General features: G+C 43.1%; 59 protein-coding genes and 2 tRNA genes (2 of these 61 running past the window's edge). 44 read left to right on the top strand and 17 right to left on the bottom strand.

The features are described 5' to 3' along the window. From GTQ38_RS17940 to sppA, 3 genes are all read right to left on the bottom strand, one after another. Positions 1-1,365, bottom strand: the 5' portion of a protein-coding gene (locus GTQ38_RS17940; RefSeq protein WP_161436946.1) for an AsmA-like C-terminal region-containing protein. 1,344 nt of this gene lie to the left of the window's left edge; the window shows 1,365 of its 2,709 coding nt (coding positions 1-1,365); its start codon is at positions 1,363-1,365; its stop codon lies beyond the left edge, outside the window. A gap of 135 nt (positions 1,366-1,500) precedes the next feature. Then, a complete protein-coding gene (locus tag GTQ38_RS17935) occupies positions 1,501-2,235 on the bottom strand; it encodes a queuosine precursor transporter (RefSeq protein ID WP_161436945.1) in 735 nt (244 codons plus the stop codon). Between the two features lie 4 nt (positions 2,236-2,239). Beyond that, positions 2,240-3,997 carry a signal peptide peptidase SppA gene (gene sppA, locus GTQ38_RS17930; RefSeq protein ID WP_161436944.1) on the bottom strand — a complete coding sequence of 586 codons (1,758 nt, stop codon included), beginning with the start codon at positions 3,995-3,997 and terminating at the stop codon, positions 2,240-2,242. A gap of 71 nt (positions 3,998-4,068) precedes the next feature. On the opposite strand from sppA, the gene folK reads away from it, so the two are divergent. Beyond that, positions 4,069-5,214: a 2-amino-4-hydroxy-6-hydroxymethyldihydropteridine diphosphokinase gene (gene folK / locus GTQ38_RS17925; protein ID WP_161436943.1), complete on the top strand. Its 1,146-nt coding sequence runs from the start codon at positions 4,069-4,071 to the stop codon at positions 5,212-5,214. Positions 5,215-5,405: 191 nt separating this feature from the next. Here folK and GTQ38_RS17920 read toward each other — a convergent pair whose 3' ends face one another. After that, positions 5,406-5,933: an RNA methyltransferase gene (locus GTQ38_RS17920; RefSeq protein WP_161436942.1), complete on the bottom strand. Its 528-nt coding sequence runs from the start codon at positions 5,931-5,933 to the stop codon at positions 5,406-5,408. 150 nt (positions 5,934-6,083) lie between these two features. On the opposite strand from GTQ38_RS17920, the gene mutS reads away from it, so the two are divergent. The 3 genes from mutS (at position 6,084) to GTQ38_RS17905 (ending at position 9,190) form a co-directional block, all read left to right on the top strand. After that, positions 6,084-8,666, top strand: a complete 2,583-nt coding sequence (mutS, locus tag GTQ38_RS17915; protein ID WP_238858018.1) for a DNA mismatch repair protein MutS — start codon at positions 6,084-6,086, stop codon at positions 8,664-8,666. A gap of 191 nt (positions 8,667-8,857) precedes the next feature. Continuing rightward, a tRNA-Gly gene (locus GTQ38_RS17910) sits at positions 8,858-8,930 on the top strand. 176 nt (positions 8,931-9,106) lie between these two features. Then, positions 9,107-9,190: transfer RNA gene (locus GTQ38_RS17905), tRNA-Leu, on the top strand. Between the two features lie 355 nt (positions 9,191-9,545). Here the strand turns inward: GTQ38_RS17905 and GTQ38_RS17900 are convergent. The 5 genes from GTQ38_RS17900 to GTQ38_RS17885 all read right to left on the bottom strand — a co-directional run bounded on the left by GTQ38_RS17900 (position 9,546) and on the right by GTQ38_RS17885 (position 15,741). Then, positions 9,546-10,391, bottom strand: coding sequence for a GNAT family N-acetyltransferase (locus GTQ38_RS17900; protein ID WP_238858017.1), 846 nt, complete (start codon positions 10,389-10,391; stop codon positions 9,546-9,548). 125 nt (positions 10,392-10,516) lie between these two features. Then, positions 10,517-12,532 (bottom strand): sensor histidine kinase, encoded by a 2,016-nt coding sequence (locus tag GTQ38_RS17895; RefSeq protein ID WP_161436939.1) that lies wholly within the window; start codon positions 12,530-12,532, stop codon positions 10,517-10,519. Between the two features lie 215 nt (positions 12,533-12,747). After that, positions 12,748-13,356, bottom strand: a complete 609-nt coding sequence (locus GTQ38_RS17890) for a GNAT family N-acetyltransferase (RefSeq protein WP_238858016.1) — start codon at positions 13,354-13,356, stop codon at positions 12,748-12,750. Further along, the gene (locus GTQ38_RS21045) at positions 13,304-13,612 is read right to left on the bottom strand and encodes a GNAT family N-acetyltransferase (RefSeq protein ID WP_238858015.1); all 309 of its coding nucleotides are present in this window, start codon (positions 13,610-13,612) and stop codon (positions 13,304-13,306) included. Before GTQ38_RS21045 ends, GTQ38_RS17890 begins: the two co-directional genes overlap by 53 nt. A 107-nt stretch (positions 13,613-13,719) precedes the next feature. Next, positions 13,720-15,741 (bottom strand): sensor histidine kinase, encoded by a 2,022-nt coding sequence (locus GTQ38_RS17885; protein WP_161436938.1) that lies wholly within the window; start codon positions 15,739-15,741, stop codon positions 13,720-13,722. A 232-nt stretch (positions 15,742-15,973) separates the two neighbouring features. On the opposite strand from GTQ38_RS17885, the gene GTQ38_RS17880 reads away from it, so the two are divergent. Beyond that, a complete protein-coding gene (locus GTQ38_RS17880; RefSeq protein WP_161436937.1) occupies positions 15,974-16,528 on the top strand; it encodes an HD domain-containing protein in 555 nt (184 codons plus the stop codon). 20 nt (positions 16,529-16,548) lie between these two features. Here the strand turns inward: GTQ38_RS17880 and GTQ38_RS17875 are convergent, their stop codons facing one another. Beyond that, positions 16,549-17,322: a hypothetical protein gene (locus GTQ38_RS17875; protein ID WP_161436936.1), complete on the bottom strand. Its 774-nt coding sequence runs from the start codon at positions 17,320-17,322 to the stop codon at positions 16,549-16,551. A 136-nt stretch (positions 17,323-17,458) separates the two neighbouring features. Between GTQ38_RS17875 and GTQ38_RS17870 the strand changes: the two genes are divergently transcribed. From GTQ38_RS17870 to GTQ38_RS17760, 24 genes are all read left to right on the top strand, one after another. Further along, complete coding sequence (locus GTQ38_RS17870; RefSeq protein WP_161436935.1) at positions 17,459-18,088, top strand: MarR family winged helix-turn-helix transcriptional regulator; 630 nt, start codon at positions 17,459-17,461, stop codon at positions 18,086-18,088. A gap of 37 nt (positions 18,089-18,125) precedes the next feature. Next, the gene (locus GTQ38_RS17865; RefSeq protein WP_161436934.1) at positions 18,126-18,746 is read left to right on the top strand and encodes a GNAT family N-acetyltransferase; all 621 of its coding nucleotides are present in this window, start codon (positions 18,126-18,128) and stop codon (positions 18,744-18,746) included. A 207-nt stretch (positions 18,747-18,953) separates the two neighbouring features. Next, positions 18,954-19,406 (top strand): nuclear transport factor 2 family protein, encoded by a 453-nt coding sequence (locus GTQ38_RS17860; RefSeq protein ID WP_161436933.1) that lies wholly within the window; start codon positions 18,954-18,956, stop codon positions 19,404-19,406. Positions 19,407-19,442: 36 nt separating this feature from the next. Next, complete coding sequence (locus tag GTQ38_RS17855) at positions 19,443-19,877, top strand: VOC family protein (RefSeq protein WP_161436932.1); 435 nt, start codon at positions 19,443-19,445, stop codon at positions 19,875-19,877. Between the two features lie 58 nt (positions 19,878-19,935). Next, on the top strand, positions 19,936-20,475 hold the full coding sequence (locus tag GTQ38_RS17850) for a dihydrofolate reductase family protein (RefSeq protein WP_161436931.1): 540 nt from the start codon (positions 19,936-19,938) through the stop codon (positions 20,473-20,475). 41 nt (positions 20,476-20,516) lie between these two features. Beyond that, positions 20,517-21,041 (top strand): GNAT family N-acetyltransferase, encoded by a 525-nt coding sequence (locus GTQ38_RS17845; protein ID WP_161436930.1) that lies wholly within the window; start codon positions 20,517-20,519, stop codon positions 21,039-21,041. Between the two features lie 648 nt (positions 21,042-21,689). Next, positions 21,690-22,592 carry a helix-turn-helix domain-containing protein gene (locus GTQ38_RS17840; protein ID WP_161436929.1) on the top strand — a complete coding sequence of 301 codons (903 nt, stop codon included), beginning with the start codon at positions 21,690-21,692 and terminating at the stop codon, positions 22,590-22,592. A 102-nt stretch (positions 22,593-22,694) separates the two neighbouring features. After that, complete coding sequence (locus GTQ38_RS17835) at positions 22,695-23,453, top strand: SDR family oxidoreductase (protein WP_161436928.1); 759 nt, start codon at positions 22,695-22,697, stop codon at positions 23,451-23,453. Between the two features lie 64 nt (positions 23,454-23,517). Further along, positions 23,518-23,964 carry a cyclic nucleotide-binding domain-containing protein gene (locus tag GTQ38_RS17830; RefSeq protein ID WP_161436927.1) on the top strand — a complete coding sequence of 149 codons (447 nt, stop codon included), beginning with the start codon at positions 23,518-23,520 and terminating at the stop codon, positions 23,962-23,964. 169 nt (positions 23,965-24,133) lie between these two features. Next, positions 24,134-24,850 carry an SDR family oxidoreductase gene (locus tag GTQ38_RS17825; protein ID WP_238858014.1) on the top strand — a complete coding sequence of 239 codons (717 nt, stop codon included), beginning with the start codon at positions 24,134-24,136 and terminating at the stop codon, positions 24,848-24,850. A 1-nt stretch (position 24,851) separates the two neighbouring features. Continuing rightward, on the top strand, positions 24,852-25,523 hold the full coding sequence (locus GTQ38_RS17820; protein ID WP_161436926.1) for an SDR family oxidoreductase: 672 nt from the start codon (positions 24,852-24,854) through the stop codon (positions 25,521-25,523). A 60-nt stretch (positions 25,524-25,583) separates the two neighbouring features. Next, on the top strand, positions 25,584-26,399 hold the full coding sequence (locus tag GTQ38_RS17815; protein WP_161436925.1) for an AraC family transcriptional regulator: 816 nt from the start codon (positions 25,584-25,586) through the stop codon (positions 26,397-26,399). Positions 26,400-26,582: 183 nt separating this feature from the next. Next, complete coding sequence (locus GTQ38_RS17810) at positions 26,583-26,951, top strand: VOC family protein (RefSeq protein ID WP_161436924.1); 369 nt, start codon at positions 26,583-26,585, stop codon at positions 26,949-26,951. Positions 26,952-27,689: 738 nt separating this feature from the next. Next, positions 27,690-28,982 carry an agmatine deiminase family protein gene (locus tag GTQ38_RS17805; RefSeq protein WP_161436923.1) on the top strand — a complete coding sequence of 431 codons (1,293 nt, stop codon included), beginning with the start codon at positions 27,690-27,692 and terminating at the stop codon, positions 28,980-28,982. 305 nt (positions 28,983-29,287) lie between these two features. Continuing rightward, positions 29,288-29,737 carry a GNAT family N-acetyltransferase gene (locus GTQ38_RS17800; protein ID WP_161436922.1) on the top strand — a complete coding sequence of 150 codons (450 nt, stop codon included), beginning with the start codon at positions 29,288-29,290 and terminating at the stop codon, positions 29,735-29,737. A 39-nt stretch (positions 29,738-29,776) separates the two neighbouring features. Further along, positions 29,777-30,628: an alpha/beta hydrolase family protein gene (locus GTQ38_RS17795; protein WP_161436921.1), complete on the top strand. Its 852-nt coding sequence runs from the start codon at positions 29,777-29,779 to the stop codon at positions 30,626-30,628. 88 nt (positions 30,629-30,716) lie between these two features. After that, positions 30,717-31,184, top strand: a complete 468-nt coding sequence (locus GTQ38_RS17790; protein ID WP_161436920.1) for a DUF1801 domain-containing protein — start codon at positions 30,717-30,719, stop codon at positions 31,182-31,184. 57 nt (positions 31,185-31,241) lie between these two features. Next, positions 31,242-31,877, top strand: a complete 636-nt coding sequence (locus tag GTQ38_RS17785) for a transglutaminase-like domain-containing protein (RefSeq protein WP_161437174.1) — start codon at positions 31,242-31,244, stop codon at positions 31,875-31,877. Positions 31,878-32,667: 790 nt separating this feature from the next. Then, the gene (locus GTQ38_RS17780) at positions 32,668-33,135 is read left to right on the top strand and encodes a cytochrome C (protein WP_161436919.1); all 468 of its coding nucleotides are present in this window, start codon (positions 32,668-32,670) and stop codon (positions 33,133-33,135) included. 50 nt (positions 33,136-33,185) lie between these two features. Beyond that, positions 33,186-33,329, top strand: coding sequence for a hypothetical protein (locus GTQ38_RS21040; protein WP_238858013.1), 144 nt, complete (start codon positions 33,186-33,188; stop codon positions 33,327-33,329). 600 nt (positions 33,330-33,929) lie between these two features. Beyond that, a complete protein-coding gene (locus tag GTQ38_RS17775) occupies positions 33,930-35,357 on the top strand; it encodes a S41 family peptidase (protein ID WP_161436918.1) in 1,428 nt (475 codons plus the stop codon). A 940-nt stretch (positions 35,358-36,297) separates the two neighbouring features. Further along, positions 36,298-36,702, top strand: coding sequence for a cupin domain-containing protein (locus GTQ38_RS17770; RefSeq protein ID WP_161436917.1), 405 nt, complete (start codon positions 36,298-36,300; stop codon positions 36,700-36,702). A 13-nt stretch (positions 36,703-36,715) separates the two neighbouring features. Continuing rightward, on the top strand, positions 36,716-37,297 hold the full coding sequence (locus tag GTQ38_RS17765) for a Crp/Fnr family transcriptional regulator (protein ID WP_161436916.1): 582 nt from the start codon (positions 36,716-36,718) through the stop codon (positions 37,295-37,297). A 72-nt stretch (positions 37,298-37,369) separates the two neighbouring features. After that, entirely contained in the window at positions 37,370-38,044 is a 675-nt protein-coding gene (locus tag GTQ38_RS17760; RefSeq protein WP_161436915.1) for a hypothetical protein, read from the top strand. Between the two features lie 239 nt (positions 38,045-38,283). Here GTQ38_RS17760 and GTQ38_RS17755 read toward each other — a convergent pair whose 3' ends face one another. After that, positions 38,284-39,234, bottom strand: a complete 951-nt coding sequence (locus GTQ38_RS17755) for a hypothetical protein (protein WP_161436914.1) — start codon at positions 39,232-39,234, stop codon at positions 38,284-38,286. A 396-nt stretch (positions 39,235-39,630) separates the two neighbouring features. On the opposite strand from GTQ38_RS17755, the gene GTQ38_RS17750 reads away from it, so the two are divergent. Together GTQ38_RS17750 and GTQ38_RS17745 are read left to right on the top strand one after the other, a co-directional pair. Beyond that, entirely contained in the window at positions 39,631-40,455 is an 825-nt protein-coding gene (locus GTQ38_RS17750) for an aldo/keto reductase (protein WP_161436913.1), read from the top strand. Between the two features lie 13 nt (positions 40,456-40,468). After that, complete coding sequence (locus tag GTQ38_RS17745; protein ID WP_161436912.1) at positions 40,469-41,509, top strand: serine hydrolase domain-containing protein; 1,041 nt, start codon at positions 40,469-40,471, stop codon at positions 41,507-41,509. Positions 41,510-41,525: 16 nt separating this feature from the next. Here the strand turns inward: GTQ38_RS17745 and GTQ38_RS17740 are convergent, their stop codons facing one another. The 3 genes from GTQ38_RS17740 to GTQ38_RS17730 are packed head-to-tail and all read right to left on the bottom strand — an operon-like array spanning position 41,526 to position 44,303. Then, complete coding sequence (locus GTQ38_RS17740; RefSeq protein WP_161436911.1) at positions 41,526-42,200, bottom strand: metallophosphoesterase family protein; 675 nt, start codon at positions 42,198-42,200, stop codon at positions 41,526-41,528. After that, positions 42,197-43,159 (bottom strand): ATP-grasp domain-containing protein, encoded by a 963-nt coding sequence (locus GTQ38_RS17735; RefSeq protein ID WP_161436910.1) that lies wholly within the window; start codon positions 43,157-43,159, stop codon positions 42,197-42,199. Before GTQ38_RS17735 ends, GTQ38_RS17740 begins: the two co-directional genes overlap by 4 nt. A 43-nt stretch (positions 43,160-43,202) precedes the next feature. Then, positions 43,203-44,303, bottom strand: a complete 1,101-nt coding sequence (locus GTQ38_RS17730) for a peptidoglycan bridge formation glycyltransferase FemA/FemB family protein (protein WP_161436909.1) — start codon at positions 44,301-44,303, stop codon at positions 43,203-43,205. 330 nt (positions 44,304-44,633) lie between these two features. On the opposite strand from GTQ38_RS17730, the gene GTQ38_RS17725 reads away from it, so the two are divergent. The 13 genes from GTQ38_RS17725 (at position 44,634) to GTQ38_RS17665 (ending at position 55,231) form a co-directional block, all read left to right on the top strand. Continuing rightward, positions 44,634-45,056 carry a VOC family protein gene (locus GTQ38_RS17725; protein WP_161436908.1) on the top strand — a complete coding sequence of 141 codons (423 nt, stop codon included), beginning with the start codon at positions 44,634-44,636 and terminating at the stop codon, positions 45,054-45,056. A gap of 15 nt (positions 45,057-45,071) precedes the next feature. Next, positions 45,072-46,538, top strand: coding sequence for a sulfatase (locus GTQ38_RS17720; RefSeq protein WP_161436907.1), 1,467 nt, complete (start codon positions 45,072-45,074; stop codon positions 46,536-46,538). Between the two features lie 143 nt (positions 46,539-46,681). Continuing rightward, entirely contained in the window at positions 46,682-47,071 is a 390-nt protein-coding gene (locus GTQ38_RS17715; protein ID WP_161436906.1) for a hypothetical protein, read from the top strand. Positions 47,072-47,100: 29 nt separating this feature from the next. Next, entirely contained in the window at positions 47,101-48,033 is a 933-nt protein-coding gene (locus GTQ38_RS17710) for a nitrilase family protein (RefSeq protein ID WP_161436905.1), read from the top strand. A 124-nt stretch (positions 48,034-48,157) separates the two neighbouring features. Continuing rightward, the gene (locus GTQ38_RS17705; protein WP_161436904.1) at positions 48,158-48,934 is read left to right on the top strand and encodes a DUF6090 family protein; all 777 of its coding nucleotides are present in this window, start codon (positions 48,158-48,160) and stop codon (positions 48,932-48,934) included. Positions 48,935-49,031: 97 nt separating this feature from the next. After that, a complete protein-coding gene (locus GTQ38_RS17700) occupies positions 49,032-49,868 on the top strand; it encodes a LytR/AlgR family response regulator transcription factor (protein WP_161436903.1) in 837 nt (278 codons plus the stop codon). Between the two features lie 189 nt (positions 49,869-50,057). Beyond that, the gene (locus GTQ38_RS17695; RefSeq protein WP_161436902.1) at positions 50,058-50,552 is read left to right on the top strand and encodes a YybH family protein; all 495 of its coding nucleotides are present in this window, start codon (positions 50,058-50,060) and stop codon (positions 50,550-50,552) included. 57 nt (positions 50,553-50,609) lie between these two features. Next, complete coding sequence (locus GTQ38_RS17690; RefSeq protein ID WP_161436901.1) at positions 50,610-52,064, top strand: ankyrin repeat domain-containing protein; 1,455 nt, start codon at positions 50,610-50,612, stop codon at positions 52,062-52,064. Beyond that, positions 52,051-52,527, top strand: a complete 477-nt coding sequence (locus tag GTQ38_RS17685; RefSeq protein WP_161436900.1) for a DinB family protein — start codon at positions 52,051-52,053, stop codon at positions 52,525-52,527. Before GTQ38_RS17690 ends, GTQ38_RS17685 begins: the two co-directional genes overlap by 14 nt. Positions 52,528-52,548: 21 nt before the next feature. Continuing rightward, positions 52,549-53,664, top strand: a complete 1,116-nt coding sequence (locus GTQ38_RS17680) for a dienelactone hydrolase family protein (RefSeq protein ID WP_161436899.1) — start codon at positions 52,549-52,551, stop codon at positions 53,662-53,664. An 82-nt stretch (positions 53,665-53,746) separates the two neighbouring features. Next, entirely contained in the window at positions 53,747-54,331 is a 585-nt protein-coding gene (locus GTQ38_RS17675; protein WP_161436898.1) for a Crp/Fnr family transcriptional regulator, read from the top strand. A gap of 100 nt (positions 54,332-54,431) precedes the next feature. Further along, positions 54,432-54,785: a SnoaL-like domain-containing protein gene (locus tag GTQ38_RS17670; RefSeq protein ID WP_161436897.1), complete on the top strand. Its 354-nt coding sequence runs from the start codon at positions 54,432-54,434 to the stop codon at positions 54,783-54,785. A gap of 2 nt (positions 54,786-54,787) precedes the next feature. Then, positions 54,788-55,231, top strand: coding sequence for a DoxX family protein (locus GTQ38_RS17665; RefSeq protein WP_161436896.1), 444 nt, complete (start codon positions 54,788-54,790; stop codon positions 55,229-55,231). A gap of 162 nt (positions 55,232-55,393) precedes the next feature. Here the strand turns inward: GTQ38_RS17665 and GTQ38_RS17660 are convergent, their stop codons facing one another. The 3 genes from GTQ38_RS17660 to GTQ38_RS17650 form a co-directional block, all read right to left on the bottom strand. Further along, positions 55,394-55,837 (bottom strand): hypothetical protein, encoded by a 444-nt coding sequence (locus GTQ38_RS17660; RefSeq protein WP_161436895.1) that lies wholly within the window; start codon positions 55,835-55,837, stop codon positions 55,394-55,396. Between the two features lie 156 nt (positions 55,838-55,993). Next, positions 55,994-56,752, bottom strand: a complete 759-nt coding sequence (locus tag GTQ38_RS17655; protein ID WP_161436894.1) for a LytR/AlgR family response regulator transcription factor — start codon at positions 56,750-56,752, stop codon at positions 55,994-55,996. Between the two features lie 13 nt (positions 56,753-56,765). Continuing rightward, a protein-coding gene (locus tag GTQ38_RS17650; protein WP_161436893.1) for a sensor histidine kinase crosses the window boundary here: on the bottom strand, positions 56,766-57,491 show its 3' portion. The gene runs 282 nt beyond the window's last position; 726 of the gene's 1,008 nt are visible here — the last part of the coding sequence; its start codon lies off the right edge, out of view — the gene reads right to left on this strand; the stop codon is at positions 56,766-56,768.

Raw genomic sequence — 57,491 nt, 5'->3', positions numbered from 1 at the left:
AAGCGGAGTTTTAAGCTCGGTACCACTGTATTGGAAATCCCTGAGATTTAGTGTCCCGATGGTTCTGGTATTCTGATATTGCTTTTTCTCAATAGAAGCCATATCAAAAGCTGTGGAGACATCGGCAATCAATATCCCTTTCAGATCCATGCTTTCCGGCATGGGGTAGGCTTTGGAAATATTGGACAGATCCATATTACCCTTTAATTCCGCATTCACCCTGGTATTACCTGTAAGTTCCGTAATCCTTGAAGCCAGGGCAAAGTGGTCTTTATCGATATTAAAGGAAGCTTTTTTGATATCCACAAAAGTATCTTCCGTCTTACCGCTGTTGTTCTTTATTTCCGCATCTATGTTGATATTGGTAACGGCTTTAGGAAGGTCTGGATATTTGAAAGAGGCATTGTGCGATTTCAGGCTGATGTCCAACTTTGGGATATGAGTGTCATCCACCCTGCCGTTTATGGATCCGGCCACTTCAAAGTTCCCTTCGGTCTTTACTCCTTCTATACTACTGGTATAGTTTTCAGGGACCAGGGCCAGGAAGTTTTTGAAATCCGAGGAAGGGGTCTTAAAGCTCAAGGCTACCTCCTGATGATCCTCATGAAGTTGTACAAAGCCTTCGAAAATCAGCGGTAACTGGTTGATCACCGCTTCGTTCTTTAAAAAAGAATATTTGTTTTCCTTTAGATCTATACCAAAAAGCGCCTCCAGGCTAACAGGGTTCTTATCCAGGTAATTTGTACTGTCCATATTGAAGGAGACCAGGGCCGTAGTATTGGTCTGAAGTTCGGACTGTTCCAGTGAGAGGTCGCCACTGCCCTTGTGGTTCAATTCCACTAGTTCCAGACCAATGCCAGAAGCCTGGTCCAGGTATCGGATCTCGGAATCCCGGATCTCGTAAGAGTCCATGGCAAAGGTAAAACCGCTGTCTGAGCTCTCCTCTGTTTCGGTTCCCGAAGCAGTACCTATATCGTAGTTCGCATTTTCAGATTCATCCACTTTGATGTTCAGCCGGGCTTTGTCTATAAAAAGGCGTTTTATGCTGATAGGTTCCCCGGCACTTTTAAACAATTCTCCCAGACCCAATTTTAATTCCACAAGACCAGCGCTAAAAAGCGTATCCCCTTCAAAGGGTTGCTTATTGAGCAGGTATACCTCATCAATAGAGACTTCCGCATTCGGAAAGCTGCTGATAAGGCTCAAACTGGCTTCGCTAAAACCAAGCTCTCCATTGATATTTGAGTTGACATTGTTCTTGATCAGATCCCCTATCTTGGCTTCGAGAAGAAAAGGCAGGCCTATCAGGACGGCCAGGAACAGGAAAAGCAGGATTCCCGCGATTTTGAGAAGTTTCTTTTTCATGGTATTGAGGTACTGTTCGATAAGAACTTAAAAAAGCTCCAATTAGTATATAAAAAGTCGGGTTTCTAAGGCAGCTATAAAAATACCGGGGCTGGCAACCTCAAAAATGGGATTTTACAGGGCAATAAAGCACGTTTAATCCGCACCAATGGGAGTTATACCTGTTTCCAGATCAATTTCATCCTCCCGGCCCAAACCGAACTTTCTTCTAAGGATATATACGAAGAGATAGAGCAAAGGGGTGTCCAGAAATGCTATAAAAATCTTAAAACTTACACCGCTCACCACGAGACCATAGAACATGCTCCAGGGAAGTACCCCAAAAAGGCATAGCAGACCTACCACGGTAAATGTATCTATGAACTGCGATGAAAAGGTGGAAAAGTTATTGCGCAACCAGAGGTATTTGCCTTTGGTCAGCTTTTTCCAGAAATGGTAAATCGCAATATCTACATACTGGGCCGCCAAATAGGCCAGCATTGATGCCAAAACGGCTATGGGCGACAGGGCAAAGACACTGCTAAAGACCTCATCTCCTACCGGAGAGGAAGGGATGGCAGGTGCCAGGTCCGCTATCAATACGATACCCATGGAGAAAAATGAGGCAAATATTCCGGCCGTAACGATCTGATTGGCTTTTTTCCTGCCATAGATCTCTGAGATAATGTCCGTGATCAGGAAGGTGATCGGATAAGGTAATACCCCTACGGAAATCTCAAAAAGGGGGGCTCCAAAAACGCTAACATCCCCAAAGGGCTTCCAAAAGAAGAACTTCTGAAAGATCAGGTTAGAAACCACAAGGGAGGTAATAAAAAGGGCTCCCAAGTACAAATAGATGGTGTACGCCAGTTTTTTTTCTTTAAGCGTCATGCAGCTATTTAATGTTTAAAGTAAACGGCATCCGGGCCTGGATCCCTTTTTGTTCTATTGCCGATTTTACTTCTTTAAATATTTGATACATTTCGCTTCCGAGCTGATTTTGGACCGTTCTTTCAGCACTTTTCACACTCGCGCCTTCCAGGTCTTCCATAAACTTTTCAAAACCGGATTTGTATCTGGGGTATTTTCTAATGCTGTAGGCTTCCGTCTCCGCCAGTTCTGCAGCAGCGGCAATGGCGTCATCCAGGCTGCCCAGTTCATCAATAAGTCCGAGCCTTTTCGCATCAGTTCCGCTCCATACACGACCTTGTGCCAGGCTATCTGCCTCCGCAACAGTAATATTCCTCCCCTCGGCTACCCGCTGCAAAAAAGTGGTATAAGTAGCCTCAATGCCTTCCTGCACTACCTCTCTGAATTCATCTGTCATGGGTTCAAAAAGGGAGTAATCCACGGAGTTCTTATTGGTTCCTACCTGTTCGGCATTGATCCCGATGTTTCCGGCCAGTTCGCTGATGTTCGGGATAGTCCCAAAAACTCCTATGGAACCGGTTATGGTGGTAGGTTCAGCATAGATCTTATCAGCCCCGACGGCGATGTAGTACCCTCCTGAAGCCGCTACATCACCCATGGATACCACTACCGGCTTTTTTTCCTTGGTCAATTCAATTTCCCGCCAGATGATATCTGAGGTGAGCGCGTTTCCTCCCGGAGAATTCACGCGCAGTACCACTGCCTTCACCTTGTCGTCTTCCCTGGCTTTTATCAGGGCTTTGGTAATGATGCCCTGCCCTATAAAGTCCTGATCACCTTCGCCATACATGATCTCTCCCTGGGCAAAGATCACCGCAATCCGATCATTTCCCTTATATACTTTTCTGCCGTTGGAGCGTTCCGTATAGTCTGAAAGGCTGATATAATTGAGATCATTAACTTCACTGAGGTTGGTGGCAGTTTTAAGTTTGCTCTCATACTGGTCCAGGTAGATCAGCCCGTCTACCAGGCCTGAACTCACCGCGTACTCTGGTGTACGTCCTCCCAGGGTATCCGCTATCTGGTTTATCTCTGAGATACTCAGATTCCGGGACTCCGAGATATCAGCCAACATAGAACCCCACAAGGCGTCGATCAATTCCTTGATCTGAGTGCGGTTGGCATCGCTCATCTCATTATCGAGGAAGGGTTCCACCGCGCTTTTGTATTTGCCGTGCCTTACCACTTCCATTTTGACACCTGTCTTCTCCTGAAGGTCTTTGAAGTAAAGCACTTCAGCAGCCAATCCTTTGAAATCCATAGCGCCTACGGGGTTCAGGAATAAACTGTCTGCCACACTGGCAAGATAATAGTCTTTCTGAAGAAAAAAATCGCCATAAGCGTATACAAACTTACCCTCATCCTTAAAATCCTTCAAGGCATTCCGTATGGCTTGTGTCTGAGACATTCCGGCCATCAGAAAATTGCCATTCAGGCTTATTCCGCTAATATCGTCATCATCTTTTGCCACCTGTATGGCATGTATCACCTCATCCAGTCCCTGTCTGCGTTCCTCAAATAAAGAGAAAGGATCTTCACTACCATTACCAGTATAATCGCTTATCGGGTATGGCAAACGCAATTCCAGTATGGAGTTCTTTTTTACTACAACCCCGCTGTCCGCGCCAGCGATGCTCACAAAGATGAAAAACATCACAAAGACGATACCGAAAGCGATCAGGCTACCAAGGATTGCAGCTAGTAAATTTCTAAGGAATTTCACTTCAAGCAATTTATTATTAAACCCCAAAGATAACCAATGTCGGTTTCTTTTGTTTATTTTGTTTTACGAATATGCAAGAGCCTACCATCTCATATCTTTCCCTGGGCAGTAATTTGGGGGACAGACAAGACTATCTGCAGCGCGCCTTGTTTCTCATACAGGAAAAAACGGGCAGCATCCATCGTATTTCCAAAGTATACCAGACCGCTTCCTGGGGGTTTGAGTCGGCAGACTTCCTAAACTGCTGCATTTCCCTTGAAACCAGCCTTAGTCCGATTGAATTGCTGGAGGTATTGCTGGACATAGAACGCTTTTTGGGGCGTGAACGGGAACAAACGGCTTCCTACACGGCCAGGACCATAGATATTGACATACTGTACTTCGGGCAGGAAGTCATCAATACGGACGCCCTGACCATACCGCATCCGCAGTTGCATTTAAGACGATTTGTGCTTAAGCCGTTGGCAGACATTGCTCCGCAGTTTTACCATCCCGTTCTTAAAAAGGACAGCAGGAATCTGTTGCAGGAATGTAGAGATAAGATCATCCCATTTAAAACACCATACCGCCTGTTCAAGGACCGGTCTGCGCTGTTTACCGGTTTGAACTTCATCGCGATTGAGGGAAATATCGGGGCCGGAAAAACCACTCTGGCCAGGAAGATCGCGGCTGATTTCAATGCTAAACTGGTACTGGAGCGATTTGCGGACAACGCATTCCTGCCGAAATTTTATGAAGATCAGGCCCGTTATGCTTTTCCCCTGGAAATGTCTTTTCTGGCAGACCGTTTCCAACAATTTACTGACGACACTACCCAATTTGATCTTTTCAGGCAATTTATGGTGAGTGACTACGACATTTATAAATCCCTGATCTTTGCCAAGATCACACTTCCGCCAGACGAGTTCTCCCTCTATCGCAGGCTGTTCAATTTTATGTACCAGGAAGTAAAAAAACCACGTATCTACGTCTATTTGTACCAAACTACGGAACGACTGCTGGATAACATTAAAAAGCGCGGCAGGGATTATGAGCAGAAAATTTCGGCAGATTACCTGGATAAGATCAACCGGGGGTATTTTGATTTTATCCGCAGTTATCCGGAACAGAACAACCTGGTTTTAGACCTTAGTGAGCGGGACTTTGTCGGTAAAAAGGAGGATTATGAATTCATTCTGGGGGAGATCCAAAAGTTCGCATCCGGGCTTACTTTTTAAGAAAATATTAGCAAATTCCTTGCATAGAACAAATGGATTTATTTTATTGCATGCCCATTATTAGAGAAACTAACTAACTCAAACTCTATATATGTTGACCCTGACGCATCGCCGTCAGGGTTTTTTTATTTAGAGAAACTAACTAACTCAAACTCTATATATATTGACCCTGACGCATCGCCATCAGGGTTTTATTGGGTGATCTTTTTCCACATATCCCAGAGCACGATTCCCACGCTTACGGAGATATTCAGGGAGTGTTTGGTACCGTACTGAGGGATCTCCAGGGCTTCATGGCACTGGTCTACCACCTCCTGGGACACCCCTTTTACCTCATTCCCAAAAACCAGGGCGTATTTGGTGTCCTTCTGAACTGAGAATTCATTAAGCAGGGTAGCCTGCTCTGTTTGCTCCACAGCCAGGCAGTGGTAGTCTTTTTTTAAGTTCCGGACAAGCTCCAGGGTATCCCCGGCATATTCCCAGGCCACACTTTCCGTTGCACCCAGGGCTGTTTTGTGAATGTCCTTATGAGGAGGACGAGCTGTAATACCGCAGAGATATATCTTTTCAATCAGAAAGGCATCGGCGGTGCGGAATACCGAGCCGATGTTATTCAGGCTACGAATATTGTCCAGTACCACCACCACAGGCGTTTTCGCGGCCTGTCGGAATTGTTTCACATCCAGGCGGTCTAATTCGGAATTTTTAAGTTTTCTCATGCGCTCTTTAACAGCTTCCGATTTTTTTATCCAGAAATATTAACAAAGGTTCCCTGAGGGAAAGGAAAATGGTATTTTCGTTCATACTTCGTGAGCGTAAAAGTAATTGTTTTGGCTAAGACCGGGAAAACAGCGCGGGTTACTCCTCTAATGAAACAGTATAACACCATCAAGGCGAAATACCCTGATGCATTACTACTATTTCGGGTGGGAGATTTTTACGAAACCTTTGGGGAAGACGCCGTGCGTGCCTCTAAAATATTGGGGATCATACTGACCCATAGAAACAATGGTGGAGACCAGACGGAATTGGCGGGCTTTCCACATCACTCATTGAATACCTATCTTCCCAAGTTGGTTAAAGCCGGTGAAAGGGTAGCCATCTGTGATCAGTTGGAAGACCCGAAACTTACTAAGACCATCGTAAAAAGAGGAGTTACAGAACTGGTCACTCCCGGGGTGGCGCTGAATGACGACATCCTCCAGGCTACCTCCAACAACTTCCTGGCCGCACTGCATTTCGGGCCGAATAAATTGGGAATAGCCTTTCTGGATGTTTCTACAGGGGAATTCCTGACGGCCGAAGGGCAAAGTGAGCAAGTGGATAAACTACTACAGAACTTCGCCCCTAAGGAAGTATTGATCTCCAAACAACACCGGACGGATTTTTCGGAGCTCTTTGGTACATCCTTCCACACCTTTTATATGGAAGACTGGGTCTTTCAAGAGGATTTTGCCAGGGAGACCCTCACCAACCACTTTAAGACCAGTACCCTGAAAGGATTTGGGGTAGACCACCTTAACCAGGGTATTGTAGCTTCGGGTGCTGCTTTGCACTACCTTTCGGAAACCCAACACAGAAGATTACAACATATTAGTAGCCTTAAGCGTATCGCGGAGGAAGACCATATCTGGATGGACCGCTTTACCATTAAAAACCTGGAGCTCTACCATTCTACCAATGAAGGGGCGGTTACTTTGTTAGACATTATAGACAAAACCCGCTCGGCCATGGGTAGCCGTATGCTGAAAAGATGGCTGGCTTTCCCTTTAAAAAATCAGAAAAAGATACAATTCCGCCACCAGGCCATTTCCCATCTGTTGGATCAGGATACAGTGCTGGCCAAACTGCAAGGATGGATCAAGCAGATCGGGGACCTGGAACGACTCATTTCTAAGGTAGCCACGGGTAAGGTAAACCCCAGGGAGACCGTACAACTTAAAAACTCTTTGGAAGCCCTGGTGCCCATAAAGCAGTTGCTTTCAGAGCAGCAGAACGAAGCCCTTAAGGAGATAGCATCCCAGCTAGACTCTTGCGAGCCTTTGAGGAACAGGGTAAAGGAAATGATCTTTGAAGAGGCACCGGTGAACATATTAAAGGGAAAGACCATTGCAGAGGGCTATTCCAGCGAGCTGGATGAGTTGCGAAACCTGGCCTTTTCCGGCAAGGACCACCTGGACCAGATGCTAAAACGGGAGATGGAGCGGACCGGGATCAGTTCCCTGAAAATCGCTTCGAACAACGTTTTCGGCTACTATATAGAGGTACGGAATACTCATAAAGACAAAGTACCGGAGGAATGGATCCGGAAACAGACCCTGGTAAGCGCGGAGCGTTACATTACTGAGGAACTAAAGGAATACGAAACCAAGATATTAGGAGCTGAAGAGCGTATCCTGGAACTGGAACAGCAATTGTTTGCGCAGTTGGTGGTCTGGATGCAGGAATACATACACCCCATACAACAAACCGCACAGCAGATCGCCAGATTGGATTGCCTGTGCGGTTTTGCTCAGCTCGCTGTTGAAAACGGCTATACCCTACCCCTTATTGACGATTCTACTTCAATAAGTATAGAAAATGGTCGCCACCCGGTAATTGAAAAGCAATTACCCCTAGGCAAAAAATACGTACCGAACGATGTTGTCCTGAATCGGGAGACCCAACAGATCATCATGATCACCGGGCCGAATATGAGTGGAAAGTCGGCCATACTGCGGCAAACCGCCCTGATCGTGCTGTTGGCCCAAATGGGCAGTTTTGTTCCGGCCACTGCTGCAAGAATAGGTATAGTGGACAAGATCTTTACCCGTGTAGGCGCCAGCGACAATATCTCCATGGGGGAATCTACTTTTATGGTGGAGATGAATGAAACGGCTTCTATTCTGAACAACCTTTCGGAACGCAGCCTGATATTACTGGATGAAATAGGAAGAGGAACCAGCACTTACGATGGTATTTCCATTGCCTGGGCGATCTCCGAATACCTGCACGAACACCCGAGTAAGGCTAAAACCCTGTTCGCTACGCACTACCACGAGCTGAACGAGATGGCCGCTACGTTTGAAAGGATCAAAAATTTTAATGTGGCGGTGAAGGAGACGAAAGACACGGTGCTTTTCTTGCGCAAACTGGTTGAAGGCGGTAGTGAGCACAGTTTCGGGATCCATGTGGCCAAGATGGCGGGTATGCCAAACCAGGTGATCAGCAAGGCCAATAAGATCCTGAAAAAACTGGAGCAATCCCATTCCAGCGAAGAGTTAACGGATAAACTACAAACGGCCCAGGCAGAGATGCAACTGAGTTTCTTTAACCTGGACGATCCCTTATTGGAACAGATCAAGGAAGAGATACTACACCTGGATATTGATACCCTAACCCCGGTGGAAGCTTTGATGAAACTTAACGAGATAAAGCGACTGCTCAGCAAGAAGAAAAAGGCTAGCTCTTAGTGAAAAACCAGCTACAGCACTCAGAAGTATTTAGCTAGTAATCTCACTTTGTTTTTACAGAAAAGTTCTTTGCTTTTATTAGAATTGTATTAAATTTGCGTCCGCGTTCTCAGTGACGCCTGTTCTTTAACACACGCGAAAATAGCTTACTGTCGCTGATTGACATCAGGACAGCAGTGAGCGCCCATAATGCGAAAATAGCTCAGTTGGTAGAGCGCCACCTTGCCAAGGTGGAGGTCGCGGGTTCGAATCCCGTTTTTCGCTCTAAGTAGTTTTGAAATTCTGGGTGTAGTGACGGTTTATCCGTCGCGGGTACAGACGATTCTATGTCTGCATGCTGATAGGCGTTGCCTTATCAGCATTCGAATCCCGTTTTTCGCTCTAGGAAACGCTGCGGGTCAGCGTTTTTTTGTTCTTACAAGGTCCGAATGGACAGCCACGCTCGGGTGGTGGAATTGGTAGACACGTTGGACTTAAAATCCAATGGCCATTAGGCCGTACGGGTTCAAGTCCCGTCCCGAGTACAGATGAATGGAAAAACCAAAGCGATCGCTTTGGTTTTTTTATGGAGCAAACCGAATCAAGCTCGCTTGAGTGAGGTTTTGCGACATTAAAAAATAATCCTGGAGGGATTGGTTTTTCCATTCTCAAGATGTTCGGTCGGGACTCGCGAGGCCTTTAAGGGCGAGCAATTCCCGTTCCTGTCTAACCGGGTTTATTCGAATTCAACTACCTAACGCACCTTTTTCCATTCTCAAAATGTTCGGTCGGGACTCGCGAGACCTGCAAGGACGCGCAATTCCCGTTCCTGGAGCCTGGTGAAACTCTTTCAACTTCATTGACTGAAAGGACTGGTTTTTATATGTTATAGTGCCAGTTTTATCCCAGTTCAAAGGTGGTTATTCCATATATTTTATCCAGGGCTATTTCCGGAGGTTTCCCATAGTACATTCTGGCACATTCAAAAACATATTTAGCCTTATACTTCTTTACCAAATCAACTGCTCCGCCATTTACTACCGGAATATCGAGATAAACAGGCTGTCCGTTGGCTGAGCTTAGGCAAGCTTTATACAGCTCTTCAGCAATTTCATCATTATCCGCAAATAAGGGCCCTATCTTATAACCGGTATTAACCTTTCGGATAACTGCAAAACCCTTAACCAAATTACCTACTGAAAATTTAAATGCCTTGCTATAGGGAATAAGCAACCAGTTCTTTAAAAACGCTTTCCTATCATAGCCAAAACATTCTAAATCGTAATCAAGTAATGTTTCAAAATCTTCTGTTCCTATGGCTGATATGGCAGTACTAACAGCCATTTTTTGACCAAGCCGCTCATATCTTTCATCCCGAAAGGCAATGTTAAAGCCCCCTTTTTCATAAAAAGGCTGCATGTCAACCACCCCATCCATACCAATAGCTGCTCCGGTCTTAAGCCTTCCAACTAGCAGATCCCTTCTTAGATACCAGAGTTTTTTACCAATGCCTTGCCCGCGAAAATCAGGACGAACGATAAATAATCCCATGAATCCGAACTGACCATCATAAGAGATTACGGCACCTCCTGCTATTAATTCATTCTCCAGGTAGAATCCATAATAGCCATCGGGATCCGTCTTCCAAAACACCTCAAAATCATTTGCACCAGGATTCCATCCTTCTTCTTTTGCCCACCCAACCAAAGCACTCAGGCCACTTTTGTTGAGTTTTTTTAATGCCAAGCTTTCTATATTTATCAACTATTCCGCGTTTTATTGATATTACCGCTCAAGGCCTACAAGCTGTTATATGGAGGTAAGATACATTATAAAACCGCAAGGATTAAAAGAGTGTGATAGACAAATTTTTAAATAGCCATTTCCAGGGAGACGGTGGTTCCGGTAGATAGCTCGCTGTCCACATGAAGTTTGGCCCCTGCCATTTTGCTGCGTTCCAGGATGGTTCGCATACCCAGACTGCCACTCTCGCGGAGTTTCTCCCTGAAACGGAAACCTTTGCCGTTGTCTTTTACAATCATTTCTATAGTACCGGCCTTTCTTTCTATGTCCACCGATACCTCCCTGGCCCCGGAGTGCTTCACGATATTGTTCAATAGCTCCTGCATGATCCGGTAGAGTTGCAGAGATTTCTCATCATTAAGTAAGTCATCCACATCTTCAATACTATGGGTAAAAAAAATGTCTGTGTTGGCATCCACCTCATCGATGATCGCCCTGATTGCTCCGGAGAAACCCAACTTCTCTAAAGTGGCCGGATGCAGGTGGCGGGAAACGCTTCGCAGTTCCTCCAGGGTATCCATCGCCAGGGATTTTACTGCTGCATCCTCGCCGGACTTTGACCTTTTGGCCAACAGCATCAGCTTTTGCCCTACCCCATCGTGCAGTTCTCTGGCCACACGGGTACGCTCCTCCTCCTGACCCCTGATCAGGTTCCTGGAGAAGCGGGCCTGAGCCTGCTGTTTCCTTTTGGTGGCATTCTGTACCCATACCAGGTAAAGGATCGCAAGCACAGCCAGTATCCCCAAACCACCAAAAGTGATCCACATGTTCTGCGCCCGGTTCCTGGCGTTTAACAGTGCGATCTCCGACTTCTGGGATGCGATCTCCGAATCCTTCTTTTCTGCCTCGTATAGTGCCTGGTAATAGGAAAAACCGTTGGCCTTCTGGACGGTCTCTATGGAATCCTTTATTTTGTGATAGGCCTTTAGATGAGTATGGGACCTGCCCAAATTCCCCAAACTGTCGTACACTTTGGCCAGGAAGCCATGGGCCATATAGATGCCTTCATAGAACTGGGTGTCTTTTACATTGGCATATTCCCTTTCCCCCAAGGTGGCTGCTATTTGGTAATTGCCCTTTGCAAATTCATAATGCGCCATGGCCAGGTTGTATTCTTTTATTTCAAAGTATTCACTCTGCTTCCTCTGTTCATCCAACTCTTGCTTTACCTCTTCCGCCTTTTCCAGCATCCCGTTTTCGGCATAGCCGCCCAACTGGGACACCAAGGATTCCTGAATATCAAATTTATTGTGTTCTGGTATAAAGGTATAGGCCCGTACCGAATCAAGATATCTGAGATGTTCGTTTTGGCTCCCATGCAACATCTCGTCAAAGGCCTGGTTGTAAAACTGATCATGTATTGCCTCTATATTCCCATATTTCCTGGCCTCCTCTATGATTTCCATACGTATTTTCTTTGCTTCCGCCTGGAGTCCATTCTGGGAGTATAGTATCGACAAGGATTCCTTTGGCCGCCATGCCAGTTCAGGATTACTGTGGTCCTTTAGGATTTGATAGGCCTCCTCCAGTGCCGCAGCCGATTCCTGAAATTCCCCCATAAAGCACAGTATCGTGCCTATTTTTTCTTTAAAGATGCCCGGATCTGTCCGATCATTGGTCTGAAGAGAGAACTCGTAGGCCTGTTCAAGAAGATCCAGGGACTCTACATAACGGTGGAGCAGCATATTGCTGTATGCCCCTTCATCATAAAAGTCGCTCAGCACCATAAAATATCGGTCCCTGGGGATTCTGTCCCTTAAGTTATTGAATAACTCTATAGCCTCCTCCGGATTTCCCAAACCCACTGTGATATGATCCACCAGGGGTATGGCATGCTCCAAAGCCAATCGCGTGGAGTCAAGTTCCAGGGCGTAATCAATGGTGCTCCTGGCGATGGAATCGTACCCAAAATCAGTCCTGTCTTCAACCAATGTGGCGAGACTGTCCATCCACATCAGGCGTTCACCCGATTCGGAGCTATGGATCTTTTGTTTAAGGGACTGGACAGCACTGGTCAGATCCACCTCCTGCGCCGAAAGGGACAGGGTGAACAGACACAAAAAAAAAGAGCAAATTACTTTCATGACCTGGGGAAGTCTTGAGAAGTCAAATATAAGAAATTTGCTAAGGGAGGTCAGAAAAGAACCAGAACTTAATACTTTGACAATAAAAGATCATCGGCTATGGCTTTTATGGAGACGGTACTTTGTGGCGAGCAATTCCCGTTCCTTGAGCCCGGTGAAACTCTTTCAGCTTCGATGACCGATAGGATTGGTTTTTATACGTTATTGTGCCAGTTTTATCCCAATTCAAAGGTGGTTATTCCATATATTTTATCCAGGGCTATTTCCGGAGGTTTCCCACAGTACATTCTGGCACATTCAAAAACATATTTAGCCTTATATTTCCTTACCAAATCAATTGCTCCGCCATTTACTACCGGAATATCAAGGTATACTGGCTTTCCTTCGGCCGAGTTGAGGCAGGCCTTATATAATTCTTCAGCAATTTCATCATTATCCGTAAATAACGGCCCTATCTTATAACCGGAATTAACTTTTCGGATAACTGCATAACCCCTAACCAAATTACCTACTGAAAATTTGAATGCCTTGCTATCCGGAATAAGCAACCAGTTCTTTAAAAACGCTTTCCTATCATAGCCAAAACATTCTAAATCGTAATCAAGTAATGTTTCAAAATCTTCGGTTTCTATGACTGATATGGCAGTACTAACAGCCATTTTTTGACCGACCCGCTCATATCTTTCATCCCGAAAGGCAATGTTAAAGCCCCCTTTTTCGTAAAAAGACTGCATGTCTACCACACCATCCATACCGATAGCTGCTCCATCTTCAAGCCTGCCAAGGAGCTGATCCCTTCTTAAATACCAGAGTTTTTTTACCAATGCCCTGGCCTCGGAAATCAGGACGAACAATAAATAATCCCATAAATCCGAACTGACCATTATAGGAGACTATAGCACCTCCCGCAATTAACTCGTTCTCCTGAAAAAATCCATAATAGCCATCCGGGTCCGCCTTCCAAAAAACCTCAAAATCATTTTCACCAGGATTCCATCCTTCAGCCTTAGCCCATCCGACCAAAGTCTCCAAACCACTCTTGTTTAGCTTTTTTAATTCTAAGCTTTCTATATTTATCAACTATTCCGCGTTTTATTGATATTACCGCTCAAGGCCTACAAGCTGTTATACGGAGGTAAGATACATTATAAAACCGCAAGGATTAAAAGGGTGTAAAAGACAATTTTTTAGATAGCCATTTTCAATGAGACCGTCGTGCCAGCAGATAGCTCGCTCTCCACATGCAGTTTGGCCCCGGCTATTTTGCTGCGTTCCAGGATGGTTCGCATGCCCAGACTGGCACTGTCGCGAATTTTCTCCTTGAAGCTAAAGCCTTTCCCGTTGTCTTTCACCACTATTTCTATCGTACCGGCCTTTCTTTCTATGTCTACCGATACCGACCTGGCCTCTGAATGCTTCACGATATTGTTCAATAGCTCTTGCATGATCCGGTAGAGTTGCAGAGATTTCTCATCATTAAGTAGGTCATCCACATCTTCAATGCTATGGGTAAAAAAGATGTCTGTGTTGGCATCCACCTCATCGATGATCGCCCTCACAGCCGCAGAGAATCCCAACTTCTCCAGGGTGGCCGGATGCAGGTAGCGGGAAACGCTTCGCAGTTCCTCCAGGGTATCCATCGCCAGGGATTTTACTGCTGCATCCTCGCCGGACTTTGACCTTTTGGCCAACAGCATCAGCTTTTGCCCTACCCCATCGTGCAGTTCTCTGGCCACACGGGTACGCTCCTCCTCCTGACCCTTGATCAGGTTCCTGGAGAAGCGGGCCTGAGCCTGCTGTTTCCTTTTGGTGGCATTCTGTACCCATACCAGGTAAAGGATCGTAAGCACAGCCAGTATCCCCAAACCACCAAAAGTGATCCACATGTTCTGCGCCCGGTTCCTGGCGTTTAACAGTGCGATCTCCGACTTCTGGGATACGATCTCCGAATCCTTCTTCTCCGCCTCGTAAAGGGCCTGGTAATAGGAAAAACCGTTCGCCTTCTGGACGCTTTCTATGGAATCCTTTATTTTGTGATGGGCTCTGAGATGTTCATGCGACCTGCCCAAATCCCCCAAGCTATCGTAAACCTTGGCCAGGAAGCCATGGGCCATATAGATCCCCTCGTAGAATTGAGTGTTCCGGACATTGGCATATTCCCGCTCCCCCAAGGTGGCCGCGCTACTGAAATTGCCCTTTGCAAATTCATAATGCGCCATGGCCAGGTTGTATTCATCCACTTCAAAGAAGTCCTCGTTCTTTCTCCGCTCATCCAACTCTTTCTTGACCGCCTCAGCCTTGTCCAGTACCCCGTTTTCGGCATAGGCGCTCAGCTGGGCCACCAATACCTGCAGTTCGTGATACACATAATCCGTTTTGAAAGCATACACCCGGGTGGAGTCAAGGAATCGGATCCGTTCTTTCTGGCTACCATTGAGCATCTCGTCAAAGGCCTGATTAAAAAACTGACTATTTAGTACTTCATTTTTGTTCTTTTCGCTTACATATCCCCTGGCCTCTTCTATGATCTCCAAACGCATTTTTTTGGCCTCCTCCTGCAGCCCGTTCTGGGAGTATAGGATCGCCAGTGTCGTTTTTGGACGCCATGCCCATTCAGGATCGCTCTCCAATAAAATTTGATAGGCTTCCTGCAGTGCTGAGGCTGCCCCCTGGAAATCGCCCATAAAAGCAAGCACCTGGCCTATGAAATTTTTAGTAACGCCCATTTGGGTCCGGTCATTGGCCTGTGCCGCATAGGCATAAGCCTTCTCAAAACTATCCACAGACTTTTTAAGACGGTTGAGCATTTTATAGTTCCTACCGGCTTCTGTATACATACCGCTCAACTCTAAAAAATGTTGATCGTCAGGAACCTTACCCATTAAGTCGTTGAAAAGGTCTAAGGCCTGCTCAGGGTTTCCCAATTCCTGCATGATATATTGAGTCAGGGAGATAGCGTGTTCCAGGGCCAATCGCGTGGAGTCTCGCTTCAGGGCGTAATCAATCGTGCTCCTGGCGATGGAATCGTACCCAAAATCAGTCCTGTCTTCAACCAATGTGGCGAGACTGTCCATCCACATCAGGCGTTCACCCGATTCGGAGCTATGGATCTTTTGTTTTAGGGATTGGACAGAGCTTGTCAGATCCACCTCCTGCGCCGAAAGGGACAGGGTGAACAGACACAAAAAAAAAGAGCAAATTACTTTCATGACCTGGGGAAGTCTTGAGAAGTCAAATATAAGAAATTTGCTAAGGGAGGTTAGAAAAGAACCAGGACTTAATACTTTGACAATAAAAGATCATTGGCTATGGCTTTTATGGAGACGGTACTTTGTGGCGAGCAATTCCCGTTCCCGAAATTCATCTTCCATCACCCTTTTTATTAAATTTAGTCTCATATAGAAAAAGCATTATCGAAAAGCCTTTAAGCCTGATCACAAAATGGAACAACTCATCAAAAGCCTTACCGAACTGGAAAAACTAAAAACCGTTGAACGCGGTCTCAATGTGGGCAACAGGAAAGAGAGCAGCGCCGAGCATTCCTGGAGTTGTATGCTTATTGCAGATGTAGTCCTGGACTATATGGAGGAACCGCTGGACAGGCTTAAAGTTTTTGAATATCTACTGTATCACGATGTTGTGGAAGTATATGCCGGAGACGCCAAATTCAACAATCCGGAGGAGATGAAACTGAAACAGGAAAAGGAAGAAAAGGCGATCCAAAAGATCACTTCCTTTCTTCCTAATGCCGGCAGATTTGAAAAAATACTACACGAATACGAAAATCGGGAAACCAGGGAATCCGAATTTGCCAAAGCTGTAGATTGTATTGACTCCTGCATCCGGAATCTGAACGACAGCAATGCTTCCAAAGAGGATGGATTTACCGAAGACCTCATACGGCAGAAATACCATCCTCATGTTTCCAAATTCCAATTTACTCTCGAGCTGTTTGAGAATTTAATGCGGCAACTAATTGCATTGGAAAAAGTATGAAAAGTGAGTATTCCAGAAGGTTATACATCATTTACAGAGCGAGCTTTTAGGGTTTTCACTTCATTGGTCAATATTAACCCAATAAATAAGGTTACTATTGCCATAGACAAATAGGCAATAAGAACCTCAAAATTCAGATGTTTTACGATCAGGGCTGTAAAGGCCCAAACGACCACCAGTGCGTAGGCGGTATCCCGGTATTTCCAAAAAGTTGCCGCTGCGATCAAAGCGGCTACAGAAAGAATAAGCAAGGACCAGGAAACCTCAGAGATCCCGAACCCCTGCCATTGATAGAATTTCAAGGCCGTACTAACATTGAGGGCGGTTGCCAGGGTTATCCAGCCGAAATACAGACTAAACCCGATACGCTCAAACCAGAAATTCACTTTTGCTCCATTTGACTTAAGTTTTAAGAGCAGACCATTTATCTTAAATAGCGAAATCAGCATGAAAACGATAAGTAGTAAAGTTCCGATTTGCCAATCATAGGATGCAAAAACCAGCCACAGGCCATTGGCTATTACATTAAAGGAATACCAAACCCGGATCTCATTCCAGGATTTATCTGCTTCCTGCTTCTTAAGTAATTGAAAGATTGGAAACGCGATTAAAAATAGATAAATCGGAGCCCAAATGGTAAAGGCATAAGCCTCGGGTACTACCAGGGGAGCCCCATAACTACCGGCTTCTCCAACAGGATTAAAACCTATTATACCCGTAGATGTTAAAAGGTATAGGGTTACAAATACAAACATGGAACCCATTGAAAGATAAAGTGATTGTTTGCGTGACATGAGAAAAAAGTTTTAAGGTTAACCAGGGATTACTAGAATAATTATTTTTGTTTTGAATCAAATATAATATGATTTCGTATTTATTTACTACGTTTTCGTACTTTTGTGAATAATTTAAGATTTCAAATGCCTAAATATGAAGCATAATCTTTCGTATCAGCCCTTGATATTAAACTGGGAAAACTATCTGCAGTCTACCCGGGACCCCAGTCTTAGGGACTTCGCAAAGTATTTGTTGTTAAGCGATACAAAGACCTCATCAGATGCTTTCACAGGTCAAGAACCGGGTGATGAGGCATCGGCCGAAACGCGACCAAATCAGGAAAGCGCTCCGTATCTTACCGCAGAAGCGGCAGAACTGATTTTCAGGCTAAACAAATTCATACGGATCTATGGAAAACCTGTGTTGCAGGATGTTGGATTGAATTCTATGGATGAATTCGTCATTTTGGCCTTCCTTCTGGAAAATAGAGAAAGCCCCAAAAAGGAAATTATTGGCGAAAACCTTATTGAATTCACTACAGGCATGGATATGTTGAAACGCATGATCAAAACCGGCTTGCTGAGCGAGAGGATCAATCCTGCAGATAAACGCCAAAAAATAATATCCCTGAGCCAAAAAGGACAGGAAGTACTGTTTTTGATTTTGGAAAGATTCAAAAATATAACGGATGTCCTGGGAGATTTGGAGATAAAGGAAAGAGAAATACTGTTGAATACGCTAAAACGACTCAACAGCTTTCATACCTCCTTGCTAAGGAGTTAATTTCGTCATAACTGCGCTTAATTTCATCCCGATTCCTATGCAAAAAGAAATTCCATACGGAATAATTACCGATAGGTTAGTTATCCGCTGTTACCGCCCGGCAGACGCCGAATTACTTTTAGAAGCCATAACCAACAGCCTGGATAATCTAAAGAAATGGATGCCTTGGGCAAAGACGGAACCCAGTAGTCTGGAAGCCAAAAAAGAGTTGCTCCAAAAATTCGAACTGGACTTTCTCAAAAATATCGATTACAATTTTGGACTGTTTAACAGAAAGCAGGATGTTTTCATAGGATCAGCCGGATTACATACCAGGATCGCTCCAAATGCCAGGGAAATTGGGTATTGGATCAACTCAGCTTACCTCAATCAAGGCTATGCCACGGAATGCACTCATGCATTGATCAAAGTTGGATTTGAGTACCATGAGATAGACCATATTGAAATCCACTGCGACCCCAACAATGCAGCGAGCCAACAAATCCCAAAAAAACTCAGCTTTGAATTGGCTGAGATCCTCAAAAACCACAGTACCACTCCTGAGGGCAAGCCCAGGGATACCATGATCTGGAAGTTGACGCACGAACGCTACCAGGAAACATCGGACTCCTACCCGGAAATTGAGGTGTTTTATAAGGAAGATTTAAAAGGAAACTAGTAAGCAATACAGTTGATAGCTTAGGCGCCAATTGAATATCTCATCAACCTAATAGCCATACCTTTCCTACCAAATGTTAACAGCCTTATAATTCATGCCGTTTCCTCTTGGGAATGTTTTACATTTAGATCCCCCCAATGGAATACGAGGTCAATTCCCTGTATTTCTTAAACGTAGAACCCGTAATTCATCATCAAAAAATCCACAATGAAACAAATCACTATCCTGATCCTGGCTATTGTTGGCCTTCTTGGTTTTTCTGTCCAAGCGCAAACACAAAAAGATTCCCTGGAGATTAAACAAGTAGCCCTGGATTATATCGAATCTCAACATAATGCCAAACCGGAACAGTTTGAACGTGCCGCCCATCCCAGAATGGTAAAACGCACTTTTTGGACGGACAAAAAAACCGGAAAGGAGTACTTAAGGGAAACCTTTGCGGATGCTATGATATTGCTCGCGGAAACGTACAACAAAGATGGTGACCGTTTTCCCGAGAATCCTAAAAAAGAAGTAATCATTCTGGATATTTTTGATAAAACCGCTTCGGTAAAACTCGTTGCAGACGATTGGATCGATTACATGCATATTGTAAAACTGAATGGAAAATGGCAATTGGTGAATGTGCTCTGGCAATTCAACGATTCCGAAAGCCATTAAGAGAGCCTTTTACAACTAAGAAAAGACATCATCACAATGACCAACAAGGAAAACAAGACTTCCAAGGCCGGGTTTATAAGCTTAAAAACTGTCATAAGAACAAAAGACTTTGAGGCTTCCAAAGCCTTCTACACCCAAATTCTAAAGCTGGAAACAGTCCAGGAATATGACGACGGCGACGGGTCCAGGGGAGTTATTCTTCGATTAGGGCCTCCGGGCAGCAATGCCTTCCTGGAGATCTCCGAAATATCCGATCAGCACAGCTATTATCAGGCAGCGTTCAGCCAAAGTTTTGAAGATGATAAGACGGATATCCAAATAAGCACAGATGATGTAAATTACTGGGCGGAATTATTAAAGGAAAAATGGAGCGCCAAAGGTCCGGTCTTAAGGCCCTGGGGCTCTTACTACCTCTATCTGAGAGATCCGGATGGGCTACAGATCATAATTTACCAGGAAAAGAAAGTTTAAGTCCAAGATTAGGTTTAAGTTTAAGGATGGTTATTTAGAAGGGTAAACCGCTTAAAGAATGACAAAGAAAAACAGTGTATTTATTGCTAGCAGTATAGACGGCTATATCGCGGATAAAAACGGTGGACTAGACTGGCTCCATGCCATTCCCAACCCGGAGCGTGACGATATGGGCTACCTGGCATTCAACAAAGACATTGATGCCCTGGTGATGGGGCGAAGCACCTTTGAGACCGTTCTGGCGTTCGATATGGATTGGCCCTATACCAAACCAGTATTCGTGCTGAGCCATTCCCTAAAAGAGATCCCTGAAGCGTATCAGGGCAAGGCCTTTTTGGTAAAAGGTACTTTAACCGAAATTCTGGAACATATCCATAAACAAGGGTACTACAAACTCTATATTGACGGAGGAATCACCATAAGCAACTTCCTTAAGGAGGATCTGATCCACGAGATGATCATCACAACAATCCCGATTGTTTTAGGAGGAGGATTCCGACTGTTTTCCGAATTTCCGGACCGGCTGGAATTTGAACTGGTTTCCTCCAAAACCTTCTTGGGACAGATCACCCAGAATCATTACAAACGAAAAAGCTAAAAAACGAAGTCTAATCTATAAGCTGCTGGCCAAACAACGAAATGGAAATCGAAATAAGAAAAGCTACTTTAGAAAGTGGTCCGGAACTTTTAGAACTGTACACCAAGGTGGCTGGAATTTCTGATGGTATTATCAGAAATGAAAATGAGATCACCAAAGTTTTTATTGAAGATCTTTTGGGGAAGTCCATAGGCAACGGGCTCATCCTTACCGCCTTAATAGAGAGCAAGATCGTTGGAGAGATCCATGCATACACCCCGGATATATTTGCCTTTCAACATATACTGACAGACCTGACCATAGTGGTAGATCCGGCCCATCAGGGAAAGGGGATTGGAAGAAAGCTATTTGAAGTATTCCTGAATAAGGTAAGTTCTGAACTTACGCACATCAAAAGAATTGAGCTTTACACCCGGGAGTACAATAAGCGGAATGTGAAGTTTTACGAGAGCCTTGGTTTTATTAATGAAGGGCGGCAAAAAGACAAGATCTTCGTTTCCGCTTCCGAGTTTGAAACACCTTTGCATATGGCCTGGTTTAATTCGAATTACGGAAGGAAATCATAGATTTCCAATGGATCAATGGATTAATGTAGTAATGGATTAATGTAACAATTTGAGAATTTAAAAAAGTAAAATCGTAAAATCGAGGAATTGTGAAATTGACTGCCAACTGATTCATCCTCCGAAGCTTTAGCGAAGGAGGGCTGTCTACTGAAACAGGGTCTAAACCCCACTCCAAGCTTAAGTTAAGCCTAAAAGCTGCAATTTAAAAGCAGAAAAGCTATACCATAATTTGAAGATTTGTCAATTTGAAAATGTGATCGTGTATCAATGATCTGAGATTCTAAAAATCTTATAGTCTAGCGATCCAACAATCTAATGATCTAATGTAACAATGTGAGAATTTGAAAATGTAAAATCGTAAAATCGAGGAATTGTGAAATGGCTCGTGACTGGTGACTGATAACTGCCTACTGAAACTGGGGTCCAAACCCCACCCCAAATTCAAGTTATGCCTCGAGGCTGCAATTTAAAAGCAGAAAAGCTATAACATAATTTGAAGATTTGTCAATTTGAAAATGTGATCGTGTATCAATGATCTGAGATTCTAAAAATCCAGCAATGTCTAACCTTACGTCTGCCGTCAAAAGGAATTCTCTTTCAGGTAGGAGTCTAGTTAGAGAATATACCGTCTTAAATCAGAAAGCTTAAATGAAAGCACAAAAAATATACAATTCAATATCAGAATTCTTCCATTCGATCAACCTGGAAATTGAGCAGGACTTTGATTTTACCATTCACAGCCTGGACAGGCTTCACGGAGACAAGGCCATTTCATCGCCCTTTTTCAGGACCAATTATGTAGCCTTCCTGATCATTGAGTCTGGCAAAGGTCATTATACCATAGACGAACATTGGTTTGAGCTTAAACCCATGTCGTTTTATTTTACACTTCCCGGACATTTAAAATCATTTACAATTGAAGAAAACTGGAAAGGATATATGCTAACCTTTTCCCTGGAGTTTTTAAAATCGAATTACCCGGGCAGTGTGGAACAAGACTTTCCATTCCTGTTAAAGGAAACGGTACCGGTAATGTATCTTCAAGACCAGGATTATGCCCGGATCAATAGACTATGTGAAGTTTTTATCCAGGAGTACAACGGCAATTCCGCCTTTAAAAAGCGTATCCTTGCCAATCAGCTGGTTACTTTTCTGTTTCAAACCAAGGAATTACTACTGTCACATCAGGCCACCATCTCCATGGAAAACCGGCCTGCCGAAATTGTAAAATCCTTTCAGCTCGCGCTTAATAAAAACCTTTTGGATATCACCAGGGGCAAAGCGGAATTTATCTGGAATGTACAGGACTACGCCAACAAACTCAATATGCATCCCAATTACCTGAGTAGCAGTGTGAAATCTCAAACAGGTAAAACCGCAAAACAGTGGATTGACGAACGTATCATATCTGAAGCTAAATCCCTCTTAAAGAATACGGATATGTCCGTTTCAGAAATCGCGTACAGCCTTACCTATGAGGATAGTTCGAATTTTTCGAGGTTTTTCAAGAAAAAAACAGGACTTACTCCGGCAAATTATCGCAATTCTTAGAAATTGACTGTCAGACCTTCAAAACTGACCTAAAACCAGCTCCCATTTTACTCAACCTTTGCAGTGTAGTTAAAAAAATAATTCACTCAAAATTTTAGTAAAATGGAAACTTTAAATCAAACATTAAACGGAAAAGTAGCAATTGTAACAGGAGCATCTAAAAATCTGGGTGCCGAAACCGCAACGTATTTAGGAAGCATTGGAGCCAATGTAATCGTACATCATTTTAGTGATAGCAGTAGAGAAGAAGCCCAAGGCGTAGCAGAAAAAATCAAAGCTTCAGGCAACGACGCAAAAGTGGTGCAGGCAGACCTTAGAAAGGTATCTGAGATCAAACGCCTATTCGATGAAGCTGAAAACAGCTTCGGAAAAGTAGACATTCTGGTAAATACAGCCGGAACCATGCTCAAAAAGCCAGCTGCAGAAGTTTCGGAAGATGAGTATGACCAAATGTTCAGCATACATACGAAATCTGCATTCTTCCTGTTGAGCGAAGCCGCCAAAAGACTGCAAGACGGTGGACGAATCGTAAACATTTCCACTACCCTTACATCCGTAACAACAGGCCTTTACTCAGTGTATGCAGGGGCAAAAGCGGCTTCCGAGCAGTTTGTCAAAATGATCGCCAAAGAGATCGGTTCCAGAGGGATCACAGTAAATTCAATTGCACCTGGTCCCCTGAACACTTCATTCTTCTACCCTGTAGAAAACGATCACTCCATTGATTATCTCAAGCATATGTCTGTTCAGAACAGGCTTGGAGAGATCTCCGATGTCTTGCCAATGGTTAAGTTTTTAACCAGTCCGGATGCCGGTTGGGTAACTGCCCAAACCATCAGGGTAAACGGTGGAATGTTCTAAAATTCACTTCAATTAATACATAACCAAAGGCAGGATGAACGTCCTGCCTTTAAAAAACTATAAAATGATACCCACAGCAATAAACCTAGCAAAACTGAGTAAAGCACCTTTTTTTAGTACGCTCTCTCAAGAACAACTAGAACAGGTAGCACAGGAAGCACAGGAGTATTCCTTTGATGCAGGAGAAATCATCAGGAGCACCGATGAGACCAACAATCCATTTTGGATTCTTTTGTACGGAAGCTGGTCCATGAAGCGATATTTGAACTCTACCCAAAAGCCTGTGGTATATGAAACAGGTAGACTGGGTTCCTGGCACGGCGGGATCTCGTTAATCGATACCATTGCAACTGCCGAGATAAAAGCTACTTCCCATAGTTATATCATGCGGGTCCCTCAGGACTTAATGGCAAAGTGGATTAGGGATGGATTCCCGATTCAAGAGCATTTGCTAAAAGGGATTGCTTTTGGCGGTAAGCTTTTATTAGATCATTTCTATTCAAAAAAATGACTTTGGCGGGGCGTGAAAAAGGTTCTGTTTATAATGGGATAAACCGAATGCTATTTCGACAAACCCCCCGGATGGGAATCCTGGTCAAATCTCCTAATAATTAACAAACAATTTACCATGAGATCAACCTTCAGGTATTAAAAGTTTTATACTTTTCCTGGAAAAGAAAATGATTGAAATTAAAGACAAGAAAATTGTAATTGTAGGGGCTTCATCTGGAATCGGGCGGGAGTTAGCTAAGATCTGTGCCGGAAAAGGGGCGATTATCTATTTGGTAAGCCGAACTGAAAGCAAACTACTGGAATTGCAACAGGAATTGGGTGAAAAATCTTTTGTTCAGCCGATGGACATGCTAGATGAAACGGCTGTAAACGAAACTTTCAGGCAAATTGGTGAATTTGATTATATGGCATTGACCGCCGTGGCAGATGAGACCAAATTGTTTTCTCCAATAAAATCTATGCCTACGGAAATAGCCCACAGAGGAATGGAAAAGTTTTGGGGAACTTTCAATTGCTGCAGAGCCGCGGCAAATTATATCTCAAAAGAAGGCGCCATGGTACTTACCTCTAGTATAGCCATTTATAAACCATCTAAAAACGCTTCAATTATGAATGCTGCAAGTGCGGCGGTAGGAGTGTTTGCAAAGGCCCTGGCCCTTGAGATAGCCCCAACACGAGTGAGTGTCGTTGCACCAGGTGTTGTTGGCACTGGAGTTTGGACACAAGAAGAAACAGAAAACTACAAGGAATGGGCTAAGAAAACCTTACCGGTAGAACATCTGGGCACTCCGCAGGAACTTGCTTATGCCTATTATTCTATACTTACGAATCCATATATGACCGGTAGCATAACCAATGTTGATGGCGGTCTAACCTTGATCTAAAATGAGAGAACAGCGTGTTTTGATATTAGGCGGCACAGGTGGAATGGGTCTGGCAACAGCAAAAACACTTAGTGCAAATAATTTTGAAGTAGTAATTGCGGGCAGAAACAAAGAAAAGTTAATTTCAGCATCAAAAGCTTTGGGAGATCATAGTTCCTTTTCGGTTTTTGATGCTTCCAACGAGTCAGAATTAAAAAGCGCACTTATCCAGCATAGAGGGGTGGACCACATAATTGTAGCAATATCTGCAAACGCCAATGCGAGGGGCATAAATAACACCCTTGAGATGGAAGCCAGAAAGGCATTTGAAAGATTCTGGACCAGTTATAACGTACTACATCTTGCCCCGGAATATATGAATCGGAATGGTTCAGTAACTTTACTCTCAGGAAGTAGCGCCAAAACACCTTTAAGGGGTTACGGAGTATGGGGCACCTTGCATGGAAGCATAAATGCTTTAGTTAAACAGGCAGCAATAGACATAGCCCCAATAAGGGTAAATGCGGTTTCTCCTGGTGGTATAGGAATAAATACCGACAGACAACTAACAGAACACAAGGGACAGGTAGAGGATATTGCCGATATGATTTATGCCGTAATTAAGAACCCGGCGGTAACGGCCACCATAATTGATGTGGATGGTGGAGAAAGATTAGGAACCTGGAATGGATAGAAATTACGGATCCTTTATGTCATTTACCCATAGCACCTAACTCATTAGATTGAAACTCATATGGACTATCAAACCTACCCGCCTCATCCGGACTTAGCATCGCTAATCAGTTGTTACTGGACTTTGGAGGTGCCTGCGGACAACGACTCACAAAGACAGCGGATAGTACCAGACGGCTGTATTGAAATGGCTTTTATACTGGGGGATGACATTAAGCGATATACCACTGGTGATGAATTTATCCTTCAACCCCGGGCCATGGTACTGGGGCAGACCATTGAGCCCTTTTATATCCAGCCTGCGGGTTATGTCTACACTTTTGCCATCCGCTTTTACCCATATGGCTTTGCCAATTTTGTATCTGTACCTATCAAAAGTCTCGCGAACAAAGAAACCGCTATATCGACCCTATTCGAAGAGCATTCCGCAAATGAGCTGGAAAAGGCAATGATTCAGGCCACAGACGTGCACCAACGTATAGCCATTATTGAGGAATTCCTTTTGCAAAGACTCAACGACCAAAAAACCATAGACCAGATTGTGCAAAGCACAGTAGATACCCTGATCCAGACCAAAGGAAATGCCCCAATTAAAAGTATACTGAAAGAAGACCCATCTAAAAGAAGGCAACTGGAGCGGATGTTTGCAAAACAAATCGGAGTAAGCCCAAAACAACTTGCTAAGGTAATACGGCTGCAATCTGCCCTAAAATTATTACTTAACGATGAGCCTGAAAGCCTAACCAATATTGCCTACGAAAGTGAGTACTACGATCAGGCTCATTTTATAAAAGACTTTAAGGAATTTACAGGCAGCAGCCCCGGGGAGTTTTTGGGTAACGAAAAACTGGCCCTTTCTACCCTATTCTACAAATAAAAGTCTGACTGTCGCATTTTTACAATTCCCAGGCTATCAGAGCTAATAACTTTGACATATCATCACATCTGATATATGAAAAGTATAAGATTAGGCATAGTTGTCGTTCTGGTTTTTAGCTTCTTTAACTCATACGGCCAAAGCCAAGAGCCTTCCAAAACACCGCCACAAAGCGCCAAAAAAATGAACAGTTTTATTGCAATTTTTGAGATTCCCGCCACAGACGTAGCCAGGGCCATTAAATTTTATCAGACAATTTTAGACCTTAAGATCGAGAAATTTGAAATGCCCGGATTGGAAATGGGCATTTTTCCGTACGAAGATCAAATGGTTACCGGAGTGATCACCAAAGCGGAAGGCTACCTGCCCTCAGCGGATGGGGTAACCGTCTATTTAAACGCCGGAGATGATCTGCAACCCATTCTCGATAAGGTAGCACAAAATGGTGGACAAGTCCTGGTCCCCAAAACCCCCCACGCGGATGACAGCGGCCATTTTGCCCTTTTTCTGGATACCGAGGGGAATAAGCTGGGGTTGCATTCAGCCAATTAGTGAGGCAAGAGTGAGTGATTGCAATGAATCAATGTAATAATGTATCAATGTGAAAATTTGAAAATGGAATTATGAATTAATGATCTGAAATTCTAAAAATCTTATAGTCTAGCGATCCAACAATCTAATGATCTAATGTAACAATGCGAGAATTTGAAAATGTAAAATTGTAAAATTGAGGAATTGTGAAATTGACTGCCAACTGATTCATCCTCCGAAGCTTTGGCGAAGGAGGGCTGTCTACTGAAACTGGGGTCTAAACCCCACCCCAAGTTTAAGTTAAGCCTCAAAGCCGCAATTTAATAGCAGAAAGGCTATATTATGATTTGAAGATTTGAAAATGTAAAATCGTGAAATCGAGGAATTGTGAAATTGACTGCCAACTGATTTCATCCTCCGAAGCTCCAGCGAAGGAGGGCTGTCTACTGAAACTGGGGTCTAAACCCCACCCCAAGCTTAAGTTAAGCCTAAAAGCTGCAATTTAAAAGCAGAAAAGCTATACCATAATTTGAAGATTTGTCAATTTGAAAATGTCGCTATTGTCCAAAAGTCTAAACATCAAATTATCCAAGCTGTCTAGCCGTCTAACCCATCCAACCTTCCAACCAATCCAAGAATCCAACAATCCAACCTCCCAGCTATAGTCAATAGTATCAGTTTTTGCTAACTTCGTTATGCACGTTACAGGAACCCAAACCAGTAGGGTTTTCCGCATGCAACTACCCAATCGTAATAACAATGATGAGAAGTATATTTTTAGTTTTGGTATTTACACTATCACTACTAAGCTGCAACACGGCTCCTGTTAAAAGGCAGCAGCAAGTTGAGGTAGCCCGGCAGATGGGCGAGTTCGAGAAAATAGATGCGCTCTGGCTAATTTGGCCTGCTACAGATCATAAAAAAGGTGAATCCGTAAAAGAAGTTAGTATGAGGATCATTGATGAACTTCGTTCAGATCTGAAAATCGTAATAAGCTGCGCAGACGAAGAGGCACTGGTTGAGGCCAAAGCTGTCTTGGGAAAAAAATATACGAACCTGGATAATCTAAGCTTTCAACTCATCCCATCCGTTGAATTGTGGGCAAGGGATATGGGACCTGTTTTTGTGGAAACTGAAGATGGAAAACACGCTATTGCCGACTTTAATTTTAATTCCTGGGGGTACTCAGATACTTTAGACCTTAGCAGTAAGATCGAAGAAAAGTTTGATGAAAGGGTGGCAGAATTACTCGATTTGCCCATTGTTTCCAGTACTATGATTAGCGAGGGTGGCAATCGGGAACTCAATGGCAAGGGAACTTTACTGGTCACGGAAGTTGTTGAAATGGGTCGGAATCCGGAAATGACCAAAGTTCAAATGGAAAAGGAATACGAGCGCTTACTGGGTGTTAAGAAGGTGATATGGTTAAAAAATGGACTGCAAGAGGACCAGCATACATTTCTTGGCCCTTTGACCACAGTGGATTCTACCAAAGCCTATACTGTGGTTACCACAAACGGTCATGTGGATGAATTTGCCCGGTTTGTCAATGATTCCACCGTTCTCCTCGCAAGTATAGACACTACAGAATTGGAAGACCCAATCGCTCGTGAAAATCATTTACGAATGGAAGAAAACTTTGCAATACTATCTAAAAGTAATGACCAGGATGGCAATCCGCTGAACATTGTAAGGCTACCATTGCCTCAAACCATCCTAACCACCATGAGTCCGGGGGACTATGTCTATGATTATATCAAAACCCTGGAGTACCGCGACGGTAGTCATTTTCCCGACGGAGACACTATTACGGTGGTGGCCCCGGCCAGCTACTTGAATTTTATTATTACCAACAAGGTAGTTCTCGGTCAAAAATATTGGCGGGAAGGCATGCCTGATAAGATCAAAATGCAGGACAATGAGGCAAAGCGGATTCTTGAGGAAGTATTCCCCAACAGAAAAGTAGTGATGTTGGACGCCCTGGCAGTGAATTTGGGAGGTGGAGGATTGCACTGCATTAGTATGCACCAACCTGTTCTAAACACAAATTGAACGAGCAAGGTCAGATAGTGTAAAGTTTAAAATTACAATGAGATAATTTATCAATGAATCAATGTAATAATGAAGCAATTAGTCAATTCGAAACTTTGGCAATTTGAAGATTTGAGGATTTGTAAATTTGAAAATGTCTTAGTTGTCCAAGAGTCTAAAAATCTAAAATATCTAACCTTCTAAAAGTTCCCATGTAACAATATATCAATCTGGCAATGTGAAAATTTGAAAATGCATCAATGGTCCAAAAATCTAGCGATCTAAAGATCCAACTAACCCAAGAGTCTAAATATCCAACAACCCCAATGAGAATCATATCCATAAGAGAAAACCCAGAGTATAAAGACATCGCGATACGTTATTTTCAGGAGCATTGGAAAAGCGTATGGCCTGTGATATACGAGGACAGCATCAACCACAGTATCCATGCGCGGAATAACCTGCCTCAGTGGTATTTGCTGGAAAAAGAGGATGAGATCATCGGTTGCGCAGGCCTGATTACGAACGATTTTATCAGTCGGGGTGATCTGTACCCCTGGATCTGTGGCCTGTTTATCGCTGAGAACCATCGTGGCCATGAGTACAGTACGCTCCTAATAGATCGGGCAAAAAAGGATTCCAAAAAATTTAGATACCAGTATTTGTATTTGTGTACCGAACATGTCGGCTTTTATGAAAAATACGGTTTTCAATATGTTGGACAGGGTTATCACCCCTGGGAAGAGGCGTCCAGGATATACGAGATTGAGTTGTAGTTGAATTAAACTTCCAATGGCCAAACCGCATATAGCAGTATGAAACCCATCGATATAACGTGTGAAGATGGCATGGTCATTAAAGGTGACCATTTCCCCGCCCAGGCCGATAAGCAAAAACACAAAGTAGTCATTATCAATTCGGCTACTGCTGTAAGTCGGGGGCTTTATATGAATTATGCCCGCTATCTGGCGGCCAATGGTTTTGAGGTGATCACTTATGACTATAGAGGAATTGCGGATTCAAGGCCAGACAAGCTTAGAGGATTCCACGCTTCTTTTACAGCCTGGGGACAACTGGATTTTACAGCCGTCTTAGCCTATGCCAAAACCCGTTTACCAGACCATAAGATATTGATTATGGGACATAGCATTGGAGGAACCATAGTTGGTATGTCAGAAAAATGTAGCATAATCAGCGGCATTATCAACATTGGGGCACAAACCTCCTATTACAAAGACTGGGACAAAGATCGCTACAGGTTATACTTTTTATGGCATATATTATTCCCTGCCGTAACACAGGTTTACGGGTACTTTCCCGGTAAGAAACTGGGACTCTTAGAAGATATCCCAAAGGGTATTATAGCCCAGTGGAATGCGAGAAAAAAGGACCCGAATATGGTCCATCAAATGGAAAATGAAGGGAACCAATTGTTTTTTGACCGTTTCCAGGGGAAGCTTTTAACACTGGCCATAGAAGACGATGTTATTGGTACAGAAAAAGCCATTCAACGCGTCTATGAGCTGTTTACATCGGCCAGTACGGCAATCAAACACATCAGCCCCGATGCAATTGGAGCCAAAAAAATAGGTCACTTCGGATTTTTTAGCAGAAGGTTTAAACATAGTTTATGGGAACAGACTGCTGATTGGTACGAAAAAGTGTAAATTACTACTGTAGATAGGCCTAAAGGCGTAATCTCTTCGAAATGATTTGCTTTTTACGGTAAGCATAAATTGAAAAAATTATTTCCAAATGGAACCAAACCGGCAACTTAATAACTTTCTGGAACCCTATGACAAGGAAATTCAAAAGTTGACCCTGCAATTACGGGATTACATCACAGGGCTGGTTCCTGAGGCAAACGAACTGATCTGGGACAACTACAATGCCGTGGCCATCGCTTATTCCAAATCGGAAAAGCTAAAGGATGCCTTTTGCCATTTGGCAGTATATTCCGGACATGTGAATTTTGGGTTTAACCGGGGAGCAGAGCTTACTAAAACAGATATTAAGCTGAAGGGAACGGGAAAGTTGATACGGCATATTTCTGTAAAGGAATTTGATACCTTCCCCAAACAGGAAATTGAAAAAATGATATGGGAAGCGGTGGGGATCTCAGAGAGCTTAAATACCGAATTGATACAAAGTAACTCCAATCCGAGAAGTATTGTGATGTCTGTTTCAGCTAGGAAAATCAGACCCAAAAAGAAAGACAACTAGAAAAAACGCCCTATTTTAGTGGTCTGTCAGCCCGAAATTAATACTGCAATTATCTTGATGAACTACCTGCAATCCTCATATTATTTTGACTTTGAAAGCGAGCCTGTCCAGAAACTCATATCACCATTTAAAGACAAAACGCTCCCTGAGGCGGATCTGGCCATTGCGATGTATTTATATGTACGAGACCATTGGAAATACGACCCTTACACCATTAGTCTTTCCGAGCAGAATTATCGGGCAAGTACCATAGCACAAAAAACGACCGCTAATTGTGTTGAGAAGTCCATCCTATTGATCACCTGTCTTCGGGCCCTGGGTATCCCCGCGAGATTGCATCTGGGAAAAGTCAAGAATCATATCGCCGTTGAAAGGCTTATCGAAAAATTTGGCTCTAACGAACTTACACCTCACGGAATGGTCAACGTTTATCTGAACGATCAATGGCTTAAAGTATCCCCGGCATTTAACAAATCCCTCTGCAAAAAATTCAATGTTGAGCCCCTGGAATTTGATGGCAAGAACAATTCCTTTCTACAACAATACAATAGCGAAGGAAGCCGGTTCATGGAATATATAGAAGATTACGGACACTTTGAGGACGTTCCACTGGATTTTATGAAACGGAATATTAAGGAGCACTATCCTCATATTTTCGACACCAAAGAGCCTAAGACTGAGTTCAAACTCTAGGGAGGGTTAGATGTTTAGTTTATTGGACTAGTTAGACAGGTTGGATGGTTAGACAGTTTGGATAGTTAGACGGTTAGAGGACCAGATTCTTGGACTATTAGACGGTTGGATTGGTGGACGGTTAGATGATTGGACTGTTGGATGGTTAGACAGGTTGGATAGTTAGACGGCTGGATTCCTGGGCAATTGGTACATTCTCAAATTTTCAAATTATAGTATTTCTGCTTTTAAATTGCAGCTTAGAGGCTTAACTTAAGCTTGGGGTGGGGTTTAGACCCCAGTTTCAGTAGGCAGTAGGCAGTCACCAGTCACGAACCATTTTACAATTCTTCGATTTTACGGTTTTACATTTTCAAATTGACCAATCTTCAAATAATAGTATAGTTTTTCTGCTTTTAAATTACAGCCTCGAGGCATAACTTGAATTTGGGGAGGGGTTTGGAACCCCATTTTCAGTAGGCAGTTGGCAGTCCTCCTTCGCTAAAGCTACGGAGGATGAAATCAGTTGGAGGTAAACTGGTATTCGCGGTGGGCTCTAGGCAGTCCCAAATAATCTTTTGATTACTCCTTTTTACAATTTCACGATTTTACAATTTTACATTTTCAAATCTTCAAATTTTCACTTTACTACATTTCCACATAAGTATATTTCCACACCGGTACATTTCCACATCGGACTATGCCCCCGCCGGTTGATGCAGGTCATTTCGCAAGTTCTTCTTAGTCAGTATGTTTGTTTGCATCATTCATTATGATGGGGAAACAAATCCTTAATTTAAAACAACAACCGATGTCTGGAAAGTACAAAACCTGGTGCACCACTTCAAAATATTTACTGGCGTTCATTATAATATGCGGAGGCTTGCTTATAAGCAGTTGCGATGACCAAGCACGTGGATTTGCATTACCTGCGGGCGACATTGAACAAGGAAAAGCGACCTATAAACGATTAGAATGTAATGCGTGTCACAGTATCCCGGAGATTGAGTGGAAGGGAGGAATCGATAGTCTCCAAATACAACTTGGAGGTGAAGTAAGGACCATGAAAAGCTATGGAGACCTGGTAACTTCAGTTATAAATCCTTCTCACAAAATCGCATCGGGCTATAAAGAAAAAGACGTTACCGAAGAAGGACTTTCAAAGATGAAGAATTACAATGAGGTTATGACCGTTCAGGAACTTGTTGATTTAGTTACGTTTCTTCAATCAGAATATGAAATAAGTCCGCCTTCAACACATTACTCTCCTTATTATTGATTAATTCAGATGAGGAAGGAATACATGAAGTTCAAATTAAATAAATAGCAATGGGAAGAATAGAAGATAATAGAAAGTTCAAGAGAAAAACGGAACAGAAAAATCCCACGAATCCCACGGGAAACACAAATATTGAGACGAACAAATTCGATTTCAACGAAAAGACCATCAAAAAGCAACAGAAGAAGAAGTGATCGTTGGACGGTTAGATGGTTTGGATGGCTAGACCCTTAGATTGTTGGATGTTTGGATGGTTCGACGCTTAGATTGTTGGACTGTTAGACTTCTGGACGATTGGATGGTTAGACGATTAGACTGTTAGATGGTTAGACAACTGGATAGTCTGGATTGGTTAGACGGGCTAGACTATTAGAAGGTTGGACTAACCAATTGCTAAATTGGCACATTGGATCTTTAGACTTTTAGACCGTTGATGTATAATAACATTTTCAAATTTTCAAATTGACCAATCTTCAAATTATAGGATAGCTATTCTGCTTGTAAATTGCAGCCTCGAGGCATAACTTGAATCTGGGGTGGGGTTTGGAACCCCATTTTCAGTAGGCAGTTGGCAGTCCTCCTTCGCTAAAGCTACGGAGGATGAAATCAGTTGGAAGCAAACTGGTATTTGGCAGATGGCAGTTAGCAGTAGGCATTAGGCCGTCCCCAATAATCTTTTGATTACTCCTTTTTACAATTTCTCGATTTTACAATTTTACATTTTCAAAGCATTACATTGATTAATTGCTCAACTGTAACAGTGGAAAAAAGAACTTGTCTTTAGAAAAAAAATAATGAGACATCTTTACCCACTAGCCCTACTTCTTGCAATTATCATATCGTCTTGCCAGCCAAATGAAAAAGAAAAAAACAATTCCGTCAATGGGATCTGGGAATCCATAGGTTCTGGTTGGGTCTTGCAAATTCAGGATAGTGCGGCCTATTCGCTATACGATATCACTTCCATTTCCTGCTTGCCGAATAGAATTGGAGCATTCGAAGAGATCCAGGAGGTCCTGAAAATCAAAAATGATACACTTTCCCTTTTAAAGGGGGTTATGACCTACAATTTTGTTAGGCAAAACACCCTGCCCGAGGTATGTCTTAGCACTCCTGAAGCAGCCAAACAAGATGATCCGCTTTACAACTTTGAAGTCTTCGCGGAGACCGTCAGAGAGCACTATGCCTTCTTTAAACTAAACAACCTACGTTGGGATGAGCTGTATGAACAACAGAAAGACAGGCTGGCAAAGGATCCCACCGATGTAAAGCTATACCTGACCATTGAGGAAATCCTGGAAAAGTTAAACGACAACCACGCCTATCTGGAAGCGACAGAAGACGTATATGAAGCTGTTGATTCTTCTTCCGAAGACTCTAGTGAAACCAATGATGAACAGCTTCCCGAATATGGAGATTTTCAGGTGGCTCAGATGGTTGCAAAACATCATATGCAGGAAGAAATGACTGAAGACTCCTGGCTGATCCAATGGGGAAAATTAAATGAGACCACCGGGTATATACAGCTAAAAGCCATGTGGCTGTATGCCGATCTTGATATCCCCAAAGCCCTTATAGAAAAGCAAGGCTACGTAGATGCCTATGTCACCACATTTCACCAAATGTATGAAGGAGCCTATATTGAAAAAGAAGTTTTTGGGGTTAGAAAGATCATGGATAAGGTTATGGAAGATCTTTCACAAACAACGTCCATGGTCATAGATGTTAGGTTCAACGGTGGAGGACAAGATGCTGTAAATTTTGAAATATTACGTCGGTTCAATCCTGAACGCCGCAAGGTCGTTATGACCAGGTTGAAACACGGTAAAAAGTTCTCACCATTGCAATCCCTTTTTCTTGAGGCCTCACCTAAGGCCTATACCAATCCTGTTTATGTACTCACTTCCCAGCAGACCGGCAGTGCTGCAGAAGCCTTAGCGATCGGAGCTATTTCGCTCCCTCATTTTACAATTATAGGCAGCAATACACAGGGGGCGCTTTCTACGGCTTTGGAAAAAAGCCTGCCTAACGGCTGGGCCTTTTCCATTTCCAATGAAATCTATATGGATAAGGATGGTAATTCTTATGAAAATGTAGGTGTACCACCCGATTATAGACTAAATTATCCTGAGGATAGGCAGGACTTTTTTAGAAGTGTAGTGAACAATTTAGAGAAAGATAAAGCCGATATTTTAGAGGCCATAGAAGCATTGGATAAGTAAGATCCTCTTCAAGGATTTGCAAGTGAAATTAAATTTGTCAAAACTCCAGATATATTATTTGGATAGTGGGTTAGACGGTTAGATTGTTAGACAGTTGGATTATTGGATTTTTGGATGATTAGACAGTTAGATTACTGGACTATTGGATTGTTAGATGGTTAGACAGCTGGACGGTCTGGATTTGTTGGACGGTTAGATTATTGGACTGTTGGATTGATAGATGGTTAGACAGCTGGATGGTCTGGATTGGTCAGACGGTTAGATTACTGTACTATTTGATGATTAGATGGTTAGGCAGGTTGGATAGTTAGACGGGCCAGACTATTAGAATATTAGAAGGTTGGGCTGACCAATGCTACATTGCCAAATCGGTACATTGGATCTTTAGACTTTTAGATCGTTGATGTATAATAACATTTTCAAATTTTTAAATTGACCAATCTTCAAATAATAGTATAGTTTTTCTGCTTTTAAATTGCAGCCTTGAGCCTTAACTTGAATTTGGGATGGGGTTCGGACCCCAGTTTCAGTAGGCAGTCACCAGTCACCAGTCACGAACCATTTTACAATTCCTCGATTTTACGATTTTACATTTTCAAATTATCGGATAGCTTTTCTGCTTGTAAATTGCAGCTTTGAGCCTTAACTTGAATTTGGGGTGGGGATTGGAACCCCTGTTTCAGTAGGCAGTAGGCAATACGCGGTTGGCAGTCCTCCTTCGCTAAAGCTACGGAGGATAAAATCAGTTGGAAGCAAACTGGTATATGGGAGCGCGCATTTGGTAGTAGCCATTAGGCCGACCCAAATAAACTTTTGAATACTCCTTTTTACAATTTCACGATTTTACATTTTCAAATTAGCACATTGGTAGATTGTTACATTAATTTATTGGTAAATTAGAACAGCGTTCTGCAATATTCAACCTTTAAAAGTTTATGCCATGCCAAAAGAGTCCAGGGTAGCACCCGCACATATCGCCAAAGAAGAATGGATTAAGAATCAGGACCCGCCAAGAGGAGTCATGGAAGGCCATCTATACGGCATCAATTGCGTAGTCATCCGCTACAGCACAGACGAGATAGGAGTTGGCCCGAATCTTCATGTACATCCTTATGACGAGCTTTTCCATATTATCGAAGGACGGGCCGAGTTTACTGTTGGAAACCGAAAGTTTACCGCGGAAGAGGGCGCCATTGTCATAGGGCCTGCCAATGTACCCCATGCCTACAAGAACCTGGGACCAGGCCGGTTAGATTCTGTGGATGTACATATGAACAGTGAATGGATCCAATACGACCTGCCCCGTGAAGGGGAAGCGCTTAGCGCCCCTGACCTGGAGGGATAAACGACTTTAGTTTATGGATGAAAACTATGATTTACTGTTCAATTTTATTAAAGGGATCATTCCAATTCGGGACACCGAAGCCTGGGAAATCGCTAAGGCATTTCGTCCTTTGAAAATTAATAAAGGTCAACTCCTGCTAAGAGAAAATGAAATCAGTGATGATTATGTCTACCTTCAAAAAGGATTGATGCGAACCTTTCTCTATGATCTGGAAGGAAATGAAATAACCACAGAGATCTTCACTGAAAATAATATTGTATTTGAGATCACTTCCTTTTTCAACCGCGTCCGGTCTGATGCCAATATTCAAGCTATAACAGACTGTAGTGGTTTCCGTCTTTCCTATGAGGAACTAAACCGGCTGTTCCACAACAAACCGGATTTCAGGGATTTTGGGAGAGCAATTCTGGTCAAATGCTTTATAGCTTCCAACAAAAGAAACTATGCCATGATCAATCAGACCGCAGAACAACGGTACCAGCATTTGCTCACTTCCAGACCGGAGATATTGAAGTATGCGCCTCTAAAATATATCGCCTCCTACCTGGGTGTGACCGATAGTACCCTGAGCAGGATACGGAAGAAAACCCAATAGCTCCATTTCTTGCCTTTTGTCAAGTAGAGCCCATTTTTGGCTTCCTAGTTTTGTGGTCAAAAATCATATCAAATGGGAGCCATATCAATATATTCATCTGCCGGCCTGATTCTGACAACCTTACTTACTCTTTGGCTGTTCTATAAAGCTTCAAGCCATAAAAAGGTCATTTATGGGGTTATCATCTGGATGATCCTGGTTGGCATCCTTGGAATTATGGGTTTTTATCAGGAAACTGAAGTAATTCCGCCTAGAATTGTCTTCCTTCTCATGCCTGGAATAATTTTGGTAATAATACTCTTTTCATCCAAAAAGGCTAAAGCGTGGATAGATAAGCTGAACTTAAAATGGCTGACGCTCTTACATATAGTTCGCGTTCCGGTAGAAATTATCCTTTATCGCATGTATCTGGCCGGATCCATTCCCGTACTAATGACCTTTGAGGGCTACAATTACGATATCTTATCCGGAATAACGGCTCCGGCTATTTATTACTTCGTTTTTGTAAACAAAAAACTGGGGCGGAAAAGTCTTCTGATATGGAATTTCATCTGCCTGGCGCTCTTGCTCAACATTTTAACTATTGCTGCTTTAAGCGCTGAGACACCGTTCCAAAAACTGGCATTCGACCAACCCAATGTAGGGGTGACCCAATTTCCCTTCGTATGGCTTCCAGCCATTATAGTGCCCCTGGTCTTATTTTCTCATCTGGCGAGTATCTGGCAATTGACCGTTCGTAAGAGCTAGACGAGATAACCCCCCTTAAAACTTCAATTCTCAGAGTAGTCGATTTAAAGACAAAAAAGACCATTATTATTTCAATAAAAAAGACCGCTAAAAAACGGTCCTTTGTCAATATTGTTTTGTACAATGAAACATTATGTTAGTTCGTCACTTCCTTTATATGTTTTCATAGTTATCAGTTTTATATATCAATAATACTAAATATTACAAATCTTTACTAGTATAACTGTATATTTTAATATTTATTTTACATTGTTTTTTAATTCAAAACTCATGCCAAACCCTTGAAAAGGTAATATCACATCATTTCTGTGACTTCTGGAAATTTGATTTTTGACATCAACATGTTCCTCTTCAAAGAAATTAACATTTCCAATATTAAAAAATGAAACGCCAACATTTTCTGGAAATGAAATGACTACATCAATGCCCTTAGTAAATGTTGCCATTCTTATTAATTTGTAGTTTTCATTTTTCAGCGAATATCTCCGCTCAACTTTCTTATGAATTCGAAAAACTCTATTTCCATTTTCACTAATTAAAGGGACTTTGGTAACAACATAATTTTTGTTATCATTATCTATTTCCTCTGGTTCAACATCTTTGTCATTAACCGTATAAAAAATAATATCATTTTTGAATCCAGATTCTTCGTCTTCTTGGCTAATACTTAATTTAGATATAATCTCTGATTCATCGACGCTTTCGTCCAAAACAATATCATATTTGAATGTTTGAGTGTAACTAATTACAAAGTCATCGTTTATTTCCGAAATATTTATTGTAATAACAAAATCTCTATTATAGTGTTTCTTGGTTGTTGGAAGATACGTTTGTAATATTCTATTTTCTACCAAATCACTTAATTCCGGAAATTTCTTTTTATAAATTGCCTTTGAAGTGGCTTTCCAAAGCTCTTGTTGATTTTTTTCGCTACGATTCTCAATAAAGTCTGTGCCTAAAATTATTTCTTCAATTACACTTTTAAATATTCCCGTAAACTGAATCGATTTTAGTACCGCAGCAAAAACACCGGAGGATAAAACAGTAAAACTTAACTTTTCGAGTAATAAATTAACGTTAATGGAAAAAACACCAATTTTTGAAAGAATAAATAATAGAAATGCAACTATTATCAGGAGCCAAACCATATTGGCATAAATCCACTTTTGAACCTTTTTTATTTCTTCCATCTGACAAATTTGAATGAATATAACTTTGAATGTGGGAATTTACAGCAAAACATTTGATTTTATTTTTTTACATTGTACGCTGACAGTGACTATAGTTCATTAAGGCTTAAACAACAATTCTGAATTTTAAGCTTTATACCAAATTTAAGGTTACGTTGAAATGATAATCACATCCCAGTCCTTAACGAAACCATAGACAAAAACCTTAACTGTAATTTTTCTTTTCTCGAAGCCAAGGTTTTTTTGAAACCAATATCCAAAGGCACATTTTAAATTATCCTTAAATTTCACTTGGTTTTTAAGAAGAGGAGATAAAGACCATCTTACACTTTATTTTACCACATGCAGGATATGACAAACCTCCCAGCCTATCCTTTACGGCCAATAGAATAAAACATGGAAGATCCGAATACATTATTTACACTTAACAACGGACTTAAAATGCCCTCCATAGGCCTGGGGGTATTATTTGCCGAAAACAATGATGAAGTAGAAAATGCCGTACGCTCGGCCTTAGAGAATGGCTACCGGAAGATAGATACCGCTTCGGCCTATCAGAATGAGGAAGGTGTCGGCAAGGGGATAATTTCAAGTGGCCTGGAAAGAAAAGAGATCTTTCTAACCACCAAGGTGTGGAATACAGAACAAGGTTATGACCAAACCCTGAATTCCTTTGATGAGAGTTTGAGGCGTTTACAGACAGAATACATTGACCTGTATTTGATACATTGGCCGGTAAAGTCGAAATACAAAGAAACTTATAAAGCCCTGGAGAGACTATATTCCGATGGGAAAGCCAGGGCCATTGGAGTATGTAATTTCAGCATCCCGCAATTGGAAGATCTGATGGAGCATTCCCAGCTTACCCCTGCACTCAATCAGGTAGAAATGCATCCGCATTTGAGTCAGAATGCATTGCTTGAATTTGCGAAAAAACACCGTATTCAGCTCGAAGCCTGGCGACCTATTATGATGGGAGAGGTTCTCAGCATTCCTGAATTGGTAGAAATCGGTAAATTTCACTCAAAATCCGCCGTACAGGTAACTTTGCGGTGGTTGATTCAACGTGGCGTAGCGGTAATTCCAAAATCCGTAACACCCAAAAGAATAAAAGAAAACCGTGAAATCTTCGATTTTGAATTAAGCGCGGATCAAATGGCTATCATTGAAAGTCTTAACCAGAACAGAAGGCTGGGCGAAGACCTATCGCATATCGAATAACGAAAACCACTTAATGAATAAGAAACGAAACAAACGCATCCTGAGAATTGTTTTCCCTCTGGCAGGTATTATTTCCCTGTTTTTTGTACCCTGGCTTATCGTCAGGGCCTGGATGGCTCCTCTGCCCGATACCGTGCAGGAACAACTGGACAATGCCCTGAACTATGATCTGGATGGTACTATTGTATATGTGGATCAAAACGGGAAACCGCCGGAGTTTTACGCATCCGGATGGAACAATAGGGATAAAAAAATACCGGCAGACCCACACACGCTGTTTAAGATAGCAAGTATCAGTAAACTTTATGTAGCAGTGACCGCTGTAAAGGTTGTAAACAGTGGAGCCTTGTCTTTGGACGACAGCCTGGCGGATCTATTACCGGAATACTCCGGACGCATTGAAAATGCGGATGAGATCACCCTGAGATTGATGCTACAACATCGAAGCGGTATTCCCAATTATATGGACGACCCGGATTATCCCTGGTCCAGTCCGCCTAAAACCAATTTGGAAACCCTTGAATTGGTGCTGGACGCTCCGGCCGACTTTGATCCTGATGAAAGATACAGCTACTCCAATACCAACTTTCTATTGATCGGTGAAATCCTGGACAAAACCCTCGGCTATAGTCATCACCAATACATTAATGAGGAGATCCTGACCCCTCTGAAATTGAAAAACACCTACAATTTGCTTTCAGAGGTAAATCTGGATGAGGTAATGAGCGGTTATTTTATCGGTTATGAGCCGGATATCAAAGCCAATGATTTCATCAACCCCGGCGGTTCCATGGTGGCAACGGCAGAGGACGTGGGCATATTCCTCAGGGCTTTGAACGATGGCTCACTTTTGACTGAAAGTGAACAGAAGACCTATTCCTCTGTTTACGTATACGAACATACCGGATTGTTACCGGGCTATCAGAGCATAGCTAAATACCACCGGGATATGGATACTGTGGTGATCCTCTTCGTAAACACCAGCGGTGGAAATGCCTGGTCTATCGGGGAGATTGTATATAGCAAAGTCGTAAAAATTCTGAGGAAGCAATAAACCCGAATATTCAGACTTAAGGCCGGCATAGATTTTTAGCTCCTGTTTTCAGGCAACCGTAGAAATAATCACTGAAACCCGCCTTGTTCATAAGGTTAAAAACCGTTTCCATATCGTACTCCACGCGATGCATGGAGATCTTGTCATCATGCACTACGGCAAAAGCCGCCCTGGGGTCATTATCCCTGGGCTGCCCTACGGATCCGGGGTTGCAGTAAGTTTTATTCCCGTATTCCTCCAGCCGTTGTACATGGGTATGTCCAGACATGAAAATCTTTCCTTCTATACGCGAGAAATACGCTTCGGAAGGCTGGCTTATATATTCGTCAATAGGATCAGACCAGCCTCCGTGGACCATTTGGATATTTCCCACAAAGCGTTGAATGGCACTTTTTCGCAACCATTCCAGGTTTTCCGGTTTAATCACGCTTCTTTGATATTCAATACACTTGTTGGCACTATTTCCCCTGGGGCAAAAACCACCGCTCGCCAGGTACCAGTCATGATTGCCCATTAATGAAGGTATCCTGCGTTTCCGGAGTTCCTCAATGCATTCATTAATTTGCGAATAATAGCCTGCTACATCGCCCAAACAATAGATCTCATCAACCTTGAGCCTATCCAGTTCGGAAAGTACGGATTTAAGGGCCTCATAATTGCCATGTATATCTGATATGATTCCTATTTTCATTCCTTAAATATAAAGTCTTCAACATATCGAACTGCTCTGCCCTTTCGAATGGTGGGCTGTTCTGGTAATTTGTTATCCAGATAGTACTCAAGGGCCATTTCTGGCTCGTTATATCCAAATGCGCTGCGAATGGATGATGCCGATGAGATTCGTGGGTTTATTTCCAGGAGTTTGAATTCCCCGTCGTCCTGTCTAAATTGAAAATTTGTCGGACCAATTGGTTTAAAAATATCGCAAAGTGCAGATACAGTCTCTTCAATTAGTGGAGATTCTACTACCGTTGCTTTTTCGGTAAAACCCTGCTTAGACAACTTTCTTTTCATGGTCATAATGGCGGTGTACCCTCCGTTTCCATCACCAAATGCTGCTGTGGTATACTCTTCCTCATCATTTCCAATATAAGGCTGTACCATGAGTTCCGGACCAATTCTGTCTTTATGTAGGTTAAAGGTCTCTTCGTCCTTTACGAGAACGATCCCCCTGGAGGCTCCACCTACTCTCGGTTTCAGCAATAAGGGCAGACCTAAATTGTCTTCCAGCCAGGCAAAATCGGCAGAAAGGAAGGTAGGGATGGCTTTTGGAAAATTATGGTTTCGCAACACTTCGTAGAAGTCCCACTTGTCATTACAGAGCGGAATGAGCTCGCTTTTATTCATCACCACTGCTACACCGGTATCTCTTAGGGCCTGGATATTTTCATTCCAAATCGTTACATCATCCTCAAAACCCGGGAAAACGATATCGACCCTATGATCCCTGATAGTAGAGAGTAGCCAATCTATATATCCTTCGGAACGGCTTAAGGGGGCTTTTAAGACCAGATCGCAGAATCCGGGAGCGACAGAATCTTCAAAGATGGTAATTCCAATGACCTTATACGGCGTTTCAGACATTCTGATGGACCTGATAATACCATAACCTATAAGTCCATGAGCTCCGGAGACCAGCACGTTTTTCATTTCTTTTCTTTTCAATATGGATTATCTCATTTTTGTAAGAAATCTACATGTGAATACACCTGCCTACGAGCAATATGTCCGGGCTGCGGGCTGCATTGGTGCCTGGCCTGCTGCAACGGTATAGCGGGAAATAATCCTGGCAATCGTTATTCACAAAGAAGCCAAAATCCCGGTGCTTCTTCGAAACCAAATCCGCATAGACATCTACATCAACTATATATTTCCACACCTTAAAAGGAATGGTATCTTTTGAGAAACTGTTTTTGAACCGGAACAGTGAGTCTTGCCGGCTACCCACGCCTCCACCTAAATTTAGAACGGAAAAATCTTGCTTGGTTGCCTGTATTCTCACCTCATCAATAATAAGTTTTGCAGGGTTAAGGTGCCAGAAATCAGATTTAGCCCCGGCCAGATGATAGTGCACCAAACGATTTTTTTTCACGATCATAGCTCCGGCAATCGCTTTCCCTGTTTCATTTTCACGGGCCAGCCAGATCTCGGTCGTGAATTCCTCGCTCTGCATTAGGCCTTCAAAATAGGACTTAGGAAAAAAGTAACGGGGAGTGGCCTTAACGCGGACCATGGTCTCGTTATAGAGATTCATGAATTCCATCAAACCGTCCGGAGTATTCTCAATCTTTGCCTGGCAAAGACGTCTGGTCTTGTTAATGTAGGTTTTTAGTCTTTTCTGATAAGCTTTGCGTTGTTCTTCCAAGGGTTTTTCCAGATCAATGGTGACTATGTCTCCCATAGTGGTGGTTTCACCAATATTGGTAAGGCAGGTTTCCTGGTTGGGGACAAAGGGGTTTAGCCTGGAAAAAACAGAAACGATCCGCTCCTGTTCAAGCAAGTCCTGAAGTTCCTTTCTAAAGTTGCTGTTGTCAAAGTCAGGGCCTATATGACTTGTAATGGGGCCTGCGTAACCGCTAACTGAAGTAGCATCAAAATAATCAGTGCCGGGTACCTTCCGAATCAATAAGGGAATGGCAATTTTACTGTTGTTCTCCGAATAATACAGTAAAACAGGCTTATCTTCATCATTTCTGTCAAAATAGTGGTATTCATAGGTATGATAGAAATCTGAGATATCCATATTTTTCAGGATAACATCCCATCTGATTCTGTCGGTAATAAGTTGAATCATTTTGCTCGAGTATAGTTTGGTGTAAGTACATGGAATGTTCAAAGCTATGATGTAAAGCTATAAATTAAAATGACCGAAATCAGTATAGGCCATAGCCCGGAAAGCCCAAACTGTAATTAACTGGAAGTTAAGACTTTGCTAAGGTGGGAAAATTCAAAATGTCAAAATGGTCTCCGCAAAAGGTGTTGGGATATCAGAAATACACTCATAGCTTAACAACGGCAATTCATCTCCGGATCTACTTTTGGACAAAGTATTTCACAATCCACTATCTTTAGACAATAGCGGGGATACCCCGATCAAAATCCCGGAGTTTTACTAAAACACCATATGAAACAAGCCATTGTCCATATAGCCCTTGTAGTAAAAGACTATGACGAGGCCATTGAATTCTATACCCAAAAACTGAACTTTGCGCTGCTCGAAGACACTTATCAACCCGAACAAGACAAAAGATGGGTGGTTGTTGCCCCGCCAAATTCCACAGGAACTACGATTTTGCTCGCCAGGGCCTCAAAACCCGAACAGGAGGAATTTATCGGAAATCAGAGTGGCGGAAGGGTATTTCTGTTTCTGAACACCGATGATTTTTGGAGGGATTACAATCAAATGGTATCCAGGGGGATAGAGTTTGTCCGCGAACCCAAAACAGCGGATTACGGCACCGTGGCGGTGTTTAAAGACCTGTATGGGAATCTATGGGATTTGTTGGAATTAAAGCCTGACCATCCAATAGTGAAAAGAATGAAATAGATCAACCCTTTCGGAATGCGAGCATTGAACAATTTCAAATACCGACTTATCCAGGGCAAATTTCGAGGCCTGTTTTCAATATCCCTTGGGTTCCTTTTCTCCCTGTTATTCATTAATTGCAAAAAAGAGGTCGTAGTACAAAAGCCCAATATTTTGCTCATTTGTGTAGATGACCTGCGCCCGGAATTGCGCAGTTTTGGTGCCGAATACATCATTTCGCCCAATATTGACCGCTTGGCGCAAAGCGGAATCTCCTTTCGACGACATTATGTGAATGCCCCCAGTTGCGGCCCTTCTCGTTATACCCTGCTAACAGGTCTTTATGGCCCCAGGGGGAATGATGCCCTATTTCGCCGTTCAGTCAGGTTGAAACAGGGCAAGGAGCATATAAATCCCAGTATGCCGGAATGGTTCCGGACCCATGGGTATACCGCTATTTCCGTGGGAAAAGTGTCGCATCATCCGGGAGGGATGGGCGGAGCGGACTGGAATGACAGTACCCAATTGGAAATGCCAAGATCCTGGGACAAACAGCTTATGCCCAGTGGGCCCTGGAAACATCCACGTGGGGCGATGCATGGCCTGGCTCATGGAGAAATTCGGGTTAAGCCGAAGGAAATGGACGTGTATCAGGCAGTGGAGGGAGATGACAGTATCTATCCGGACGGGCTTATAGCCAAGGAGGCTTTGAAACAAATAAAGGATTTAAGTAAAGAAGAGAAGCCTTTTTTTCTGGCTGTTGGCCTAATAAAGCCTCATTTGCCGTTTGGAGCTCCAAAGGCTTACCTGGATCTGTATGACAGTGTACAATTGCCTGATATAAACCATCCCGGGAAACCAGAAGGCAGAACTACCTGGCATGGATCCGGCGAATTCAGGCAATATAACCTATGGGGATCAGACCCTAATGAAGATCCGGACTTTGCAGTTGCCTTACGCCGACATTATGCGGCCTGTGTAAGTTATGCCGACGCGCAGGTTGGAAAGATCCTGGAGGAACTAAAACGAATAGAGGCGGATAAAAATACCATTGTGGTGCTTTGGGGAGATCACGGCTGGCATCTTGGAGAACACGCGGTCTGGGGAAAGCACACCTTGTTTGAGGAATCCTTACACTCCCCTTTGATCATTCAATACCCGGATATAAAGCTGCCGGGAGCAGAAACTGATGCCATTGTGGAAACGCTGGACCTCTTCCCTACCCTCTGTGATCTGTCCGGGATTGCGATACCAGATTTTGTCCAGGGGAGTTCTCTAAGGCCAATGATGGAGGATCCTCAAGTAGCTGGTAATCCGGCTATCGCATATCACAGCAAGGCTACTACCATACGAAATAGCAGTCATCGCCTGATATTGCACAAGGATGGATATACGGAATTGTACGATCACGACTCCTCTGAAAAGGAAACCAGAAATGTCGCTGAGGAAAACCCTGAATTGGTGGAAAAACTAACACAAGAACTAAGGAAAAGACTGGAATAAGAATGTCGGGATTCAGGAAGTGAAATACAGTCACAGAATGCTAATCTCAATATATTTATGATATAGCCATATTTGTATAGCTTTTCACTCAACTATTTTGGGATCTCTACATCTAAAAAAGGAAATCAAACAATTGCATCAAAATGAAAAGAATATACCTGCTGGTCTTACTTCCGTTTTTAGTTTCCTTCCAATGCGAAGATGATTTGGATAATTCCGGTTTTGAAACGACTTATTTACTTCAGAATGAATCCGGTATCGATCTGATTTTGCTGAGCAATGGAAATAGCCTGGTAGACTTGGAAAGTCAATCCGAGGTATCCATAGGAAGTACCCTTAATTCAGTCACAGAACCCGTAGTACCCTCGGAATCCCTTATTTTTGAAGACATCAAACTGTACAGAACCGATGGAGATGATTTTATCCTGGTCTATGATCAGGAACCACTCGACGATGCTCTATGGATCTTTAATGAGCCGTCTGTAAACCGATATGAGTACACTTTAGTAATTACAGATGATCTGATAGACTAACTTGCACAACACATAAACAACCCTGTACCATGAATTTAGCAGTAGCCCAATTTGAACCAAAAGACGGAGATAAAGCCTATAATCTTTCAGTGATCCGGGAATTGACCAAAAAAGCCAGGGACGGTGGGGCAGATCTGATCAGTTTTCACGAAATGTCTATCACGGCCTATACTTATACCAAAGACCTCAGTCTGGAAGAAATTACTACCCTTGCGGAGGAGGTACCGCAGGGTGAGAGCACCCGGCAGTTAATGGCCATCTCCAAAGAGTTCGAACTACCGATTCTGGCAGGCCTGGTGGAAAGATCAAACGGAAAGATCTACAATACTTATGTCTGTGTCAACCAGGGAGATTTGGTCGCCAAATACCGTAAAATCCATCCCTTTATCAGTAAATATATGTCTGCCGGAGATGACTATTGTGTATTTGACTTACTTGGATGGAAATGTGGTATCCTGATCTGCTACGACAATAACGTAATAGAAAATGTCCGGGCAACCAGTCTTTTGGGTGCTGAGATCATCTTTGCGCCCCATGTTACCGGCTGTACCCCATCTGCCATGCCAGGAAGGGGATTTGTAGCCGACGAACTCTGGCAAAACCGTGAGAAGGACCCCGTTTCCCTTAGATTGGAATTTGACGGACCCAAGGGCAGGCGCTGGCTGATGCGCTGGCTACCGGGAAGGGCCTATGACAATGGGGTTTATTACGCCTTTACCAACCCCATCGGATACGATGGTGAACATCTTAAAAATGGTAATTCCATGATCTTAGACCCCTATGGGGAGGTACTAACGGAGGTCAGGTCCTTTGATGACGACATTGCAATCGCTAAGATCACCAAGGACAAGTTATCCCTCTCCGGAGGTTGGAGATACAAGAACGCCCGAAGGCCGGAGCTCTACAAAGATATTATCGGAAAAGAACACCAGTCAGAGACCAGCCCGGTCTGGATGAGGTGAATCGGTTGATTTTTAATCTGATCTGCCCGCTTTGGAGTGCTAAGTCCTTAACTTAAAAAATCTTTATAGATTTGACATATTATAAGGGTCAGTATTCCTTCGCAACAACCAACACCGCCAACCCATGATCAAATTCTTCCGCAGGATCAGACAGCAATTGCTTCACGAAAACAAACTCCGCAAATACCTTTTGTACGCCCTGGGGGAGATTTTCCTGGTGGTCATAGGGATACTGATCGCCTTGCAACTGAATAACTGGAATGAGTCCAGGATAGATCGCAAAAAGGAAAGGCAGGTGGTGCAAAACATATACACTGAACTAGACCAAAACCTGGAGTATAGTCAGAACATCCTGGCAGAAATTGAAAAACGAACTTTATCGGCTACCACCCTTATGGAACATACTTCCCGCGAAGTGCAAACTATAACCGCCAGTACTTTTGACTCCATAATGATTCAGGCATTTCTGTTTCCTCCCTATACCCCTATCAAGGCCGATCTGGAACGCGTATTGGGGTCAGAACAGATAGATCTTATAACATCTACTGAGCTACAGTATAGGTTATCTGACTATAAAACTTCCATTGATGAGGCAGCCCTATATTACCGGTATGCGGAAGACGATTTTAAGCTGTTGATCTTGCCTTATTTTATGAAAAATTACCCACTAAAAACCCTGCTCCTGGAATACGGGCTAAAGGTACCGCCCAGCAGGCACAAAACATTACATACGGATTTACTTGCCTCCAGGGAGTTTGAGAACATATTATCCGTGATCTTCGCGGATTCTGTTGGCCAGCTACAGGTGATCAATGCCAACTTAAACCTTATCCAATCTATCAAAGACCTTATTGAAAACCAATATCCTTCTGTTGTAAGTCGGACGGACGGGCAAAGCTAAGCCGTAAAAACCACAGCTTTACCCATATAAAATCCTTACTTTTAAACAGCCGGTTCTCTTGGAACCGGCTCAAACCGCTCATTTAGGTAAAAGAAATATGGCACCTCATTTCGACTTGAAAAAAGCGAACAGGTTTTTTCCCCATATCGTATTGGTAGGCTTGGGTATTGGCACGGCCAACTACCTTATGAACGGTCAGCTGAATTGGGTTCAATGGAGCATTCAATCCCTCTCCACAAGCTTTATAATCGGGTATACCCTGGTGATAATTGGCTTGAACAAGGCATGGTTCAGGCATAAATTCCATGCGGTTTGGCAACAGTATCTCCTGATCTTCCTGGTCTTTTGCCTGGCAGGTATACTGGCGACGGAAGTAGAGCATTTGATCCGTTCTGCAATATTTCAAAGTGAATCCTATAAGCCGTTTTCCAGTGGAAAAATGTATTTGTTCAACGCGGTGATCTCATCAGTATTAGGGTTTGCTTTTTTTATGAACAAACAACTTTTACCGGTTTCAGATGCTACCACATCGAAAGAGCAGTCTGATGATCAGGAAAGTTCCACAAACGAAGAGACTTCCTCACAGTCCGAACAGTCAATTTCCAGTATCCCGGTAAAGCAGGGTGAAAATATACTGTTAATCCCCATACAGGAAGTGGTGTACTTTGAGGCATATGACAACTATTCTTTTGTGTACGACCAAAACGGGGACAAAAAGCTTTGCGATTACTCCCTGGGGTTTCTTGAAAAAAGACTGGGAATCGAATTCTCCAGGGTACACCGCAAGTACATCGTTAATTCTGGTCATATCAAACAAATAAAACCTCACCTTAACGGCCGCTATCTGATCCTGTTTAGTCAGACTTCATTACCCGCTGTAACCAGCAGCAAAAGTTATTCTCCAACGATCCGAAAGCTGATCAAGATAGATTAGGTTTTCGTCTTCACTGTCGATGATTTGTAAAACCGCTCACTCCGTTTAAGGGGTCACTCACTGGTTTATATGGCTACTCACCATAAAGACCTTTGATAAAGGGCTGGTTTTCCTGTATTTGCAGTTGGATTTCTGCTAGCAAGACCAGCAGAGACCTATCGAATCTTAACATTTAAAACTGCATTAATCATGAGAACTAAATTATTATTTGGATGTTGCTTTGCATTGCTTCACATTTATTCCTGTGGTCAGGTTAACCACACAACCAAAGACAAAGATCCGGAGGACAATCATCCGGTACAGGAGCTATTCCTGTCTACCATTGAGGCATTCAATCAGGGGGATCTGGATCTATTCCTGGCCAATTTTGCCCCGGAAGTCAGAATGTACGGTACGGACGGCATTTATAAGGGACAAGAGGCCTTAAGAGAACGTTTCCAGGCAGTATTTGAACAGTTTCCCAATAAGCGGATGGTGATCCCGGAACTAAAGCTACAAATGCTTTCAGAAGAGGTGGTCATGGTGCACTTTGCATGGAAGTTATATCCTATGGGCCAGGGCCCAGCCTATTCAGGAGTAGGAACCGGCATATATACTCAAATCAATGGTAAGTGGATTGAGATCCTGGAGGTTGAAACAGTCACTGAGGTGGATGAAGCCCTGAGGCAACCACCCAAAGACTAATTTTCGTTCGCCTCTCAAAAAATCCCTAAATTTAGGAATCCCTAATTAGCAAACAACATGCCACAACATAGCATGGGTCCTGATCAGGCCCAGAGCCCCATCACGATGCAAGCAGGAATTAAGAAATACCGCTTTCTCCTGCTTGTATTTTCAATACTTTTTACAAACTATACCCATGCCCAGAATATTCAAAGAACAGCCTGCAATGGGGATATTACGAGGTTGGATTCATTGCTAAAAGACACTTCCATCAACGTTCGGGATATGCGTGGAAGATCTTTGTTACACTGGGCTGTGGCCTGCCGTCAGAAAGAAGTTTTTGATTTCCTGATCGACCAGGGAATAGAGATCCTTTCGGAGGATAACGAAGGTAAAACACCTCTTCATGTGGCTGTGCAGTTCAATAACGACACTTATTTTGAGATGCTGACAGGATTACTGGAGGATAATGGATGGGCAAAACGCTACGGGCCTTCCCTTATGGAAAGGGCCATTTTGAACAGGAACCTCTCCTTTGTCCAAAAACTGGCAACATACGGGGCTGATCTCAATACCCCTAATGAGCGCGGAAGTACTCCCCTGGAAATTTCCCGAAGAACAGCCGCGACAAGCATCTCCGAATGGCTGGTTTCCAATGGGGCAGACGAGAGTAAAGTTCGGGTCTTTGAAATGAAGGGAGCACATATGGGCCAGGATCCTCCGGGCTTAACCGCTAAACTTTTTGCACCTAATTTTATCTCCACAGAGGAGTCTGAATTCGGATCGGTCTTCAATGTGGATAATACCGAATTCTACTATGGGGTGGATGTTAATGGTAAAAACGAGATCCGTTATTCCCAGCTCGTGGATAACCGCTGGACTGCGCCGGAAACCATACTTTCACACGAGCGTTATGGCTATAACGATCCATTTCTTTCCCCGGACGAGCAACGGCTGTATTTTATATCTGAAAGGGCCATGGACGGCAAGGGAGAACTTAAGGATCACGACATCTGGTTTGTTGAGCGCAATGGAGCTGCCTGGTCCGATCCCATAAACGCCGGTCCGAATATCAATTCAGACGGCAATGAGTACTACATTTCGTTCACCACAGATGGCAGCATGTACTTCTCATCTAATTCCAATGCTCCCGAAGAACGAAAGCAATCCGATTATGATATCTATTATTCAAAAATGATCAACGGGGAGTTTCAGGAAGCGGTGGCCCTGGAGGATTCTGTAAATACTTCAGAATACGAAGCGGATGTCTTTGTGGATCCAGGGGAAAGATACCTGATCTTTTGTGCCATGCGTCCCGATGGATTGGGCCGGGGTGATCTGTACATCAGTTTCAAGCAGGCAGACGGTGGTTGGTCTCAATCAGTTAACATGGGGGAAAGGGTAAATAGCGAACATCACGAGCTTTGTCCTTTCGTGACCGCAGATGGAAAATACCTGCTCTATACCAGTGATCAGGATATTTATTGGATAGACGCAAAGGTAATTGAAGAAATACGTAATGCGCAGGACTGAATCCATAGCAAACAGGCTCAGGGAAGTGCTTCTTGATGGTCGATGGATAGCAAACACTAATGTAAAGGACCAAATAGAAAGTATTTCCTGGCAGCAGGCCGTTCAAAAGGTAGATTCGCTAAATACCTTAGCGGCATTGACCTATCACCTCAACTATTACCTTGGAGGAGTATTAAATGTATTCAAAGGGGGTGAGTTGGAGATCCGTGACAAATACAGTTTTGATCTGCCCCCTATAAGATCTGAAAGGGATTGGCAAAGCCTGATTGAGGACTTCCTTTCCAACTCAGAAGAGTTTATAGAACATGTAGCATCCCTTGAAGAGCAGAAATTAGATGAGCCTTTTGTAGACAAGAAATACGGAAGTTATGAGCGAAACCTGGAAGGTGTAATTGAGCACAGTTATTACCACCTGGGGCAAATGGCCCTTATCAATAAAATGATCCTTGGAGGCAACAATTAGTCTTAAAGAAATACGACAGTGATGAAACATAATGGTTTGACTTCTCTTTTTTTCGCCCTTCTGCTACAATTGAGTACTGCCCAGCAAGCCAATGTTTTGGAATCGGATGTCATTGGATTTAGTTCGCGTATTGAGGTAGACCGCTCCAGACCCTCAACCCGAGATGGTAGTTTCGGACGGCTCATACAGATCAATACCTGGTATCCTACCCAGGCGGAAAAGAAGGCTGAAAGGATGTTGTTTTCTGATTATCTCAGGATTAAAAGTGCTGAAATGGGTGAAACGGCCTCAGAGGAAAACTATAGGAAAACCGTGGAGGAGTATTATCAGTGGCCCTTATCACAGGGAGCGGATAAGGCCCTGCTGGATTCCATCGCCTCTGCAAAACTACCTATGAATGCGATAAAAAACGCTTCCATGGCGGAGGGAAAACATCCGGTTGTTTTGCTGATTCACGGCTCTGCGGTTGACTTTGCTTTTCTGGGAGAATCTCTGGCAGAAATGGGATATGTCGCCGTCAATGTCCCCATTAAAGGATACCGCCAACAGGAACTGGACGTGAACAGTATTGGCATGGAAACGGAAATACGGGACTATGAATTCGCACTATCCGTATTATCAGAAAACGAACAACTGAATTTGTCCGGTATGATAGCTATTGGCTTCAGTTTTGGTGGGCAATCCGCTTTGGGCCTGGCCTGTAGGAACCCTAATATTAAATCTGTGATCAGTTACGACGGAGGTATTGGCGATAGGTTTGGGGCAAGATTGCTCAATGAGAGTCACTTTTGTGCCCCGGAGAACGTAAAGGCGGACTTACTTCATATTTATGATGCCTCTTTTGCCCGGACCTATCTGGACAAGATAAAGAGTATGGTGTACGCCAAACGCACTTTAGTAGGACTTAATAAGATCGCGCACTGGCACTTTACTTCGTTCGGACATCTGGCTTCCTTGATACCAGGGCTTTTTGGTGAAAACAAATTCGCCTTGAACGGATATGAAACCATATTGAGGATCACCAAAGCATATTTGAATTCAGGATCTGAAAAGACCCAATCAGAACTCAAGTTTCCGGAGACTGAATTTGACTTGCTCCACAAGGTTGAGTATTTTGAACCCATTAAAACCGATTGACCCCAATCCGCAGCTGAATTATTTTCCACATGAAATAGTTCAGATAAGAATGGGGTTCTGAGAGCATTGGCACGAAAGGTATATGGAACTAGAATCGCTTTTTAATTATATTAAAAAGTTCATCACGCTGAGTGATGCTGAATGTGATGTGATAGCAGATCACGTCAAGCTGCGAGATTACCTGAAACACCAGTTCATTGTACAGCAGGGAGATGTTTGCAAATATGAATCCTTCATTGTAAGCGGTTGTGCCAAGACCTTTTTTCTGGATACCGAAGGTAACGAACACGTGGTTAGTTTGGCCATAGAAAACTGGTGGGCAGCAGACCTGGGGAGTTTTATTTCCAGGGAACCTTCGGATTACAATGTACAATGCCTGGAAAACTGCAGAGTAGTCCAATTCTCCTATGAGGCCCTGGAACAGCTTTATGAAAAGATCCCACAGATGGAACGCTTTTTCAGACTCATAATGCAGAACGCTTATGTGGCCGCTCAGAAAAGAGTGCTTAGAAACCACAGCCTGCCCGCTAAAGAGCGTTATCTGATCTTTCGAAAGCAATATCCCAACATTGAGCAGCGGGTACCTCAATACCTCATCGCCTCTTATTTGGGAATTACCAAGCAGTTCCTCAGCAAGATCCGGGCAGAAATTATACTGGAAGGCTGATCTTGTTAATCTAGTTGAACACCCTTTTTACTTCTAGCTGAATTTTTGGGGCGATCCCTTTTTGGAAATTTGTTCCAATAAAAATTCAAAAACAAAAATTATGTCCAATTTATTAGAAAAGATCAGTGATTTAAACGATATGGTACTCCAGGGAAAAGCCATGGAGGCCTTTGAAAAGTACTATGACGAAAATGTCGTCATGCAGGAAAACGAAAGCGAGCCATTTGTAGGTAAAAGTGTAAACCGTGAAAGGGAAGAAGAATTCCTGAATAGTATTGTGGAATTCAGAGGAGCAAAGCCATTAAAAGTCACCATAGGCGAAAACACAAGTATGGTTGAATGGCACTACGATTATACCCACAGGGAATGGGGTGTGCGCAATTACACCCAGGTTGCTGTCCAGGAATGGAAAGACGGGAAGATCGTCAAAGAGAAATTCTATTACAATAGCTGATCTTGAAACGCAGTATATTCAGTACGGTGGATTCTTATGCTCCCCTGGCCCTCAGGCTTTCGCTGGGAGTGGTGATATTCGCTCACGGCGCGCAAAAGCTTTTGGGATGGTTCGGAGGATATGGCTTTTCCGGTACCATGGGGTTTTTCACAGATACTATGGGATTGCCCTGGCTTGTCGGGTTTCTGGTGATCGTCCTGGAGTTTTTCGGGGCAGCGGCCTTGCTCCTTGGAGCGGTAACCCGGATCATTGCGCTCTCTTATATTTTCATGGCACTGGGAATCGCATTCTCCTCTCATATAGAAAACGGTTTTTTTATGAACTGGTATGGGAATCAGGCAGGTGAAGGTTATGAATTCTTTATTCTTTGGATAGGAATGGCATTCAGCCTGGTAATTTCAGGAGGAGGCAGTTATTCCGTGGACGGCAGATTGAAATTCAAATAAATACAAGAAGGTGTTTGATAATGAAATAGTGGTTCGAAGGTTTTATTTTCGGGCCACTGTTTTTTTTGGTTTTAGGATGAAATAGTGCACCAGCTCTAACAGGATTACAAAAAAAGGCCACCTCGCGATGACCTCTTTTAGGATAGATTGTGCTGTTAGAATTTAGTTCCCCTCGCTCAAGGAGAAACTTCCATCCCCATTGAAAGAACCAAGGGTTATGGTAACTGACCATACTCCAGAGATTCCGCTTTCCGTTACGCCAGAAATGCTATCAGGTTCAGAAGCTCCGTCCAAAGACCTGTTCAAAACGATATTACCGTTGGCATCCAAAACAATGATCGTGAAAGTACCTTCGGCTGAGGCTGTGATATCGGCATTGTAGTCTGCAGTAGTTAAATTGTTCAACCAGACGAAAGTCCTGGTAGCGTTACCACCGGTTCCCATAAAGTCTCCGTCCACGTCTCCGTTGAAATCATCCCCATTATCGAAAACCACACCGTTTACCCGTACCTGGGCCATAGTGTCGTCGTCGTCATCGCTACAGCCAACAAAGGCTGCCGATGCCATAACAGTAAAAGCAATAAGGTAAAACTTTATAGATTTCATAATAATAAGATTTGATTAATACTTGCTATAATATCCATATATAACGGGGTTTAGCCACGTTTATTTTATAAAGTAATAGCCTTGAAACCAATAATTTGGCCTTATTCAAAGAAAAAAATCAACCAGACATAGAGACTTAGGTAGCATGCAAAGAATTCAATTTTCAAGCCATATCCTGAAGTCTTTGGTCACCGAAGAGCTGGTGACAAGGTGTTCTTTATGGGCTTTTAAACGTATCGCAAGCCGATTTTTGGAATAGGGTTCGATTTTTTCTATATGAGCTATCCCTACAATTTGACTACGGTTAATTTTAAAGAAGTGCTTTGGATCGAGCTCATTGTTCAATACCCCAATACTCCTGGAGATGCTGTGTAGACCACCGTTGGAGTCAAAGAGCTTACAGAAATCCCCATTGGCCTGGATCAGGCTTATTTGGGATACTTCCAATAATTTGATCCCATCGCGCTTTTTTATGGCAAGGCGTTTTTTATAACTACCTCCCTTATCCTTAAGGGCTTCTTGCAGTTGCTTAAATATTCCCTTCTCGGGTGTTTTGGATTGAAATAATCTTTCGAATTTTCTCAGGGACTGTTTAAGTTCATCTTCCTGATAAGGTTTCAGGATATAGGCAATTCCGTTGGTCTGAAATGCTTGCAGCAAGTGCTCGTCATATGCGGTACAGAATATTATCGGAGCTTTTGTATCTACCTGGCTAAAAACTTCAAAAGCATTTCCGTCCAGAAGTTTAATATCCGATAAGATGAGATCGTAGTCCGGGTTTTCTTCCAATAGTTCGATCCCAGCCTTTACTGTCCGGGAACTTTCCAGGATAACCGATTCTCCGAAATAATCCACCAGGTATTTGACCAATTTCTTTTTGGCAGGAATTTCGTCTTCCAGTATAAGGATTCGCATGATATTATCAGTCTTATTTCACCAGATTCAGCAATGGCAGAATTACGGTATAATTATGCTCTGTGGCTTCAATGGCTACATTGCGGTCACTCAACAGTTCATAGCGTTTTTTGAGATTTTTTATACCAGTTCCCATGGATTCTGCACTGACTTCCTTTTTAGAAAGTGTGTTTACAATCCTAACGGCCTTTTTTTCGATTACAATTTGGGTGGTGATGGTATTCCCTTCCGATGCCTCATTGTGTTTCACCACATTTTCCAAAACTGTCAATAGGGCTCCGTTTGGAAGATAATTGGCCTCAGGCTCCTCTTTCTCCATTATTTTAAAACAATAATCGTTTTCAAAACGTGTCTCAATCAAATAAAAATAATTCCTTGCCAACCCCAACTCGTCATGCAAGCTTACCACCTCTTCATCTTTGGTATGGATCAGGTACCGATAAAGAGCGGCCAGATGTGAAATGTATTCTTTTACCTTTTCCTTTGGGGAGTATTCCACCAAGGCATCAATAGTATTCAAGCTGTTGTACAAAAAATGCGGATCGTATTGGGAGCGCAACACCTTAAGTTCCAAATCTTTTTGGGCGCTCTCCAGTCGGGCATAATCCAGCTTATTCTCATAGTACTTCTTACCCAGAATTATTCCCACCAGCATCACCGAATCCGCGGCGGAGCGATAAAAGTTATCAACCAGCATGACCCCAAAAGAAGGTAACTTCCAGGAAGGTTCCGCGGTATA

Origin of the sequence: Poritiphilus flavus, assembly GCF_009901585.1 — a bacterium.
Lineage (GTDB): Bacteria > Bacteroidota > Bacteroidia > Flavobacteriales > Flavobacteriaceae > Poritiphilus > Poritiphilus flavus.
Note: the sequence above shows the minus strand (reverse complement) of the source record. Positions and strands in the feature narration are given on the sequence as shown.

What these genes read in the sequence shown, in the direction of transcription:
- GTQ38_RS17935 (WP_161436945.1), bottom strand. Translation starts at nt 2,235, where the DNA reads ATGACGCTTAAAGAAAAAAAACTGGCGTACACCATCTATTTGTACTTG.
- folK (WP_161436943.1), top strand. Translation starts at nt 4,069, where the DNA reads ATGCAAGAGCCTACCATCTCATATCTTTCCCTGGGCAGTAATTTGGGG.
- GTQ38_RS17920 (WP_161436942.1), bottom strand. Translation starts at nt 5,933, where the DNA reads ATGAGAAAACTTAAAAATTCCGAATTAGACCGCCTGGATGTGAAACAA.
- mutS (WP_238858018.1), top strand. Translation starts at nt 6,084, where the DNA reads ATGAAACAGTATAACACCATCAAGGCGAAATACCCTGATGCATTACTA.
- GTQ38_RS17895 (WP_161436939.1), bottom strand. Translation starts at nt 12,532, where the DNA reads ATGAAAGTAATTTGCTCTTTTTTTTTGTGTCTGTTCACCCTGTCCCTT.
- GTQ38_RS17885 (WP_161436938.1), bottom strand. Translation starts at nt 15,741, where the DNA reads ATGAAAGTAATTTGCTCTTTTTTTTTGTGTCTGTTCACCCTGTCCCTT.
- GTQ38_RS17880 (WP_161436937.1), top strand. Translation starts at nt 15,974, where the DNA reads ATGGAACAACTCATCAAAAGCCTTACCGAACTGGAAAAACTAAAAACC.
- GTQ38_RS17875 (WP_161436936.1), bottom strand. Translation starts at nt 17,322, where the DNA reads ATGTCACGCAAACAATCACTTTATCTTTCAATGGGTTCCATGTTTGTA.
- GTQ38_RS17870 (WP_161436935.1), top strand. Translation starts at nt 17,459, where the DNA reads ATGAAGCATAATCTTTCGTATCAGCCCTTGATATTAAACTGGGAAAAC.
- GTQ38_RS17865 (WP_161436934.1), top strand. Translation starts at nt 18,126, where the DNA reads ATGCAAAAAGAAATTCCATACGGAATAATTACCGATAGGTTAGTTATC.
- GTQ38_RS17860 (WP_161436933.1), top strand. Translation starts at nt 18,954, where the DNA reads ATGAAACAAATCACTATCCTGATCCTGGCTATTGTTGGCCTTCTTGGT.
- GTQ38_RS17855 (WP_161436932.1), top strand. Translation starts at nt 19,443, where the DNA reads ATGACCAACAAGGAAAACAAGACTTCCAAGGCCGGGTTTATAAGCTTA.
- GTQ38_RS17850 (WP_161436931.1), top strand. Translation starts at nt 19,936, where the DNA reads ATGACAAAGAAAAACAGTGTATTTATTGCTAGCAGTATAGACGGCTAT.
- GTQ38_RS17845 (WP_161436930.1), top strand. Translation starts at nt 20,517, where the DNA reads ATGGAAATCGAAATAAGAAAAGCTACTTTAGAAAGTGGTCCGGAACTT.
- GTQ38_RS17840 (WP_161436929.1), top strand. Translation starts at nt 21,690, where the DNA reads ATGAAAGCACAAAAAATATACAATTCAATATCAGAATTCTTCCATTCG.
- GTQ38_RS17835 (WP_161436928.1), top strand. Translation starts at nt 22,695, where the DNA reads ATGGAAACTTTAAATCAAACATTAAACGGAAAAGTAGCAATTGTAACA.
- GTQ38_RS17830 (WP_161436927.1), top strand. Translation starts at nt 23,518, where the DNA reads ATGATACCCACAGCAATAAACCTAGCAAAACTGAGTAAAGCACCTTTT.
- GTQ38_RS17825 (WP_238858014.1), top strand. Translation starts at nt 24,134, where the DNA reads ATGATTGAAATTAAAGACAAGAAAATTGTAATTGTAGGGGCTTCATCT.
- GTQ38_RS17820 (WP_161436926.1), top strand. Translation starts at nt 24,852, where the DNA reads ATGAGAGAACAGCGTGTTTTGATATTAGGCGGCACAGGTGGAATGGGT.
- GTQ38_RS17815 (WP_161436925.1), top strand. Translation starts at nt 25,584, where the DNA reads ATGGACTATCAAACCTACCCGCCTCATCCGGACTTAGCATCGCTAATC.
- GTQ38_RS17810 (WP_161436924.1), top strand. Translation starts at nt 26,583, where the DNA reads ATGAACAGTTTTATTGCAATTTTTGAGATTCCCGCCACAGACGTAGCC.
- GTQ38_RS17805 (WP_161436923.1), top strand. Translation starts at nt 27,690, where the DNA reads ATGATGAGAAGTATATTTTTAGTTTTGGTATTTACACTATCACTACTA.
- GTQ38_RS17800 (WP_161436922.1), top strand. Translation starts at nt 29,288, where the DNA reads ATGAGAATCATATCCATAAGAGAAAACCCAGAGTATAAAGACATCGCG.
- GTQ38_RS17795 (WP_161436921.1), top strand. Translation starts at nt 29,777, where the DNA reads ATGAAACCCATCGATATAACGTGTGAAGATGGCATGGTCATTAAAGGT.
- GTQ38_RS17790 (WP_161436920.1), top strand. Translation starts at nt 30,717, where the DNA reads ATGGAACCAAACCGGCAACTTAATAACTTTCTGGAACCCTATGACAAG.
- GTQ38_RS17785 (WP_161437174.1), top strand. Translation starts at nt 31,242, where the DNA reads ATGAACTACCTGCAATCCTCATATTATTTTGACTTTGAAAGCGAGCCT.
- GTQ38_RS17780 (WP_161436919.1), top strand. Translation starts at nt 32,668, where the DNA reads ATGTCTGGAAAGTACAAAACCTGGTGCACCACTTCAAAATATTTACTG.
- GTQ38_RS21040 (WP_238858013.1), top strand. Translation starts at nt 33,186, where the DNA reads ATGGGAAGAATAGAAGATAATAGAAAGTTCAAGAGAAAAACGGAACAG.
- GTQ38_RS17775 (WP_161436918.1), top strand. Translation starts at nt 33,930, where the DNA reads ATGAGACATCTTTACCCACTAGCCCTACTTCTTGCAATTATCATATCG.
- GTQ38_RS17770 (WP_161436917.1), top strand. Translation starts at nt 36,298, where the DNA reads ATGCCAAAAGAGTCCAGGGTAGCACCCGCACATATCGCCAAAGAAGAA.
- GTQ38_RS17765 (WP_161436916.1), top strand. Translation starts at nt 36,716, where the DNA reads ATGGATGAAAACTATGATTTACTGTTCAATTTTATTAAAGGGATCATT.
- GTQ38_RS17760 (WP_161436915.1), top strand. Translation starts at nt 37,370, where the DNA reads ATGGGAGCCATATCAATATATTCATCTGCCGGCCTGATTCTGACAACC.
- GTQ38_RS17755 (WP_161436914.1), bottom strand. Translation starts at nt 39,234, where the DNA reads ATGGAAGAAATAAAAAAGGTTCAAAAGTGGATTTATGCCAATATGGTT.
- GTQ38_RS17750 (WP_161436913.1), top strand. Translation starts at nt 39,631, where the DNA reads ATGGAAGATCCGAATACATTATTTACACTTAACAACGGACTTAAAATG.
- GTQ38_RS17745 (WP_161436912.1), top strand. Translation starts at nt 40,469, where the DNA reads ATGAATAAGAAACGAAACAAACGCATCCTGAGAATTGTTTTCCCTCTG.
- GTQ38_RS17740 (WP_161436911.1), bottom strand. Translation starts at nt 42,200, where the DNA reads ATGAAAATAGGAATCATATCAGATATACATGGCAATTATGAGGCCCTT.
- GTQ38_RS17735 (WP_161436910.1), bottom strand. Translation starts at nt 43,159, where the DNA reads ATGAAAAACGTGCTGGTCTCCGGAGCTCATGGACTTATAGGTTATGGT.
- GTQ38_RS17730 (WP_161436909.1), bottom strand. Translation starts at nt 44,303, where the DNA reads ATGATTCAACTTATTACCGACAGAATCAGATGGGATGTTATCCTGAAA.
- GTQ38_RS17725 (WP_161436908.1), top strand. Translation starts at nt 44,634, where the DNA reads ATGAAACAAGCCATTGTCCATATAGCCCTTGTAGTAAAAGACTATGAC.
- GTQ38_RS17720 (WP_161436907.1), top strand. Translation starts at nt 45,072, where the DNA reads ATGCGAGCATTGAACAATTTCAAATACCGACTTATCCAGGGCAAATTT.
- GTQ38_RS17715 (WP_161436906.1), top strand. Translation starts at nt 46,682, where the DNA reads ATGAAAAGAATATACCTGCTGGTCTTACTTCCGTTTTTAGTTTCCTTC.
- GTQ38_RS17710 (WP_161436905.1), top strand. Translation starts at nt 47,101, where the DNA reads ATGAATTTAGCAGTAGCCCAATTTGAACCAAAAGACGGAGATAAAGCC.
- GTQ38_RS17705 (WP_161436904.1), top strand. Translation starts at nt 48,158, where the DNA reads ATGATCAAATTCTTCCGCAGGATCAGACAGCAATTGCTTCACGAAAAC.
- GTQ38_RS17700 (WP_161436903.1), top strand. Translation starts at nt 49,032, where the DNA reads ATGGCACCTCATTTCGACTTGAAAAAAGCGAACAGGTTTTTTCCCCAT.
- GTQ38_RS17695 (WP_161436902.1), top strand. Translation starts at nt 50,058, where the DNA reads ATGAGAACTAAATTATTATTTGGATGTTGCTTTGCATTGCTTCACATT.
- GTQ38_RS17690 (WP_161436901.1), top strand. Translation starts at nt 50,610, where the DNA reads ATGCCACAACATAGCATGGGTCCTGATCAGGCCCAGAGCCCCATCACG.
- GTQ38_RS17685 (WP_161436900.1), top strand. Translation starts at nt 52,051, where the DNA reads ATGCGCAGGACTGAATCCATAGCAAACAGGCTCAGGGAAGTGCTTCTT.
- GTQ38_RS17680 (WP_161436899.1), top strand. Translation starts at nt 52,549, where the DNA reads ATGAAACATAATGGTTTGACTTCTCTTTTTTTCGCCCTTCTGCTACAA.
- GTQ38_RS17675 (WP_161436898.1), top strand. Translation starts at nt 53,747, where the DNA reads ATGGAACTAGAATCGCTTTTTAATTATATTAAAAAGTTCATCACGCTG.
- GTQ38_RS17670 (WP_161436897.1), top strand. Translation starts at nt 54,432, where the DNA reads ATGTCCAATTTATTAGAAAAGATCAGTGATTTAAACGATATGGTACTC.
- GTQ38_RS17660 (WP_161436895.1), bottom strand. Translation starts at nt 55,837, where the DNA reads ATGAAATCTATAAAGTTTTACCTTATTGCTTTTACTGTTATGGCATCG.
- GTQ38_RS17655 (WP_161436894.1), bottom strand. Translation starts at nt 56,752, where the DNA reads ATGCGAATCCTTATACTGGAAGACGAAATTCCTGCCAAAAAGAAATTG.